We start from the raw sequence: 57,120 nt of genomic DNA, 5'->3' as shown, positions 1-57,120 counted from the left end.
ACACCTTTAGGTGGTGGCGGTGAACCGCAAGGACTTCAAGAAACTGTTGAAAACGGTGGCGTTTATCAATCAGGAACTGGAATACGTTTTGCATTAGGGGCTGATGGACAAGACTTTCAAATTACAAAACCTGCGGTTAATGGTGGGACAGCATACCAATATGTAAATAACAATTTGGAACTATCTGGGGAGGGCGTTGAACAATCTACAAGGGTTGTATCTTCTATTCAGAACACGGCCGTAAATAGTTTAGGGGTACAATCTTCATCTGTATTAGGCGTAATTGCGGGTTTAAATCCTGATGGTTCAGCCTATTCAGTTTGGGAATTGATAGGCAGTAAAGATGATTCGGGCGAAACTACATCGATAAGGTATTACCATGACCCATCAGTAGAAAGTGTGGACAACTCTAACGGTATAGAGATTACCGATGGTGTTTATAATAAAGGTTTGGTTGCTAAAACTGAGTTCCCTATAACCGAACCTTTGCAATATGTATATAAGAAATATGTTGATGATGCAATTACAGCCGGAGGCGGTGGCTCTGACACCGCACAAAATGTTTATGGCAGGGGCAGTGAGGTAATACTTGAAAGTAGTGATTCCTCTACCCCAAAACAAATTGATCATTATGTTAAGAATGTATTTTCTTTTAATAAAACGGCAGGTACATCAGTATTTAACAACGGACAACTATTTTCGGCTGAGGGCAATGTTTATTTAACAAATGATTCAGGAGTAATTGCAGCGCACTCTTTAGCAATAGGTGCGAATATAACTCCGGCTGATCCATACACTTTTTTCCGAGCAAGCCTTACGGATATAAACAATAATATATTAGGTATTAATTATAATACTGTTGGTACAACAAGGCTTACAAAAGGCATTGAAATTACAGACGAAATAGACGAAACGGGTATAACTTTTAAAGAAGATTATTCAGATAATCAAGTATTGGACCCTAAAGCAGCTACTTCTACATTGGCAGTTAAGAAGCTTATTGCTGAAGCAGGCTTACAAGGCGTATTATTTTCTAATCCTACAGCCATATCTCAGGATGAGGAAAGCTCTTTTACTATACAACCACTGCTAGGAGGCTCAGAAGAATTTCCTTATGTCGATTTTAAAAGTAGTGGAAATCTTGGAGGCGGTAGAGTTACAACGCAATTAGGGCTTGATTGGAATAGATTTAAAATTAGGAAGTTTAAGGCTGACGGTTCTGAGAAAGTTTTTGACATGGAAGATGAGAATGTGCATTTACATTCTTACGCAAGTGACGGTTCCGGGTCTGTTCTAAATCTTAATGATACAGGTTTTGGTATTGGTTATACACATTCAAATTCAGGCACAACTACTTTAAGTACCCGTAACCCACAAACTGGAATATCAACAGGCATATTCTTACCTGCTGCTGCTACATCAATCAATTATACACTACCTGTAGATGTTAACGGTAAAACTGCGGGCAATGATGGTAAGTTGGTTTTAACACCTGGCGATATTGGTGCAGCTGAAGACACTATTGTAGTAAAGAAAAGCGGTGAATCTAGTCAGTCTATTGCCGGCACTTTAATATTAGGTAGTGGAGGCGTAAGTATTACCAGTGGCGGTAAAATGAATACTAACCAAGATATTGAGGTAGTAGGGTCTACAAAAGGCTTTATACTCGAATCCCCTGACGGCACACGCTATAAATTAACAGTTGCAAATGGCGGCACTGTAACCACAACCGCAATGCCATAACAAAAGAATAATTCAATCAAATAAATACAAATATGGGAAAATTCAGAAATTGGATATTAGCAGCAGTGCTGGTAATATTGGGAACGCTTGATTTAACAACCGACCTGATACCGGTCTTACTAAAGCAGGTTAACGCGCCCGAATGGGTAGGAACTGCGTTAAGGGTGGTGGCACTGTTTTGTACAGTCGTTAAAATGAAGCTCACACCCGCAAGCCTTAAAGAGGCTGAAAGCAAAGCGCAAGCGTAATCCTTTGGAGGCAGGATAAAAAAGCCCTCCGACATTAAAAAACTTTCTCACGGTATTTTTAATAGCACAAAGCCACAGTCGGAGGACAAAAGTCTTCCTGATTGTGGCTTTGTTATGTCTATTAGTACCGTGAGAGCTGCAAAGGTAATCATCAACAATCATCAATCAAAAAAGAATGAACAAATATCACGAAATACTAAGTAAAATTATGCTTAAGGGTAAAGAGCAGCAGCCATGCCTTAGCCTTATACAGTTCCAAATTGAAAACGGTAAACTGATTATAAGCGCATATCAGCGTAGTTCAGATGCAAGTTTAGGTTTGCCTTCGGATATATACCACTTGTACCTTATAAGCAAGCAGGTGAGCTGTAAACTTAAGAGTATTACCTTATTCTTAGGTAATGTGCATATATATAATAACAATATTGAGAGTACTAAAATGCTTTTGAATGGTCACCAGGCTACATTTAATTTAAATGTATAGCATCTCAATTACTATATAAAGATATAGAAAACCAATTTAATAACCTAATAAATATCAAAGAAAAACCGCTTATTACAGCGGTTTTTTTGGTTTTTTTTGTGATCATTTAATATCGATTAAACAGTGTTTAAAAACTGTATATTTACCTAAATGTGTACAATTCATTTTATATTTTTGTACAATTCAATTTTGCGATTATACTTATTCTACAATTTTGCATGATATCTTTATAGCTTTTGCACAAAGCTTTAACTAAAAATATGATAATCTTATATATTTGATTGCTCTCTTATCGTTTATTAAAGCGTACATTTGAAGTAAACTTCTAATGAATAACAAACAGAATGTAAGGGTTTTATTAACCGATGATGATGAAGATGACAGGGAGTTTTTTGCTGATGCAATTACAGATCTTTACCTCCACTACCCCGTTGAATTTTGTAAAAATGGTTTAGAACTTTTAAATCGGCTTTACGATAAAAGTCTTCATGTTCCGGATATTATTTTTTTAGACCTTAACATGCCAATAATGTCGGGTTTTGAAACTTTGCAGCAAATTCGTAATGATGTTCAGTTTAAAGACATTCCTGTTATTGCTATTTACTCTACCTCTGCAACAGAAGAAGCTATAAAAAACACTTTTGGTTTAGGTGCCAATGCCTATATCGTTAAACCTGTTGTTTTTGATGATTTAAAGGAATTATTAAAAAAGGTAATCGAGATGGATTGGAATGAAAAATTAAACAATTCTCAAATAGAATCTTTTATCATTACTATTTAGATTAAAAGAGACTACATATCTATAACACAAACCTTTTGATAGTGACGTATTAATTTATGTCAATTTATACTATTAAATACCAACTGAAGAACTCAATAAGAGAAATCATGGAAACACAAGAGAACATCGTTCCTAAGGCTACAATTCAAGACTTCCCTATTGTTGGAATAGGAGCTTCGGCAGGCGGGCTTGATGCCTTTAAGGAGTTTATTGGTGCGATTCCAAATGATTCTGAAATGGCTTATGTTGTTGTACAGCATTTGCACCCTATGCATGACAGTATGCTTACAGAGCTTCTTTCCCGTGTACCTACACTACCAATTAATGAAATAACAGATGATATTCATTTGGCTCCCAATACCATTTATGTTATTCCGGAAAATAAAATGCTTACCTCGTATGATGGTGTTTTAAAGTTAAGCCCGCGAATAAAAGATACCAAAAACAAGGCTATAGATATTTTCTTTAAGTCATTAGCCGAAGTTCACCTGAAGTTAGCTTATGGTGTATTGCTTTCCGGAAATGGATCTGATGGAACAATTGGTTTAAGAGCAATAAAAAAGCATGGAGGAATTACTTTTGCTCAGGATCTTGATGCTTCTAATAATGAAATGCCACAAAGTGCAATTAATGCCGGAGTGGTAGATTATGTAATGTCACCCATTCAAATTGTGGAAAAACTTGTGGAGCTATCAAAAACAAGAACGATTGTAAATGAAAATGAGGATGCAAATGATGAGGAGATAATAAAAGAAATTATTAAAATTTTATGTAACCATAGTGGTGTAGATTTTACTTATTATAAGCAAAGTACAATTAGACGACGCATTGCAAGAAGAATGGCTTTGAACAAAATTATTAATTTGAAGGATTATCTAAACTTCCTGCAAGGAGATAAATCGGCATCCAGAGATCTCTTTAACGATATGCTTATACCGGTTACAGAATTTTTTAGAGATACTAAAATATTTCAGACAATGCGGGAAAAAGTTTTCCCTTTGTTAAGTAATAGAGTAACTGAAGGAAACGCAATACGGATTTGGATTGCAGGATGCTCTACAGGCGAAGAAGCTTATTCACTGGCTATTTCACTTCATGAATTTTTAGGTGAAAACTTAGAAGGAAAAGAAATTCAGATTTTTGCTTCGGATATTTCGGAAGTCGCTATTGCTAAGGCACGAATTGGGTTTTATAGAAAATCTCAGATGAAAAATGTTTCTGAGACGATCCTTACAAAATACTTCACAGCCAGCACCAATGGCTATAAAATTAAAAGGCAAATTAGAGATCTGTGCATTTTTGCTGTCCATAATTTTTTAGCAGATCCTCCTTTTGCAAAAATGGATTTAATTACATGTAGAAATGTATTTATTTATATGGATTCATTTCTACAAAAAAAATCACTCACCACATTTCATTATGCTTTAAAAGAAAATGGCTTTTTACTATTAGGAAAGTCAGAAACGACTGTCCCGGCAGGCGAGCTCTTTCAATCCTTTGAAAAAGCCGATAAAATATATACCCGCAAACAGGTTTCAGGAAGGTTTCTGCATTCAGATATGGGATCTAATGATAAATCGACAGCATCTAAAACAGATGTTCAGAGAAAAGAGATTGTAAAAGAAGATTTTAGAAAAAGCGCAGAATCATTACTGCTTTCAAAATATACTCCGGCCAGTGTTATTGTAAACGAACAGCTGGATATTGTACATATTAATGGGAATATTGCCGACTTTATTGAGTTCTCGCAAGGTAAACCTACCTTTAATCTTTTAAAGATGGCACGTGACGGACTTGCTTTTGAACTTCGTAATGCATGTCATAAAGCAAAAGAAACTTCATCACTCATTATAAAAGAAGACATTCAGATTAAAAATAAAGGCCTTATAAGTGAAATTAGTATTGAAGTACAACCATTAACAAATACTATAGAGCCTCACTTTTTAGTGGTTTTTTACAAAAGCTTAGTCAAAAAAGAATATCTTATTTCTAAAGAATTTAGTGCTGAAGAAATACATAATAACATCAATTTAAAAAGAATTGCGCAACTTGAAAGAGAACTGGCAAAAATACATGCAGATGTAAATGCAATTAGTGAAGAACAGGAAGCCTCTAAAGAAGAATTGCAAAGTGCCAACGAAGAGTTATTAAGCGGCAGCGAGGAATTACAGAGTTTAAACGAAGAATTAGAAACTTCTAAAGAAGAATTACAATCCAGTAATGAGGAGCTTCTTCAAATTAATCAGGAGCTTTTAAATAAACAGCAGCAGATTAATATTTCTAAAAACTATACCGAAGCTATTGTCGCAACGCTTAGGGAACCAATAGTGGTGCTGGACACCAATTTAAGGATAAAAAATATTAACAGAGCCTTCTCGAAAAAATATAAGATTGACAAAGAAGAAGCTACGGGTAAACTGATCTACGAAATTCAAAACCATCTTTTTGATAACATACCCATGCGGGCGATGCTTGAAAAAGTACTTCCCGAAAAAACACAGCTTGACGATTATCAGATCTCTGTTAACCTTTTACCTTATGGCGAAAGTATTATGCTGCTTAATGCCCGACAGGTTACAAATGAAACAAGTAAAGAGCAATTGATTTTACTGGCTATTGAAGATATTACAGAACGTAGAATTATCGAAAAAAGATTACAGGTATTATCTGATGGTTTTGAGAGCATGGTTCAGGAACGAACTTCAGATCTATTAACCTCAAATACTGAATTGGGAAACACAATTAAAAATTTGTTTGATGCCAATGTTCAACTACAGGAATATGCCTATGTAGCCAGTCATGATTTACAGGAACCACTCCGCAAAATACTAATGTTCATTAGCAGGCTATTAGGAATGGAAGAAAACATTTCTAAAGAAGCACTTGTGCTACTCGAAAAAATTAGTAAATCATCAACAAGAATGAATACTCTTATTAAAGATCTACTGGCTTATTCGTATCTTAACAATCCTGACACACAATTTGTAAGCACCGATTTAAATGTGATTTTAGCCAATATTTTTATTGATTTTGAATTATTAATTGAAGAACGGAATTTGAATATAAAACTTGGAAAATTACCCGTTATAAATGCTATTCCATTACAGATGAATCAGCTTTTTTACAATCTGGTAAGTAATGCTCTTAAGTTTTGCAAAAATGACGGTTCAGTATCAAAAATAGAGATCACGTCATCTAAACTTACTAAGGCAGAAGTTAAAAAGCATTTATCTCTAGATCCAGCCTTATCTTATTATGAAATAGTTATTAAAGATAACGGCATTGGCTTTAATGAAAAATACAAAAACAAGATTTTTACAATTTTTCAGCGGCTTCATAATAATGAAGCTTATACCGGTACTGGTATTGGGCTTTCAATTGGTAAAAAAATTGTAGAAAATCATAAGGGCATTATTTTTTCGAAAGCAGAAGAAAATGTTGGTGCAGAATTTCATATTATATTACCGGTATAGTAATGATTTAGACCTCATACTTTGAGCGTTTTACAGATTTTAATGGCGTAGTCTAAATAATAAAAGCCCTGCTAATGCAAGGCTTTTATTATTTGATATACTGTTAAATTAGTCCTTTTACTATTTGTATACTTTTTTCTAAATCTTCTTTTGAAGAAGATGCAAAACCAAGCCTGATGGCATTTTCATCATAACCAGGATATTTATGCGCTTTACCATCGGATAAATATAACCCTTTGGCATAGGCCTGCCCTGCTAATGTTTCCAAATTAATTGATCTATCAAATTTTGTCCAGACTGTCATGCCTCCTTCGGGGATACTAAAATTTACCGCTTCATTGAGTTCGCTTTGCAATACATTACAAAAGAAATCCCTCCTGTCTTTATAGACTGCCAGTGCTTTTCTGATATAACGCGATATTGTTCCGTCATTAAGAAGTTCGGCCATTGAATTATCTAAAATATGATCTCCCTGCCTGTCCAGTAAAATACGAACATTTGCAAGGTGTTCGATCACGTTTTCTGATGCTGCCAAATAACCCATCCGAAATGCTGGAGAAAAACTTTTACTGAATGAACCGCAATAGATAACCATCCCGTTTTGATCGGCACTTGCCAGAGGTAATAATGGACTGTGATTGTAATGGAAATCAAAATCATAATCATCTTCAAATAGTATAAAGCCAAACTCATTAGCAAGCCGCAGTAATTCCAGTCTTCGATCAATCCTAAGCGATACTGTGGTAGGATAATGATGATGAGGCGTTACATATACCATTCTGACTTTTCTTGCAGCACAGATCTTTTTAAGCTCATCGACAACTAAACCATGCTCATCAACAGGTATCCCAATATGTGTGGCTTTAGCGTGTAAAAAATTGTGCTCTGCCCTTTGCCAACCGGGGATTCCGGAAACAATAACATCACCGGGGTTAATTAAGGCATTACAAACAAGGTTTATCCCCATTAAAGTACCCCGTACCGACAAAATATTTTTAGCTGTAGTTTTTAACCCTCTGGTTTCATTGAGGTAACGGGACAAAGCATCTCGATAATAATCAGGTCCGTCAGGATGGCTGTAACTTCCAAATTTGGAATATAATCCGCTTCTGGTTAACTGGCTCCGATAAGCTCTGTACAGTTCTTTTATGGGTGCTAATTTTGGATCAGGATAGCCATCATCTAAATGAAGTTGAGATGTAGGCACAAAAAAAGGATTATTTATATGACGTTTTGTATCGATATCAAATCCTGCTTTTTGCTGCGATTTTGGTCTGACTGTATTTTCTAATTCAGTAGGCTTTAATTCCGGTATATGTGCCGATACGAATGTACCACGGCCTACATAGCTTTCCAGCCAGCCCTGCATTTGCAGTTCATCATACGCTTTTGATACCGTAATTCTGTTCATTTGCAACATACCTGCAACATCTCTCGTACCAGGCAGCTTTTGTCCGGTACGAAACTCCCCTTGTTTAATGTAGTATAATATTGCATCGACCAATTGAAGATAAAGTGATCTACCAGCCGTAGGATCAAGCTTTATAGTGCTAAATACATGTGCTGAAATTGGACTATTCATTATCTCGATATTGGCCTATAAATATAATCCATTATAGTGCTAATTTTGATCTTGTAAAGAAAATAATTTAGAGATATGTTTGTACCGGACGATTTTGACTTTAAAGACAAGGCAGAAAAAATTGCATTCATGAAGAAATACAGTTTTGCAACCATCATTACTGTCAAAGGCACTATTCCTATAGCGACGCAGCTCCCGTTTATTATAGATGATACTTCCGGAAAGCTATTACTCCGCTCCCATTTTGCCATTGCCAATGAGCAGGTTGAGCATATTGTTAATAATACGTCTTTAGTTATATTTACAGAACCTCATGCCTACATATCGCCTTCATTGTATGAAAAACGCGAAAGCGTACCTACATGGGACTACATAGCTATACATGCTTATGGGAAAGCCAGAATTATTGAAGATGTAGATGGTAAAATCGAGCTATTGGAACAGATGATTTCTTATTATGAAGAAGAATATATGGAGCAATGGAAAAGCCTCTCTGAAAAGTTTAAAAAAGGAATGATAAGAGGTATTACTGCATTTGAGCTGGAAGTAACCGATTTTCAGGGACAAAAGAAATTAAGCCAGAACAAAAGCAAAATAGAAAGACAGCGCATTGTAGAACATTTGGAGCAAAGCGAGAACACTACAGAAAAGGATATTGCCGCATACATCAAGAACGAATTGGAATAACATGAATTTATTGAATCAAAATATGGAATCTATAGAAATTAAAAAAGTAACGCTAAGCGATATTGAGCAATTGCAAAAAATAGGAAGACAAACATTTTTTGAAACCTTTTCTACCAGAGGTGCTGATGACAATATGACAAAATATTTAAATGAGAGCTTTTCATTAGAGAAACTTACTATTGAATTGAATGAAGAATGCTCTGAATTTTATTTTGCCTTGCTTGACAACAATGCAATTGGCTATTTAAAACTGAATGTAGGGCAGGCACAAACAGAATTAAAAAATGATAAAGCTCTTGAAATTGAAAGGATCTATGTGCTGCAGGAATTTCATGGCAAAAAAGTTGGACAGCTGCTTTATGATGAAGCTATACGAATAGCAGAACAAAAGAAGGTTGAATATGTTTGGCTGGGCGTTTGGGAAAATAACCTAAGAGCCATTGGCTTCTATGCAAAGAATGGTTTTGTTGAATTTGATAAACATCTTTTCAAATTAGGGGACAAAGAGGAGACAGACATTATGATGAAAAAAGTCTTGGTATTGAACTAACGATTTGAATAAAAAAAGCCTGCTCACATAAATTGAGCAGGCTTTTTTTATTTTTACTTGACCTTCTTGTATTCTAATGTTCCTAATTGTTCATGGGTAATAATACGCTTGCCTTTATCAAAATAATCGATTTGAAATTTTACGGGAATAAGATCAACTGTTATCGTTAATACATCGTTATCTTTAGAAAGCTTCCATCTTCCTTTAGCAGTTTTATCCCCTACGATACCCTGGAATTTTCCGTCATCAGTAAAAACCTGAAATACCTGATCGGTTTTATAAACATCCTGCAGGCTTTTTTCTTTACCCTTTTTGGTTAGTTTTACAAGCTGCCATTTTCCCACTAATTCTTTTGAAGTTTGTGCATTTACCGTAAATGCAGTTAAGCTAATCAGCAACAAAAAAATAATTTTTCTCATATAATTAGTATTTAGATTTTAAAAAAGAATACAATCTATGCTCCAAGATTTGGATCATACTAAAGATAAAAAAAATTGAGATGCTCTTCGTTACTTGTGAAATAAATTACTGAGAAACACATATGAAGCCATTAAACACAAAAACCTATTTCTTTTAAATCATCATATTCCTTCATTTTGTAAATATTTAATTAAATTTGGCAACACGATTTTACCTTAATAAAACGTCGAATCCCGTAAAAGAATACTATTATCTGCACTATCCAAAACCCAAATTAATGAAGGAAAAAATTAAAATTTACACTGTTCAATTTATTAAAGAGATTATTCCGGTAATTGCAGGTATTCTAATAGCTCTTTTTATTGATAACTGGAATTCAGAACGAAAAGATAAAGTTTATATTGATCAGGTATTTTCAACTATAAATAATGAGTTAAAGGATTCTAAAGAAGATATTAAGTCCACTATTCCTCAACAGCAATCTTTAATTGATTCATTAGAATTTTATGCTGACAACAAAAATGTTACAATTTTAGATATTGTAAAGAAATCTAAAGGAATATTTATTCCACAAGTTAAAATTAATGCGTGGAGATCTGTTGCTAACACTAAAATTGATTTAATTGATTATGAAAAAGTAACTACACTTTCTAATATTGAAGCACTAAAAGAAACACTAAATAATAAAAGTGAATTTTTAACGAGTTTTATATATTCAAACATAAATGAAACTGATAAAAATATAAAACAGACTTCAAAAATGATTCTTTTGGATATTATTCAAACCGAAAAAATGATGGAGCAAAACATTGCTGTATTTGAAAAAAACAATGCATCCAAATAACATATATTGGCAATATCAGTTCAAGACATAATTATTATTGAAACAAGTAATAAGGTATTTTTTTTCATCTATTTAGTTTCGTTAGGATGATCTTTTAATTACTTTCAAAATTTGCCCAACATCGTTTTATACATACTTTAAAGTCAAAATATTGAGATAATCGAACCGGGGGAAACAAAAATTTAGTTTACAGGTTCGTAGCTTGTAACATTCCAATCAGGGGAAAGCAGGTCTACAAAGTGGTAGTGTACTTTATCATTTTTATCGAAAGCACCATTTTTATTGATGTCTTCAATAGTACGGAAATATACTCTTCCTTTAACCTCTACCAGATTCCAATCAAGCAATTCCTGAACGTCATGTGATAATTTTTTGAATCCTTTTCCGCTTATATCACTTATGTATAATGACCTGATATCATTAGAGTCTACTTTACCATCTTTGTTGGTATCAGCATCTACAAGCGTATATATTAATATATGGGCTTTATATTTAGCTGCAATAGTATTTAGGTAAGTAGCGGTTTGAATCTGGATCTTATTTGTTGTAAGCGGTCGCATTGCTGTAGAGTCGATATGCTGGAATTTTAAATTTTCAAAATATCCTGTTATCTCAAAACGATTGTAATTGGATATGGCATAGCTCACAGAACTATTGGTCCTGCTGCTTCCATAACTCTTGTTACTATCATCATATATCCTGATGTCTCCTACGGGATGGATAAGGTATTTTGTACCTTCCATATATACTGGTAGGTCGGCCACTTTAATCTGAGTGGAGTCAACTTTTTTCGTTTGCTCTTTAGAAGATTTAGCTTCTTCATAAATAACCTTTGGCGTTGGCTGTTCATCCTTACAGCTAGTAAATACTAACGAAGAAAGGGTTATGACTACTATTAGGGCTTTTTTCATTTTTGAGAAGATATATACCAAAATTAAGCAAAATGTTTCAATAATTAGATGCTTACATTAAGCTTAAGACTGAAAACACGGCTGGTTAGGTAATTAGGGATGCCATACTGACTTTTAGTATATACATCGCGGACCCATGTATTGGTTATGGAGTTTTGGTTATTAAACATATTGTATATCTCAAGACCTAGTGTAAGTTCTTTAAATACGGCTAGCCAATGCCCTTTAGGATAATCTTTTTTAGCATCGGTAAACACATAAGAGAAACCGGCATCTACACGACGGTAATCGTTAAGGCGGGACTGGTATTTATACGAATCTGCATAAGAAGGCGAACCACCCGGAAGACCTGTATTGTAAACCATATTAAGATAGGCTTTCAGGCTAGGGATATTAGGTACATAATCCTGAAAAAGGATACCAAATTTAAGTCGCTGGTCTGTAGGTCGGGCAATGTAGCCCCTATCGTTAATGTTTTCTTCTGTTTTAAGGTAACCAAAGGTTAACCATGATTCTGTCCCCGGAACAAATTCCCCATTTAAACGGAAATCTAACCCATAAGCATAGGCCACAGCATCATTATTAGCACGGTAACGCACACGAACGTTCTCTAGCGTGTAGGTATTAACATTATCCAGTTTTTTATAATATGCCTCCGAAACCAGTTTAAATGGCCTGTTCCAAAGCTTAAAGCTATAATCGTTACCTAAAACTATATGTATGGACTGCTGGGCTTTAACATTAGGCCTAACTCCACCTATAGAATCTCTCAACTCTCGGTAAAATGGCGGCTGGTGGTAAAAACCTCCCGAAAGGCGGAAAAGCATATCCTTATTCCAGCTTGGTTTTATTGTAAACTGTGCTCTTGGGCTAACTGTCATTTGACTGTCGCCATGCACATCTCCGGTTACCTGCCATTGGTGTGCCCTTACCCCTGCGTTAATCCAAACATCTGCCGTACCAAGTTTTGCTCTATGGTTCCATTGCACATACCCTGAAAATCGATTGATCTGTACAAAGTTTGTGGCTCTTATGCTTTGATAAGGAACCAATTCTCCTTTATAAGGATTGTATGGCTGATCGTTTCTAGGCAGATCGATAACCGGCGGGCGTAATGAAAACCCAGCAGAATCGATTACTTCCCATTCTAATAGACGGTCACGAATATCTTCACGGGTGTACTTTATACCCCACTCTAATCTGTCTTTTTTAATATTGTGATACCCTTTTACCTCTATATTCGCGATAAGCGCATCCAGATCGTTACGGGCATGGTTAAGCTGAGAACCTACAGCACGGGCAAACTTGATATCTCCAAAGGTTTCAGACCCAATGTTCGTGTCTACTTCTCCTAAGGCATATTGCGCCAGGATATCGAAATGTTCCTGCTCTTGTGTGTGATATAATGACCCAATTACTTTAAAAACAAAATTCTCTGATACTTTATAAGTCGACTTTAAGGCTCCGAAATAAGTTGTATACTCATCTTTTTCCCTTCCGTCATAAAATATTTGTAATGCGATAGGATCATCTATAGTACCAAAATTTGTTTGCCTGGTAAGTGGCTGATAATGGTATTTGTTTTGAGAAATATTTCCTAAAAAGCTTAGTTCCCAGTTAGATGTAGGCATAAAATTGATCATCGACTGGATATCAGTATACGTAGGTTTGAAGTTAGACTTCGTTTCCTGGCTGTTAACCAATAAGCTGTTATCTCTGTATCTCGCACCAATAATACCGCTCCACTTTTGGTTTTTAGAAGCGTTTTCTACGGTTACACTACCGCCAAGAAAACTTGCCTCGGCCTGTACTCCAAATTTTAAAGGCCTACGGTAGGTAATATCCAATACTGAAGATAATTTATCACCATATTTTGCCTGGAATCCACCGGAAGAAAACTCTACGTTCTCTACCATTGAGGTATTGGTAAAACTCAATCCCTCCTGCTGTCCTGAACGGATAAGAAATGGACGGTAGATCTCAATATCTTCAACATATACAAGGTTTTCGTCATAACTACCGCCTCGTACAGAATATTGGGTACTTAACTCATTATTGCTGTTGACCCCTCCAAGGAGCTTTAATATATTCTCAACACCAGCATTAGCTCCCGGTATCTTTCGAATTACTTCCGGAGAAATTTTTGTAATTCCCTGAACCCTTGTTCTTTTAGTATCTCCTTCAATAACCAATTCATTCATCACTTTAGCACTAGGCTGCAATACTACATTTATCTCGCCCTTGCCATTGTTACCAAGAGTTTGCGCTACAAATACCGTAGTAAAACTAATGTGTGAAAAGTATATGGTTACCTCCTTACCTGTTGGTACTTCGAGTTTATAGAATCCGGTTTTATCGGATGTTGTTTGGGATCTAACCCCGTCATTATCATAAAAAACGAGTACTCCTTCTGCCGGATGGCGGTTTTCGTCTATCAATACTCCAAATACAACGGGGGCACTTTGTGCAAATGCCGTAGCGCTGAGTAATATAAGAATGAGCGCAAAGAATTTATTTATTGTTTTCAACAGAGGCTGGGTTTTGTGTTCTGAAAAAATGCGTTTCAAAGGTAGTAGAATTTCCCACACTATCCGTAACCGTGACTTTTAAATCATTACGGCCTTCGGCAACGATACCGTCGCTAAAATTGTGGAATATATTTTTGGTTTTATAATCGTAATGCATAAGTATCCATTTTCCGTTTAACCAGGCATCTATCGTAGCAATTCCCGAAAGGTTATCGCTTATTTTCATACTAAACATCTGGTTTTTGGTAAGCCATTTGCCTTCTGCAAAACTTGGGCTATAAATTTTTGGTGCTATGGTATCCTGTGCGAGTTTAAAATTACCCAATGTTTTTACTTTGGCAGTTAGCCTGCCATCTTCTATAACACTGGAATTATAAGATATTTTTTTATCGGTAAACCCGGCAATAAACGTTTTTTTAAGTACTTCTTTAGAAAGATGGTTTACATTAAATGAAACCGAAACTGTAGTATGTACCGGTACTGTAGCATTGTGCAGGTAAAGAATCGAGTCTTTCACATCAAAATCCATATAGAAATCTTCGTAAAAAGCATTCGCAGGAATAAATACCGATACATTATTCTTTGTATAATTATGATCGTTACCCGCTTTAACGAAGTAAGGTGTTATTCTTTTTGGGTTGGCAACTGCTGCCGGCTTATCTGAATATTCAATACTGCCGTTGATTATACTCTTGTTACCATGAAAATCGGTCACTTCTATCCTGTAGTTCTTAACCTCTCCAGGTGTTATATCCAACTGTCCATTTGACGTATTGTTTTTTACCAATGACAAACTATAAGGCGTTTTTACGAATAACTTCTGGAAACGCTGCCCCGTATTGTAAAAACGGGTATAGTCAATAAAATTATTAATGAAACGTGACTCGTTAAACGCAAAGGTGCTAAATATAAAATTAAAGCCCGGACTGCCGTTATAAAAAGTTTCGATCTTATAGATACCGTTACTGCCTACACTTCCTGTAGATTTATCTGACGTGCTGATTGAAAAGCCTATTTTACCTCTTGCTGCTATTTTATCGGCAAGATAAGTACCATCACCCTGAAGCTTCAAACCTACAAGCATTGGCTTAGCCGATTCATTCGTTACAGCATCATCGCTAACAGGATAAACCATTAATCCGGAGATAGTAGGTGCTTTTGTATCCTGCATTTTTTTATCAAGACCAAAAAGCAGCGGATTAATCACCCATTCTGTTTTAGTATCGCGGTATTCAAAATGTAAGTGAGGCCCTCCCGAACCACCGGAATTACCCGAAGATCCTATAAGTTCACCCTTAGTTATCTTTATTTCACCGGCTGGTGGAAAAATTTCGATGTCAAATGTTTTCTTTTCGTATTGCTTCGCTCTTACATACGCATCAATTCTTGGCGAATATTTTTGCAAATGTGCATATAATGTGGTGTATCCGTTAGGGTGGTCTATATACAAAGCCGTACCATAACCATAGCTGGAAACCCTAATACGCGAAACATAGCCGTCGGCAGCGGCAAATACCGGCAGTCCCTCCTTCTGTTCTGTACGGAAATCAAGCCCTGAATGAAAATGATTAGTACGTAATTCACCAAAAGTACCCGACGGATGTATGGGAATATCCATTGGGGAGCGGAAGTAATCCTGCGGATAAGGCTGCTGCGCAAACAGTGCCGTTGTAAACAAAAAGAATAAAACAAACAATCTCATAAGGCTAAAATATAAAAAACCACGAAAAAAACAGCAGGGTTTCGCCTAAACTTATAACTGTTTACATCCCAATTTATTACAGTAAAAACTAAAAAACTGTAATATTTTTTAGTTAAACTATTGTTTCTAATTAAAGTAATACTAACTTTGTAAAATCATGTAATGAAAGTTGACTGTTATGAGCGGATTATCCGAAATAGTTGATTCTCTTGAGATTAAACTCGAAAAGCTTGCCCAGAAAGTGGAAAAGCTTCAAAAGCAAAATCAAGAGCTGGAAAACGAGGTTTCCCGGTCAGGTTCAGCCTTCAACAGGCAATCTGAAGAAATTGTTCTGCTTAAACAGCAAAATGAGTCTTTAAGAATGGCCAATTCATTACTAGGCAGCGACGAAAACAAAAGAGAGACGAAACTCAAAATAAATTCATTGATACGCGAAATTGATTATTGCATAGCACAACTTTCTGATTAGAAGGAAATGGATGAAAAGCTGAAAATAAAGATATCAATTGCAGATCGGGTATACCCTTTAACGGTAGATCCATCTCAGGAAGAAGGACTTAGAAGTGCTTCTAAAAAAATTGATGCCATGATGCGGCAGTTCGAAGAAAACTATGCAGTACGCGATAAACAGGATGTTCTGGCCATGTGTGCATTACAATTTGCATCGCAGGTAGAACAGAAACAGATAGATAAATCTACCGACCTGGAAGACGCCTTTGAAAGGCTTCGTAAAATGGATGAAAAAGCGAGCGAAATTCTCTCAAAATAATAAAATACGTTCTTTACATACGTCAATAATACTGCCTACATTAGTACATATTTGATAAACTCAACACTAACATTTTAAAATGGGTAAATCGCCGCTTCTATAGCATGCTGCCTCGAGCAGATCCTTGAACAGCGGGTTAGCCCAAAACTTGTCTAAACGAGTTTATACAATTCTTTCTGATGTAGGCTTTTTTTATATATTTCATACACCAAACTAACTTATGGACATTACATTAATAATAATTATCGGAATCGTAGGAATAGCAGCCGGATTTGGTATCGCAAAATTCCTCGAGAAGAAAAACGTATCTGCCCTTATTAGAAACGCTAAGAAAGAAGCAGCATCAATTTTAAAAACCGCTCAAATAGAGGGAGAATCAATAAAAAAAGACAAATTACTACAGGCTAAAGAAAAATTTTTAGAGCTTAAAACAGAACACGAACAGGTAATATTAGGTAAGGATAAAAAAATTGCTGAAGCAGAGAAAAGAACCCGTGATAAAGAATCGCAGGTATCTAATGAATTGGCTAAAGTAAAGAAAGTAAATGACGAGGCTGAAGCTAAAATTTTAGACTATAGCAACCGTGTTGACTACCTTGACAAAAAACAACAGGAAATAGACAAGCTTCACAAAAGCCAGGTAGACCAGCTTGAGCTTATCTCAGGCCTTTCTGCAGATGAAGCTAAGAACCAACTTATAGAGAGCCTTAAAGCAGAGGCTAAAACAAGTGCTATGTCTCACATTCAGGAAACGATTGAAGAGGCAAAACTTACAGCACAACAGGAAGCTAAAAAAATCATCATCAGCACAATTCAGCGTGTCGGTACAGAAGAAGCGGTAGAAAACTGCGTATCTGTATTCAATATTGAATCGGACGATGTAAAAGGACGTATCATTGGACGTGAGGGTAGAAATATCCGTGCACTTGAAGCTGCAACGGGTGTTGAGATCATTGTAGATGATACCCCGGAAGCGATTATCCTTTCTTGTTTTGACCCTGTAAGAAGAGAAATTGCTCGTCTTGCTCTACACAAACTTGTTACTGACGGTAGGATCCACCCTGCGCGTATTGAAGAAGTTGTTGCTAAAACGGCAAAACAAATTGAAGACGAAATTATTGAAGTTGGTAAGCGTACTGTGATCGACCTTGGTGTTCACGGACTTCACCCTGAACTTATCAAAATCGTGGGAAGAATGAAATACCGTTCTTCTTACGGACAGAATTTGCTACAACACTCGCGTGAAGTATCTAAACTTTGCGGTATTATGGCTGCTGAGCTTGGACTTAACGTTAAGCTTGCTAAAAGAGCTGGTTTACTTCACGATATCGGTAAAGTGCCGGATGCAGAAAGTGATCTTCCACACGCTTTACTTGGTATGCAGTGGGCTGAAAAATATGGTGAAAAAGAAGAGGTTTGCAACGCAATTGGTGCTCACCACGACGAGATCGAAATGAAATCACTGCTATCGCCTATCGTTCAGGTATGTGATGCTATATCTGGTGCAAGACCGGGTGCAAGAAGACAGGTTCTTGATTCTTATATCCAACGTCTTAAAGACCTTGAAGATATTGCTTACGGATTCCCGGGTGTTAAAAGTGCTTATGCGATCCAGGCAGGTAGAGAGCTTCGTGTAATCGTTGAAAGTGAAAAAGTAACTGACGATGCAGCGGCTAACCTATCTTTTGAGATATCACACAAAATTCAAACCGAAATGACTTATCCTGGTCAGGTAAAAATTACCGTTATCAGAGAAACAAGAGCGGTTAATATTGCGAAATAAAGTCGCTGAGGGGCTTAGGCTCTAAGGTACTAAGAATACAAAAAACTCCGAAAGAAAATCTTTCGGAGTTTTTTTATGGCGTAAATTGATTCGTTTATTAATCACCACACCCTGCTGGCACCCCTCCAAAGGGTAACTATATATTAGTTTACACCAAGTTATGGTAGTATATTTAATTACATAAGATTTTCAAAATTAAATTTTCCTAACTGAATTGCAATCTTATTTTCTCTGTATTCTTTAATTTTTAAGTTATCTACGATTTCTATTAATTTTTTTAAATTACCATATGTGTCAACTTCTTTTGCGGAAATTTCTATTATATGTAATTTGATTTTTTCATCTGTCCATGATTCATATGTAGGATTATACTCTGAGCAGATATTTTTTCTATCTTCGTAAGGAATGATTTTTATTTCCATAAATTATGAATGAAGTTAATAGTTATAAAAAGTTAAGAGGACGGGTTATCACTGTAACGTGTGTAATATTAACAAAGACTGGTGATAGATATACAGAATATATTCAAGGTGTTTTACATTCTGTGGATGATATGGGGATTGAGATAAATCAATATCTATCCTTATTCGATTATTTAGATGGTGCAAATCCTCCAAGTAAGATAAGAAGATTTGGATTTAGAGATATTACTTTTTTAGGTAACTTACCAGCTTAGTCAATAATAAAAAAGCCCTACAATATGTAGAGCCTTGAGGTTATGTGTTTAATAAAACCTGTAAATAATTCAAAAATTGAAAGGTTTTATTTTTTGCTTTCTATTGTGGCTAAAAAGCCAGTAACAGCATAAGAAAACTGAGAAATGTCTTTTAAGTCGCTTACATTCCCTTTTTCGTTAAATAGCTCTAAGAGTTCATTATTGTACTTGACTTTATAATAAGCTTCACTCATTATCTGCGTTGCTTTTTGTTTATCACTTGCTAAATAGTAATCATCACAAAGATTGTCTATTTGATTTTTGAAATAGTAAAACTCATCATAAACCGATTGCCACTCTTCTTTTGTCATTGTTTATTTTTTGGATTGAAGTTTAATCCTTTTATAATGTTTTTGTCAAATTCTGACAACTGTTTGTTATCTTCTTTTGCGGCGATTATAGCCTCAAATGTGGCGCACTTGGTAGTCTTTCCTTTAATCGGCAGTTCTATTGACTGTATACCTCTTAAATCAAGTTCTATCTCTTCTATTGCATAGTAAGTAGAACCGTCAAACTCTACTTGGGTAATGTTTTTAAAGTCTTCTTCTTTAATCCTCGCCATTCTTTATTAAGTCTTTATATTTTAGTCTTGCATCAGAGTTTAAAATTAGCAAATTAAATCTTTCATGTGTAGTTAATTTTCTATAGTTGTAGTGCATAGTCATATAATCAACATACTTTTGAAGGTGCTTTGCCGATACAGAATGATGTATACCATCTATATTCCTTTTTAATAAACTCCAGAAACCCTCTAATGTATTGGTATGAAATATACCATTTACATACTGGTCTTTATTGTGATACACTATTTGATGATCATTAAAGTTTTTGTCTATTCCTTTATATGCTCCGTGGCCATCTGTAATAACCGTTGCTGTTTCTTTTATTTGCTCAAATAATATTGGTCTTATTGTTTTAGCGTGAGATTTATCTATTACTATTCCTTTTACATTCCCACCACGCTCTAACATACCTAATACAGGTTTTTTATCATTGTAGCCAGTTGTAAAACCATCCTTATGTAACTTTTTACGCGCCGAAACACTTCTGTTTTTATTCTCTCCGCCGACATACGTCTCATCTATTTCTACATAGTTATCCATTTGACTGTCGTCTAAGCCAAAACAGTTTCTAATCCTCTGTAACATAAACCAAGCAGATTTTTGAGTAATGTTTAGATCTCTGCCTAACTGTAAACTACTCATTCCTTTTTTATGAGAAGTACATAGCCATATAGCTATCATCCACTTTTGGAGCTCTATCTTACTATTATCAAAAATAGTCTTGGTGCGAACATTAAAATATTTACCTGTGTTCTTGCATTTAAAACGATTGTTTTTGCACTCATATACTTTTGAAGTAGGATCAAATGGAGATATTACAGTATTGCCCCAGCGAGCTTCTTCAAGATATTCTATGCAAGCCTGTTCATCAGGAAAAGCATTGATTACATCTAAAACAGAGGTGAAAGATCTATTAAACATAATACGGAGATTTTGTCTCATAAATATACGATTAAATTACACCATTTAAAAATTTTAGTGTAATAATCTTCTATATTTTTTACCTCTTCTTACAAATGTAGTTTGTCTTTTCTAATTAGACAAATCCATAAATTCACCTGTTAGAACTCTATTAAATCTCTAACTTTTACACCTAATGCCTGAGCGATTTTAATTAGAGTTCTCATTGTAGTGTTTATCTCTGCTCTTTCTATTCTGCCGATTTGAGATTTAGGAATATTACAATCATTGGCTAAATCCTCCTGAGAAAAGTTCTTACTTTCCCTGAATTCCTTAACCTTTTGACCTAAGCTAATTAAAAATTTATCCTCTGCAATATCCATATTCCAAAGGTCAAAACAATTCTTTTTTAGCTTGGACGCATATATGCGTTCGAATTACTATATTTGAACAAACCAAAAACCTTATTAGCATGAAAAATTTCTTACTTTTATGTGGCTTATTGCTGTATAGTGTGAGTTTTGCTCAAACATTGACAGAAAAATGGAATAGCTATAACAAACAATATGAATACTTTAATTCCAACAATCAAATGATCGGATATAAGAAGTATGACAGTTATACAAAATCATGGTTGTATTATGATGTAAAGCCACAAGTTTATGAACCAAAGAGTAATATAAACCTTGAATTAACTCAACAGGTTTTAGCATCTAAACAGCAACGATACAACTATAACAAAAGCTTAGTACAAAATGCAGTGAATGAAATGTACAAGGTAATTGATGAAACAGAGTCAAGCCAGGAGTCTGCTAAAGCGATTAAATCAATACTGAATAGAGACTATATTTCAAAACTAAACTCAATGCAAATAGATTTCTCAAATGATGTTACCACTGACAATATTGTATCATGGCTTTGGGACGGATTTAAAAAAGTATTAGAAATAGAATAACCATCACATTATGAGTATAATATTCAGCATTATTGGATTTACTATCTTAGGCGCATTTATAAGAGCAATATTTAAAGATAAATCAATTAGAGATAAACCAAAAGATACATCAGAATGGGTAGTACAACTGATATTTTGTCTTATTGTAGGAGCAATAGTTTGGGCATTTATTCCTAAAAATTGTGGCGGACATAAAAATGAAGATTATGATCCTTTTGAACATCGAAAACTTAGTAGAGATTAAACCTTAAAACCAATTATAATTATGAGTAAGCCATTATTTTTTGAACACGAAAACGTTTTTTACAATTTCAATCATATTGTGAAATTTGAAACACATGGAGTAGAACATATCATTACTTTATCAAATGGCGATACAGTTTCGATAAATACAGGACACCTAAAATTTGAAGAATTTATCCACGTAGCTAATCCATCTTACGGTGGTAATTACAAAGCTCCAAGTAAGTAGAGCATCTATTCAGGATTGATTTAGCATCTATTATGCTCATACCCTCTAATTGAGAGAGTATACTATTGATTATATTTTCTCTTTCCATATTCTAGTAAGTTAATAAAACCCTTTCATTATTTTCGAGAGGGTTTTTTGTTATTGTTTTTTAATCTGTTTTTTCAGTGTAAACTAATATATAGTTACCCTCCAAAGGAGGAAGAATATACGCAATCAATATTGATTCTCTAGGGGAAAAGAGTTGGATTGCTAGTTCTTTTGCTAACAAAATGGATTCTCGCAACATATAATCATATATCATTATGTAGTTATCGCGTAGCGATTTAATTTTGGTCGTAATAACATCCAAAATCTCTCTATTTCCCGTAGGGAATTAATCTATTTTCTTTTGTTTCAAGACAAAAGAAATAAAAATTCAAAGCTGAACTTTTTAGGCTATAAAGTTTAAAGCCTTGAGCTTCCTCAAACTTGATGCACCCATTAATTTGAACCACCCCACCCTACGGGTACCGTCTACATGCTTATCTTTTCAATTTATATTATCATATAATAACAAACCCCTCTCCTGATAAACAGATGAGGGGTTTCCACTTAAAACAATAACACCATTTATCTCCAGCCTCCGCCAAGTGACCTGTATAACTGGGCCACAGCGTTAAGCTGGTCTCTTTTTAATGCTGCCAGATCCAGTTCGCTTTGCAGCACATTACTTTGTGCTGTAATCACTTCCAGATAGTTGGCCATGCCGCTTTTAAACAGCATGTCAGCATTGGTTGTTGCTTTTTGCAGGTTGGCCACTCTTTCCGCCGCTAACTCCTGCTCTTGTTTAAGCTTATCTACTTTTACTAATGCATCGGATACTTCTCCTACCGCTATCAGTACCGACTGCCTAAAGGCAATTACTGCTTTTTCACGCTCTACTTTTGCTATTTCATATTGCGTTCTTAATTGTCTTCTTTGTAATAATGGCTGCGTAAGGCTTCCTGCTACCGTTCCAAATAATGATGCCGGCATATTAAACCAATTGTTCAATTTAAAAGAGTTCAGTCCGCCTGCTGCTGTAATATTAAGTGCTGGATACATAAATGCTTTTGCCACACCTACTTTTGCATTGGCAGCTGCCAGATCATATTCGAATGACTTAACATCGGGTCTGTGGCTTAATATCGCTGCAGGCACTCCCGCTGAAAGATTTGTATGTAATGTAGTCAGGTCTAAAGTTGTATTACGTACAATCTCTGATGGAAGTGCTCCTGTAAGAATGCTAAGTGCATTCTCCTGAAGTATAACTTCTTTTTCGAGCATTGGTACAATCTGTGCTGCTCTAAGGCGTTGTGCCTCGGTTTGCTGAACGGCAAGCGAAGTTACCTGTCCTGCATCAAACTGCATCTTAACGATCCTTGATGTGTTTTCGTTTAAAGCAAGGTTCTTTTTGGCAATAGCCAATTGCGCATCCAGCATTAATAAGCTGTAATACCCTTGCGCTACACCTGCCACAAGATTGGTCTGGATGGCTTTTCTTGCTTCTTCAGTCTTTAAGTACTGCGCCAAGGCCTCTTTCTTCCTGTTGCTTATTTTTCCCCAGATATCTGCTTCCCATGAAAGTGAAAGATTGGCATTGTAATCTTCAACATGACTGGTCTTTAAAAAGTTTTTGGCACTTATTCCATTCAAGCTGTTCTCTGCAGGAATGGTTGTATTTGCACTAACATTCAAGCCAACCTGCGGTACATTGCCCCATTTTGTCTGACGTAACTGCAAACCGGCAGCCTCAATGTTTTTAAGTGCCGTCTGCATATCATAATTATTGGTAATTGCTTTACCTATTAGCTCCTGTAAATTAGCATCCGGGAAAAACTGTTTCCACTCCAAATCGGCAATTGTAGCCGTATCTGCCGATGTTACATTCCTGAATGCTTCGGGAAGCTCGGGCTTAGGTGTTTCTATATCCCTGGACACTTTACAGCCTGTAAGTATCAGGAATGCTGCAAAGAGGAGATAAATATTATATTTTTTCATTGTTATATGGTGGTATCTTTTAAGTTTTCCCCTCCGTAGAGGGGAAGTCTTTATTTATTTTACTAAGTCTAACTCTTCTTTAAGATGTTCTACAGCATCGGCAGCTTCAGCTTTAAGTGGCTTCCCAGAAACTTTTTCCTGAAGGTACTGAAACACGATAAACAATACCGGAATTATGAATAATCCAAGTATAACTCCTGTTACCATCCCTCCTGCTGCACCAATACTAATAGAGTGGTTACCTTGAGCTGATGGCCCAACAGCACCCATCATTGGGATCAATCCTACTATAAAGGCGAGCGATGTCATGATGATAGGTCGAAGCCTTAGTTTAGCTGCTTCCAGCGCTGCAGACAGTAATGATTTACCTGCACGGCGTCGCTGGACGGCAAACTCTACAATAAGAATAGCATTTTTAGCGAGCAGTCCTATAAGCATTACCAGTGCTACCTGTACATAAATGTTGTTTGATATTCCTGTAAGACCGATGGCGGCAAAAACCCCAAAGACCCCTGTAGGTATTGATAATATTACCGCTAATGGAAGGATATAACTTTCATACTGCGCTGCAAGCAGGAAGTATATGAACAATAAACTAAGCATAAACACTACAGTAGACTGTCCTCCTGAAATGATCTCTTCTCTTGTCATACCGGAGAACTCATAAGAATACCCTTGCGGAAGGTGTTTTGCTGCTACTTCTTCAACCGCTTTAATTGCTGCACCTGTACTATAACCCGGTTTAGGAATAGCATTTACTCCCATTGAGTTGAACAGGTTGTATCGGGAAGCATTTTCCGGTCCGTAAACCCTTTGCAGCTTAACCAATGTACTAACAGGAACCATTCCACCTGTTTTATTCCTAACGAATACTCCGCCTAATGATTCGGCTGTAGAACGGTCGTTTTTATCTGCCTGAACTATTACTCGATAGTATTTACCAAATCGGTTAAAGTCGGACACCTGTGCACTACCATAATACGACTGTACTGTTGACATCAGCTCACGTACACTAACGCCTAGCTGTTCTGCTTTAACATCATCTACTTCCATTTCATATTGTGGGTAATCTGCCCTAAACGGTGTAAATGCAACGGCAATTTCAGGACGTTTCATCAGCTCCATAATAAAGTTATTACCGATACCACTGAATTTATCCAACTCGCCTCCTGTACGATCCTGTAACACAAAATCAAGTCCGTCAATATTACTGAAACCCGGTACGGTTGGGAAGGTAAACACGAAGAAGTTAGCTCCTTTTACAGCCGAAAGCTTTTGTCGCACATCGTTCATAATTTCATCGATGTTCCTTACTTTTCCTCGTTCCTTGTCTTCTTTAAGCAGTACGAAAGCTACTCCAAACGAAGGGCTCGACGATTGCGTAAGCATATTGAAACCTGCCAGTATATTTAGAGTACGCGTATATTCGGCCGGCCCTAAGATCTTTTCAACTTCGGCTAATGCCTGAGTTGTGCGTTCCAGCGATGTACCTGCTGGTAATGAAGTCGAAATTGCAATAAAGCCTTGATCTTCCGACGGAATAAATCCGGTTGGCGTTGTTTTTACCATCCATACGGTTGCTAAAATAACAACTGCCAGTCCACCAAAACTCACCCATTTGTAACGTATCAGGAAACGAAGGCTGCCAATATAACGGTTGGTTATATTATTAAAGCCAACATTGAATCCTGCAAAAAATTTGTCTTTAAAGTTTTTCTTAGGAGCTTCTGTACCATCTGCATGAGTATGAGCATCATGTCCTTTAAGGAACAATGCTGCTAATGCAGGGCTCAGCGTTAAAGCATTTACCGCCGAAATAACAATTGCTATTGCTAACGTTAAGGCAAACTGCCTGTAGAATACCCCGGTTGAACCATCCATAAAGCCTACCGGTAAAAATACCGCCGACATTACCAATGTAATCGAGATAATTGCTCCTGTAATTTCGTTCATTGCCGATGTAGTTGCCTGTTTAGGCTGATACCCCCGTTCCAACTTGGAATGGACGGCCTCGACGACGACAATAGCATCATCGACCACAATACCAATTGCGAGTACTAAAGCAAACAGGGTTAGCATATTGATCGAGAAACCAAAAAGCGACATGAAAAAGAAAGTACCTAATATCGCTACCGGAACTGCAATAGCAGGAATAAGTGTTGACCTAAAATCCTGAAGGAAAATATACACTACTACAAATACAAGTAAAAAGGCCTCTATAAGTGTGTGCTGTACCTGCTCGATAGAAGCATCAAGCATTCTTTTAGTGTTGTAAAGCGTTAGGTATTTTACATCTTTAGGAAAATCTTTAGACGCTTTTTCCATTAACGCTGCAATAGTTACCTGTATGTCATTAGCATTAGAGCCAGGAAGCTGCATAACCGCTATGTTAACACCCGCCTTACCGTCTACCCTGGTAAAGTTACCATAGGTATAGGCACCAAATTCTACTCGTGCAACATCTTTTAGACGAAGTATAGAACCGTCAGGATTGGTACGTATAATGATATTTTCATAATCCGTTGGCTTATTAAGCTTTCCTTTATATTTAATAACATATTCGAAAGACTCTTTACTGCTTTCACCAAATTTACCCGGTGCAGCCTCTAAGTTTTTATCCTGAATAGCAGCAGTTACTTCTTTTGGCGTAATATTATAGGTTGCCATTTGCGAAGGTTTTAACCATACCCTCATCGAGTAATCTTTACTACCTCCAAATATCATGGACTGACCAACACCTGGAATCCTTTTAATATCCGGAATAATGTTTATCTGGGCATAATTAGCCAGGAAAGTCTGATCGTAAGCCGATTCATTTTCAGTATACATGGATAATACCATGATAAGGCTATTTTGCTGTTTGGCTGTGGTTACACCTGCCTGTATAACTTCTGAAGGCAGCTGGCTCGTAGCCTGAGATACCCTGTTCTGAACATTTACAGCCGCCTGATCGGGATCTGTACCCAACTTAAAGTAAACTGTAATTACAAGTGAACCATCATTACTGGCAGTAGAGCTCATATAACTCATATTCTCTACACCATTTATGGATTCTTCTAATGATGGTGCTACCGATCTAAGTACGGTCTCGGCATTTGCTCCAGGGTAGAGTGCTGTAACCTGTACTGCCGGAGGGGCAATGTCTGGAAACTGCTGCAATGGTAAATTTGTAAGTCCAAGAACCCCTAAAATTACCAATAGGATGGATATGACCGTAGCCAAAACCGGCCGGTCTATAAATTTTTTAAACATGGTTTGTTTTTACTTAAGTGATTAGTATGTAATTATTTAGAAGCAATTTCACCCGCCATTTTTTCCGGAACGATAACCGTACCATCCTGAAGGGTTTCGAAGCCTTTAAACACAATTCTGTCGCCAGCTTTAAGTCCGTCTTTTACCAAATAATTGGTACCGCTTTTACCTAGAATGGTGACAGGTATTTTATTCACCTTATTGTCTTTACTAACGGCATATACAAATATTTTATCCTGTACCTCTGCTGTAGCAGATTGCGGTATAAGTATAGCATTGTTATAGGTTATCCCAAGGCGAATCCTTCCTGTATTACCGGAACGCAATAAGCCTTTTGCATTAGGGAAACTTGCTCTAAGTGTTATTGCTCCGGTAGTTTTATCAAATTGACCGTCTACCATATCAATTTTTCCTTTTTGCTCGTACTCCGAATTATCTGCCAGGACTAATGCCACCGGAGGAAGATTCTTAAGTTTATCATTTAGCGAATTACCTGCATACTTTTCTTTAAATGCAATGAAATCAGACTCCCCAATTGAAAAATACGCATGTACCTCGGCTATATCAGACAATAATGTAAGTGGGATTGGATCGGCAGCAGAAACAAGGCTTCCCTGTTTTTTAGGCAGTCTTGTAATGTAACCGTCTACAGGAGCAGTAATAAGTGTGTAGCCTACATTTATTCTTGCCGATGCAACAGCAGCTTCGGCTTGTTTTCTATTTGCTTCAGCAATTTTTAAAGAAGCTTTAGCGCTTTTTAATTGGTAATCAGATATTACCTTGCCTTCTACAAGAGGTGTCATTTTCTCTACCTCTAATTTCGCATTGATAACAGCAGCTTCGGCAGCATTTGCAGCTCCTTGTGCATTGTTTAGCAGTTCGCGGTAACGGTTTTCGTTAATTTTAAATAAAGGCTGTCCGGCCTTTACAAACGATCCTTCGTCTACATATACCTTATCCAGGTAACCATCTACCTGTGGGCGGATCTCTACGTTTACCCTGCCTTCTACCGCTACAGGATATTCCTGATATGTAACGGCTTCCCCAGATCCTATTGCAAATACAGGAAGTGCAATAGCCTGAGCCGCTGGTGCAGGAGCATTATTTCCTGAACATGCAGAAAGAAGAAGGCTTGCAGCTATGAGTATAAAAACTATTCGTTTCATAATGGTATTAAATTATTTAATGGTGTTAAGTGTAAGTTCAAAAAAATTATCGATTTTACGATGTTGTTTGGTTATGCCTAATAAATCATTTAACAGTGTTAAGCGATTGTGCAAAAAAATAGTTTAGTTAATTGTTCTCATGATTTCTAAGGGCATTAAATTATTTAATGATGTTAAATATTGGATGTGAAAATTGTTATTCTTTGTTAGTTTTTAATTTATTCTTTTAGATAACGGATAATTCCGCTGATAGCATCTTTAAGAATTTGTTTATTGATCTGATCTGATAAGCCGTTACCCACTATATTGATTGATATTAAACCATGTATTACTGAGAAAAACGTAAAATATTTTTGTTTAATGACCTCTGGGATTGGATTTTTATCTTTCATTATCTCTCCAATCACATTCGTTATAAGGACATAAGGGGCATCAGTATCTGTATTTCGTTGTGCACAGCATGTCATTTCTACCCCATACATTAACTGGTACATTTCTTTATTTTCAAGGGCAAAATTCCAGTAGGCCAGCCACATGTTCTCTAATTGCTCTGCCGGATCATTTGATATTTGCTTTGCCGTTTCCAGGTCTTTTGTCAGTATCCTAAAGCCTTTACAGGTTAGTTCCTGCAAAATCGCCTCTTTATTTGCAAAATATTCATAAATAATCGGGGCAGTATATTCAATTTTATCAGCAATCTTTCTCATGCTCAGGCCTTGCCATCCTTCATCCTTAACTATCTCTCTTGCAGCCTTTAATATATTAGAACGGGTTTCTTCCTTCTGTCTTGATATTCTCTCTTTACTTCCCATTTTTTACAGCTTTTAAATTACTTAACAGCGTTAAGCAAAGGTAATACGTTATAGTTTACAATTAATATTTTTTACTATCATTTTTATTTATAGTGGTCATAAGCAAAACTTATAGTCCTATAAAACAAAGATCTTTTGCAGATCTTCTTTGCAAATTGGCTTTAAAAAATAGCCTTTTACAGCACCTTCAAACTCCTTCGCTTTGTTAATATCTACATCATTATTAGATGAACTGATCATATAAATAACCGGCATCTTTGCAAAATCATTCGCAGTCGCTGTGAATTCCTCGAGAAACTGCCATCCATCCATAATGGGCATATTTACATCTAATAAAATAAGATCCGGTAATACATCTTCAGTATTATTTCCCTTCATATGTTCTATTGCATCATAGCCATTGCAGAAAAATGTAGATACAGCATCAATTCCATTTTGTTTGAATAGATTTTTTAATAAAAAATGATAAATTTTATCATCATCTATAACATACAAACTACTAATCTTCTTCATTAAAATATATTTTAAATGTAGTTCCTTTATTTAATTCGCTTACAACTTCTATCTTCCCTCCCATTGCTTCTACCTGGTTCTTGGTTATAAATAAGCCAATCCCTCTGGCATTTTGGTTTTTATGAAATGTTTTATACATTCCAAAAAGAGAATTGCCATGCTTTTTAAGATCGATACCCAAACCATTATCTGAAACACTAAGCGCTTTTTTACCATCTATAATTTCAAAATCATAAGAAAGCATAGGCTGCCTTTCCGGACTTGAGTATTTTATTGCATTTGTTGTAAAATTAAGCAGGATACTTTCAAGATAGGCAGGATTATAATCTACTGTTACGTCAAGCGGAATATTGATCTCTATAGTAACACCGTGCTTTTTAATTTCGTTGTGTAAAATATTAAGTATGTTCTTTAGGTAATGCCTTAAGTTTAGTTTTTCTTTTACAGTCTTTATCTCGGTCTGAATCTCTACCAGTTCTTTTAAATGGCTGATCGTAATTGTGAGTCCGTCAGATATCGATTCCAGATGCTGAAGCATTTCTTCCCTTTCCTTTTCGTTGGCAGTCTTTATAAGATCGAGCAGCATTTTGAGGTTACTGGCGTGTGATCTTAAATTATGGGAAACAATATGTGCAAAATTATTGAGCCTGTTGTTTTGGCTCACTATTATATTAATAGTGTTCCCTAGCTCTATCTCTTTTTCTTTAAGCTGATTGATATCTTTTAGCGTACCCATTGCCCTTACGGGACGTCCTTTAGCATCAAATTTTACAGTACGCCCACGGCTCAATACCCAGCGGTATTTGCCACTATCTGTAAGAATCCTATAGATACTTTCGTAGGTTGTGGTTTTCTTTTTTAAATGATCACCTTTTACTTTTTGGTAGTTATCCATATCATCCGGATGAATACGGCTTATCCAAAATGTGTTGGGATAATAAGCTTCCTTTTCTTTTTTTCCCAGTATTTTCATGAGCTGGGCAGAAAAGTAAACAATGTTTGTAGACATATCCCAATCCCATATTCCTTCAGAAGCTGCTTTTAGAGCAAACTGGAACCGTTCATCAGATAGCCTAAGCTGTTCTTCCTGCTCTACCTGATCTGTAATATCGCTTATCCTTGCATAGAAACTGACCGAGCCATCTTCTTTTCGTTCCGGATTTGCCATAACACGCAGCCAGCGCAACCCTTTTTTAGGCAGCTGCACCCTGAACCTATGATCCCACTTTGTAAGATTATTTTTTGATTCCTCCAGTTTATCAATGAAAGCTCCCTGATCTTCAGTAAAAATGCGCTCCCTGAAAAAAACATCTGTCTGAAATTTAAACTGGTCTACAGTAATTTCATAAATCTCATTAACGGTTTCGCTGGCAAATACGATAGAATACAGGTCGTCTTCTTTCCATATCATCTTAAAGATAAGATCGGGAACCTGGTCAAGAAGCTTTTTATAGAAAGCATTTAAGCTATCGCCGTCGCGAATTTCAGGATTATCGAAAAACTTCATGCTTTGTTTTTTGCAAAATTAGTCTACGTTTTAAAATTATAAACTTTTATTATAAAAAAGTTCTTTTTTAAGTATAAAATTATCGACGTGGATGATATGTGTTTAAAACTTTATTAAGGAATTTCCTGTCGAGATGCATGTAAATTTCTGTGGTAGTAATGGATTCATGCCCAAGCATTAATTGAATGGATCGAAGATCGGCTCCGTTTTCGAGTAAATGTGTTGCAAATGAGTGTCTGAAAGTATGCGGACTTATTGTTTTATTAAGCCCTATTTTCGCAGCCAGCTCTTTTATAATAGTAAATACCATAGCGCGTGTAAGGCTTTTACCGCGTCTGTTTAAAAAGAGTGTGTCTTCATGACCTTTTTGAATAATAAGCTTATTACGGTCAGTCTCCCTATAAAGGTTAATGTATTTCTGCGTAAAGCTGCCTATAGGAACGAAGCGCTGTTTATTTCCCTTTCCTGTTATCTTTATAAATCCTTCTTCAAAAAACAGATCGGATAACTTTAGGGTTACTAACTCTGATACCCGCAACCCGCAGCTGTATAATGTTTCCAGCATAGCACGATTGCGTTCTCCCTGCGATTTGCCTTCTTTATCTATTTTATTGAGTTCAATAGCCTTAATAAGCGCATCGATTTCGGCAGTAGAAAGTGTATCCGGAAGCTTTCTGCCAATTTTTGGCACCTCAATAAGCTCCATCGGACTGTCTTTTCGGCAGTCTTCGAACATTAAATAGTTAAAAAAACTCTTAAGACCCGAAATAATCCGTGCCCTTGACCTTGGATTGAGTTCTGTAGAAATATGGTAAATAAACTGCTGGATTATCTCTTCATTAATTTTTAGCGGAGATATATCCATACCTCTGTTTTCGAGATAGTTTACAAGCCTTTGCACATCAAAACTGTAATTTTCAATGGAATTTACAGATAGCCCACGCTCTATTTTAAGGTAGTATTTATAGTCGCTAATAAATTTAATCCAACTTTTCATACAGGTTAAAATTATGTGAATTAAGAATCCTTTGAGAATTAAGCCAATTTTAATGCTATAATTTTGAAGTACAAAACTAAAACTTATAAAATGAAGAAGCTATTTAAATTATTATCAGTGAGTGCATTATTAATAGGTACAGTAACAGTATCTAACGCACAGGACAAATCGAGTAATAAACAATCGATGACTCCGAGCTTTGGTATTAAAGGTGGGGTAAACTTAGCAACAGTAACGGGAAGCGATTTTGACAGTCCGGATTCCAGAACGAGCTTTCACGTAGGTTTAGTGGGTGAGCTGCCTATTGCAGATATTCTTTCGATACAGGCAGAGGTACTTTATTCTGGCCAGGGATTTGATTTCAGACCTTTACCCGGTGCAGACAAAGCAGAATTTCAGTTGGACTACATTAATGTACCTGTGCTTGCAAAAGTGTATGTATTTAAAGGATTAAGCCTTGAAGTAGGTCCGCAATTTGGTTTCCTTGTAAACGAAAAAGTTGATTTTAAATCTGGTGAAGATGTAGAACTGGATAATGCCAAAAAATTTGACGTTGGTGTTGCCGGTGGTTTGACATTCCAGACAGACATGGGTCTATTTGCTACTGGTAGATATGTTTATGGTGTTACTGATATTTATGATGATGTAAATATTAAAAACTCTGTATTCCAGATAGGTTTAGGATATAAATTTTAAGACATCCAGAATCTTAAAATGAAAAAGCCTCCCAATTGGGAGGCTTTTTATATAAATACAAAATTGTATTAGAATTTGTAAACGATACCAAATCTGATATCACTAAAGTTTGCACCGATATTAAAAGTATCTGTAGATTCAGCACCATCAACATCAGGTTTGTTAGTTTTGTAACCTAAAAGACCAAAAGTAGCCTCAAGAGCGATGTTCTTAGATACGAAATAGCTAATACCAGGAGCAACTCCTAAATTAAATCCGTTAGATTTGCTTTCGCCAGGTAAACCTTCGATCTCAGATTTTGAACTGTTGAAACCTGCAGAAAGTTCTCCGAAGAAAGAAAACTGACTAGCTGGCGTGAAGTAGTATCTACCAAAAGCGCCTGCTTCAAAAGTGTTTGTTTTAGTTTCAACAGATACAGGTCCTGCCTGTTCAGTCTGTTTTCCAGATGTGAAGCCTAATTTTACACCAACAGCGATATTGTTAGTTACAAAGTAACCTGCTTTTGGAGAAAAATTGAATTCATTGTTTTTGTTATCACCTGTTTTTTCAGATCCAAAACCAACAGAACCAGAAACAAATACATCACCTTTAGTAAATCCTGTTGTTTCCTGAGCATTAGCAAAGCCAAAAGCCATAATTGCTACTGCAGATAGTAAAATTTTTTTCATTTTTTGTGTATTGATAAATTGTTTTATACTGCGAAAGTAGTATTAATTTAATAAGTAAAAACTTAGTGAAAAAAATTTAACTTATCCTTATACTATTTTTTACACAAAGAACGAATACAGCTAATTTATCCAAAATCTTTTCACATTTTTTAGCGAAATAATGAAAATTTGATAATGAGGATTATCCAAAAAGATAATTTATTATGGATTTACTATTTTTAAGACTTCAGAAATGAGAAAAAAAAAGCTGCCTAAATTTAGACAGCCTTTTTTATTATTAGAAATCAGTTATTAGAAACGGTATCCTGCTCCAATCTGGAAACCTGAGTTTTTCACATCAACTCCATCAATATCACTGATATTAGACAAACCTACGTTATATCTTACGTCAAAGAATACACCCATCGGTAGTTCATAACCTGCGCCGGCTCCAAGACCAAAGTCGATTGATTTTGTTGTTTCGTCAACACCATCATCTGCGCCAACTTTAAAAGCGATTTCCGGACCTGCCTGAAGGCTTAATCCTTCCATTACATAATATTTTGCCATTACCGGCACTCTGATATAATCAATTTTAGCATCTTTAGCTCCTTCACTGGAGTAATGCAGTTCCGGCTGAACATGAAAATTTCCTGAAACAGCAAAATCTACAAGGCCTCCAACATAAAAACCTGTTTTTCCATCACCGTCAGCATCACCGGTGAAATTGGTAAAGTTCGCTCCGGCTTTAACACCGAATTTCATTTCTTCGCTCTGCGCCTGAGCTGCAAAGCTGAATGCCATAACTACAGCGGCCGATAATAAGATTTTTTTCATTGTGTATAGATTTAGGGTTATTTCGCACATTTATGCCAAACAAAAATATAAAAAAATTTAACATTTAAATATCCACCACCCCATACTATGTTGTAATTTTTTGTTAAAAAATGAGTTTTATCGTAATTTAACCGCAAAATAGCGTTGTTATTACATTATATAAAATTTAAATTACAGACAGTACAGATGTGATTATCTTTTATTTTTCAAATCATTATCAACGTTCTTTGATTGCAAATGCTTCATGATTAAAAAACATTTAACCTTTATTAAACCAAAAATAGGGTTAAAAATATTTTATTAGTACTACTTTTCCTTACTTTTGTTTACGGAAAACCGTATGAAATCCATGAGAAAAAATTTGCTGTTATTACTGATCATTTTTACAACCGGAATTACTCAGGCTCAGTCTTTTGGAATAAAAGCAGGTTTAAATTTTTCTAACTTTTCCGGGAGTGATACAGATGGATTAAAAGGACTTACTAGTTTTCATATTGGAGTACTAAAGGAGTTTATCATTACAAAAAAGGTTTCATTTCAACCTGAAATTTTATTTTCTACTCAAGGAGTTAAAGTTGAAAAAATGGATGACGATTATAAACTGAATTATTTTACGCTGCCATTAATGGTAAAGTTTTATATAAATGATGTGTTTAGTGTACATGCAGGGCCTCAATTAAGCTTACTGGCAGGCGAAACAAAAGATGTACTGCCCATTGAAGGTAAATCCTTTGAGTATGGAATAGCAGGCGGGCTGGAATATACCATATCGGGCGGGCTGTTTGTACAGGGAAGGTACTGTATGGGACTTTCAGAGATTAGTAACAATGCCGATGTAAAGAACTCGGTTATTCAATTATCTCTAGGATATTTTTTTTAAATAACTCAAACAATTATAACCATGAAGAAGATCATTTTTTTAGTAGCTGCACTTGCAGGTAGTTTCGCAATGCAGGCACAAGGCATAGACTTTGGTATCAAAGCAGGAGCTAACTTTTCTAAATTTTCAGGAGACTTAGACAGCGACGGAATTACAAACTTTCATGCCGGTGCCGTAGTAGAAGTTAATTTAATGCCTACATTTTCAGTTCAGGCAGAAGGTCTTTTCTCTTCTCAGGGAGGTAAAGCAAAATATGATGATGGTGGTGTTGTAGGCGTAGCTAAAGACATTAACCTTGACTATATATCTGTACCTGTTATGGCTAAGTTTTATTTATTACCGGATCGTTTAAGTGTTATGGCAGGGCCTCAGTTCTCTTTCCTTGTTAGCGATGCTGAAGAAGCTTTTGACACTAAGAGTTTTGATATGGCGGCTGCGGCTGGTGTAGAACTTAAAATTTTTGCAGGCCTTTTTGCACAGGCACGTTATACCGTTGGTCTAAGCAACGTATCTGATGTAAGTGAGGTAGACGTTAAGAATAATGTATTCCAGCTTTCTGTAGGATACTTTTTCTAGAAAACAAAATAACATACACAAGCCGGTTTATCTTTAAGATATACCGGTTTTTTTATTGGCCGGAATGTTAAAATTAGTATTAAACTACATACACACTGAGGCCCTAATACTTACATTTACAAAAAACACACATGAAAATTATTATCATAAACGGCCCTAACCTTAACCTTCTGGGAACTCGTGAGCCTGAAGTTTACGGAGCCCGTACATTTGAAGACTACCATGCCGAACTACAACAAAAATTTCCCGGTGTGGCATTAGAATACTACCAAAGTAATATTGAGGGTGAGCTTATTTCTAAAATACAGGAAACCGGTTTTAGCTATAAAGGCATTATATTAAATGCAGGTGCTTATACACATACCTCTATAGGTATTGCAGATGCTGTTAAAGCTGTTACATCGCCTGTTGTAGAAGTTCATATATCGAATACTTATTCCAGAGAAACATTTAGACATCAATCCTACCTTTCCCCTGTTGCTGCAGGCATTATTATAGGATTTGGGTTAAAAGGATATGAGCTTGCACTGCAATCGCTTATTATATAAAAAACTATGAAAAAAAACATTATACTATTCCTGCTGTTTTTAAGTATGCCTGCCATAGCACAGGTAAACGGATGGGTAACCTCAAAAAAAAGCGAGCCTGTAGCTTTTGCCAGCATTACAGTAGCTAATACGTATAATGGAACATCGTCTAACGAAAATGGAAGTTATTCGCTAAACATTAAAGAAAAAGGACGCTACACAATTATTTTCAGGTCGATGGGCTATAAAACCCGTGAAGTGACGATAGATGTAACCGCATTACCTCACACTTTGAATGTTACACTGGAAGACGAAAGCTATACGCTGAAAGAACTGGTAATTTCCAACACTGATAATCCGGCAGATGCGGTGATTAAAAATGCCATTAAAAACAGAAAAAACAATGCTGATAAAACTGCACGCTTTGAAGCTGATTTTTACTCCCGCGGTGTTTTTAAACTAAATGACATACCTGAAAAAATACTGGGACAGGAAATAGGCGACCTTGGTTCCTCTTTAAATAACTCCAGAAGCGGTATCCTTTACCTTTCTGAAACAGTTTCCAGAGTAAAGCACCTTAATTCTACCACTATAAAAGAACATGTTATAGCCTCAAAGGTAAGCGGTGAAGATAATGGCTTTAGCTTTAATAATGCCGCTGCTGCTGAGTTTGACTTTTATAACAATTATATTCCGTTTGAGGTAAACGTGGTATCTCCTATTGCCGATAATGCTTTTAATTATTACAAGTACAGCTTAGAAAGTACTTTTAATGAAGCAGGCGGCTATATCATAAATAAAATAAAAGTTACCCCAAAAATAGAGAATGAACCTGCCATGACAGGTTATGTTTATATCATTGAAGATTCCTGGGAACTTTATGCTGTAGACCTAAGCATTAAAGGAAGCCAGATTGAACAGGAACTTATAAACACGCTTACCATTCGGCAAAATTATGGCTATAATGCCAAAGCAAAACTATGGACAAAGAATGTACAAACTTTAAGCTTTGATGCCGGTCTTTTTGGCGTTGGTTTCTCCGGAAGGTTTACCCATGTGTACAGTAATTTTACAATAGATCCAAAATTCGACAAATACACCTTTAATGCAGAAATCCTTTCTTTTGAGGAAGGTGCGAATAAAAAACCGGATTCGTTTTGGAATACCATACGCCCTATTCCTCTTACCAAAGAAGAAAAGGCCGATTACATTAAAAAAGACAGCCTGCAGGATACAAGGAATACAAAAGCTTACATGGACGAGTCGGATAAGGCACGTAACCATTTTACATTATTCTCTCCTGCTTTGGGTTATGTATACCACAATAGCTATAAAAATTGGGATGCCAGCTATACCGGTATAGCCCGCCGTTTGGGTTTTAACACCGTACAGGCTTACAATCTTGAACCCGGTTTTTACTTTACAAAATATCATGACGATAAGCAGAATACATATACTACTATAGGTACCGACCTTAGTTACGGTTTTGCCGAGAAGCGTTTTCGTGCTACAGGGACGATTTCTAAAAAGTTTAATAATTTTTCTAAACGAATTATTACGCTTCGCGGGGGAAGCAGCATTGAACAGTATAACTCCGAAAAGCCCATAAACCGAATTGTAAACAGTATCAGCACCTTATTTTTTAGGGATAATTACATGAAATTATTTGATAATAATTTTATCCGTCTTAGCTATGAAGAGGAAGTTGTTAATGGTATTCACCTTTATGGCAGTGTTGAATATACACGAAAAAGGGCTTTACTAAACAATACTAACTTTTCTACGTTAAAGGATCTTTATCATCCCTATACCTCAAACAATCCATTGCTGTTATATGATCCGGCTACGATGTATGATAATACAACCCTGGCTTTTCAAAAACACCATATGTATAAAACATCTGTTGCGGCGCGTATAAGCTTTGGACAGAAATATAAAACCAGGCCTGATACTAAAGAAAATATAGCTAATGAGAAATATCCAAAGTTGTTTCTTAAATATGATAAAGGTTTTGCATCAAGTATAAGCGATTATAACTTTGATCACGTTTCTGCAAAGGTAACCTACGACCTGACCATTGGTAACAAAGGCGAACTGAGTACGAGCTTTAGAGCCGGTAAATTCTTTAATTCTGATAAGATCGCTTTTACTGATTATATGCATTTTAATGGGAATCAAACCCATGTAGGGAGATCTGAACGTTACATGAGAGTATTTAATTTTCTTCCATACTATTCACACAGCACTAATGATGCTTATTTTGAAGGGCACATGGAGCATAATTTCCAAGGGCTGCTTACCAATTCGCTTCCGCTTATCCATAAGCTCAACTATTATTTAGTTGCGGGTTATCATATACTGGCAACACCAAACCGAAGTCCGTATATGGAATTTACTGTAGGACTGGATAATGTAGGCTGGGGTAAAGCACGTTTTTTAAGAATCGATTATATTCGATCTTATGAAAGCGGATTTATTAGCGATGGGGTTATTTTTGGATTAACGTTTCTGGATATATTGGAGTAATATTCAGTTATATTGAGATTTCTCCACTTCGGTCGAAATGACAAACTTCAATTATTTTTTACCTCTATTTTTCAGAACACTTGTCCTAAAATTTTCTACAGGGTCTTTTTCAAGAAAACGCTGCAGGTCATCCCAGGTTGTACATTTTATAGGGTACTTTACTCCGTCAAAATCTAAAGGAAATGTTACTGATTCTATTCCTTCGAGATCTTCTTTGAGGTAATCTTCCAGGTCTTCTACTGAGTAGAACCACTCTTTATCAAATTGTATTTTGTTTACGGTAGTATCAATACGCAATATTGCTTCTGTAAGCTTCTTTATCTGCATTTTAAATTATTATTTGTTCTTTACAAACACGTGTTTCCTGTTGCTTTTGCCTGTATCTCTTTCGTCCACGATAAAATTATCGATGCTCTTGATCAAGGCCAGCATTTTTGGGAATCCGTAGTTACGGGAGTCGAAATCAGGTTGTTTTTTTAGTATAAAATTACCCAGGTCGCCCAGGAATGCCCAGCCGTTCTCATCGGCAAGATCATTAATACTGTCACTTAACATTTTTATAAGTCGTCTGTCTACTTTACTAAGGCTTTCTTTATGCTCTTCAACACGAGGTTTTAGTTCTTTATCATCTTTATCGTCCTCATGGTCGTGATCCTGATCGGTTTTATCGCGTCCCAAGATCTCTATATAAATAAACTTATCGCAGGCTGATATAAACGGTATGAGTGTTTTTTTCTCACCTATACCTATAACCTTCATTCCGGCTTCTCTTAATCGGGTTGCCAAACGGGTAAAATCACTATCGGAGGATACAATACAAAATCCATCTACCTTACCGGTATATAATATATCCATAGCATCGATGATCATGGCGCTATCGGTAGCGTTCTTCCCGGTAGAATAACTGTATTGCTGTATGGGCGTAATAGCATTTTCAAGCAGTACCTTTTTCCATCCGGATACGGTAGGCTTTGTCCAGTCGGCATAGATACGTTTAAAAGTTGGAGTTCCATATTTTGCAATCTCCTCAAACATTCCTTTTACATTAGCATAAGGCACATTATCTGCATCGATTAAAACGGCCAGCCTAAGGTCCTGTATTGTATTCATAGTAGGTTTATTTACTCAAATATACGCTAAAACGAAATAAAGAAACAGCGTATTAATATATGTTTATAATAAGGTTGTGGTAAGTAAAATTACTATTCCAAAAAATAATCTGGATACAATTCTATTCATATAGTGGTCTTCTAAAATAGAGGTAATTGTTCGTTTCTTATAAAGAAAAGGCCACCGTATAAGTGCACCAATAGTGTGAAGTAGGGTATATAAAATTAATTCGATAAAAAACTCAATTATAAACTCCATCTTTTTTATTACATAAGAAATCTCTTTCTAAACGCCAGAAAGAGGATAAATAGTATAATGCTTATTATAAATCCCCAAACGGCAATTGGCCTAAATCCTGCTGAAAGAAGCAATGCTAATCCAGACAGAAAAGTATAAGCCACCTGCCTCCATTTGCGCTGAAACAAATAGATCAATGCCGCTATCGAAAATACCAGGACGTTTATACAGAATGGTAAAAGGTATTTCCATCCGTCAAAATAGGCCTGCCTAAAAACAATGGCTACAGCATCTTTACCATAAAACACTGCCATCCCTGTAACATTAAGCAGCATTACATAAAATGCTATATTATTCCATTTAAATATGGTTTTCTTAGGTGCTAAAGGTTCGTTATTTATCTCCACTGATCATTTTTGATATAATACCTCTCTCTTTACCAGCATCGGCAAGAAGGACTCCTACGGTATGAATTAAAATAAAGGCTATTGAATAATACAATGACTGTACATGAATGTCTTCCATTAGATGTTCCATACTGTCGGGTCCGTTTACTTTCATGAATCCTGTAAATAATGAAACACCTAACAACATATAGAATACTATATACACCCACGATTTGAATTTATCTGAAGAAGAAACGCCTGCTTTTAACGGATTAGCAAATCCTAAGCCCTGTATCCACATTACAATAAGCCTAATCACAAAGAGCCCTATAAGCACATACCCTGCAATAACATGGGTTTCCCACATGGGTTTACGAACTTTTTTACCTAAAACCGCAGCTTCATCACTACTGATGGTTATTTTACTCTCGGCAAGGTTATCCTGTATAATTGCACCCATACTGTTTTTATTCATCCACCCCATGCGTAAAAACACCGTTAGCAGGATATATAAAAAAGTAAAGGCAATAGCCCAATGTAAAAGCCTGCTGGCAAGGTTAAATCTTTTCTTTCTCATACAGCAAATTTAATGAGTTATTTGGGGAATGCAACTTCTATCTTTATGCATGTTGTACTATATTTACTGAAATATTTGTAAGAAAATCATAGCCAATTACGTTATATGAAAAAACAACCAATAATTTTTCGCCTATGATGCAACCTTTTTAAAACAGAAAACGTCTTACCTATAACTAACAACCTTACCTAAACCAATAACCATGCACAAATTACTATCTGCCATTTTCCTTTTACTTGGTGTAGCTTCCTATGCCCAGATCAAAGGAAAGATTACATCATCAACCGGAGAAGGCATTCCCTTTGTGAGTATTACTATCGAAAATACCTACACCGGAACAACTGCCAACGAAGAAGGACAGTATGAACTTACCGCTAAAAGCGCGGGAAAATATATCGTTATCTTTCAATCGATAGGATACAAAACAAAAAAAGTAGCTGTAGATGCCCAAACATTTCCGCACACACTTAATGTGGAACTGGCTGATGACAACTACCAATTAAAAGAACTTACTATTTCTAATGCTGAAGACCCTGCGTATGAAATAATACGCCAGGCTATTGCTCATAAAAAAGAGAATTCTGCAAGAACAGGGCGTTTTGAAGCCGACTTTTATTCTAAAGGTATCTTCAGGGTAAAAGACCTTCCGAAAAAAATAATGGGAATGAAGGTAGAAGCTCCCGATGGTACACTCGATTCTACCGGAAGCGGGATCATGTACCTTTCTGAAACGGTATCACACATTACTTTTGAACAGCCTGATAAGCTTAAAGAGCGTATTATCGCTTCTAAAATAAGTGGTAACGATAATGGCTTTAGCTACAATACTGCCATGAGTACCTACTATAATTTTTATGACAACTATGTAGAATTCGATATCGAAATGGTTTCGCCATTAGCGACCAGTGCTTTTAGTTACTATAAGTTTAAAATGGAAGGGGTAACGTTTGATGACAACGGTAACCAGATCAATAAGATCAAAGTAATACCACGCCGTGATAAAGAACCTGTATTTGAAGGTTACATTTACATTGTAGATAACAGCTGGGCTATATATGCCATAGATCTTGATATTAAAGGATACAGAATGCAGCAGCCATTCCTGGAAACGATGAACCTGCAGCAAAACTTTAGCTATAATGCGATCAATAAAGTGTGGTCAAAAAACTCGCAGACGTTTGATTTTAAAGCCGGAGCTTTTGGAATAAAATTCACAGGGAAGTTTACCCATGTTTATACCAACTATGTTTTTCATGATAAATTCGAAAAGAAAACCTTTTCCAAAGAGGTTGTTTTTATAGAAGAGGAAGCTAATAAGAAAGACTCTGTATACTGGAATGCCCAACGACCTATACCACTTACTGATGAAGAAGTAACCGACTATACTAAAAAAGACAGTATTCAAACGCTTCACAAGTCTAAGCCTTACCTGGATTCTATAGACCGCAAACACAACCGATTTAAGATTGGTGACGTAATAGGTGGTTATAACTACAGGAACTCTGAGAAAAAATTCAGTTTTGATTATTCGGGACTGATACAGCTTCCTGGTTACAATACCGTACAGGGCTGGAACTTTGACTCAAAACTATCCTTCAATAAACGTAACGAAGAAAAGAAAAGTTACTTTGCAGGAGCTGCTACTTTTAACTATGGCATTGCCGAAGACCGCCTTCGCGTGAGCGGATGGTTAACCCACAGCCTTGGTAAAAAAGGTGGATCACTTTACCTTACAGGAGGTAATACTATCGATCAGTTTAATCCTGATAACCCGATCACACCAGTTATTAATAGTGTTAGTACGTTGTTCTTTAAAGACAACTACATGAAACTGTATGACAAAACTTTTGCAAAACTGCAATACAGTAAAGAGATCACTACAGGAGTGAATATGTATACCAGTGTTGAATACATGCGCCGAAGAGCCTTATTGAATAATGCAGACTGGGTACTTATTAAAAATGATCACGATTATACATCAAACAATCCATTAGAACCGGATAATTACACCTCTAAGCCGTTTGATACGCATACGCTTTACAAAGCAAGCATTGGCGGAACCATTCGTTTTGGACTGAAGTACATTACACGTCCTGATGGCAAAATAACCGTAGGCGATAACAAATACCCTACTCTGTCTTTTAAATATGATAAAGCTTTTGCAGGCAGCGAAAAACAATACGAGTATGACTTTGTAGCTGCACGTGCTACCTATAATACTACATTTGGAAATAAAGGTGATTTTGGTATTAATCTTAAAGCCGGTAAGTTCTTTAATGCCGATGGTATTGCATTTACAGATTTTAAACATTTTAATGGTAACCAGACACACATAGGTACCGGTTCAACCTATCTTAATGTGTTTAACTTACTGCCTTATTACAGCCACAGTACTAACGATTCGTACTTTGAAGCACACGTAGAGCACAACTTTAAGGGCTATATAATGAATAAAGTTCCATTACTTAACCTATTGCAATGGAATCTTATTTTAGGATACCACCAAATCGCTACACCCGCTTATAAGCCTTACCAGGAATTTACAGCCGGTTTTGATAATATAGGTTTTGGCAAATTCAGAATGCTGCGTATTGATTATGTACGCGCATATCAGGGAGGTTTCCAAACCGATGGAATTATGTTCGGCCTTAAATTTTTAGATATACTAGATTAAGCAATTCATTTATTTTAACATGTTTTTGTTAGAAAAAGTAAAAGTATCGTTATGATAATGAATTTTAAAAATGTGTTCTAACTTTTATTTTATATCCCACCCGCCTAAAGCGGATTTAAAACAGGCGGAATTGTATTAGGCCTGCATTTTTTCCTTGATTAAAAAAAAATCCCCATCAATACTGATGGGGATTTTTTTTTAAAAGTTTATTCTCTTTCAACATCAATAACTTCCCAATCGCCTTCAGGTTGTTTTTCAAGATGTACCGTTATTTCAATATCTTTTTTTGTTCCGTTAACATTGATTGATAATTCCGAAATACCATATCCGTTATGTATATTAACATTTCCGGATGGGAACATTCCAAAATCTTTAATGCCTCCTGTTTCTGCCTGAATTTGCGGATTTGCCATCAGGTAATTTTCGGCAGCAGCATAGGCATCAGAGCTTTTCATGAGAGTCATTGCCAATAATACCCCGCCAATAATAACAACACCTGCACCGATCAATACTAAAGCAATCTTCTTCCTTAGTTTTAGCTTTTGCTCTTTTCTTACCTTTAGATATTCGACATCGAGGTCACGTTGGTGTTGATCATTCATATATTTAGTTTATTTAGTTTTTGTAATATCTTTTTAAGCTTCTCCGGCTTTTGAGTACCTATCATAAGCTGGCTTCCATCATTAAATGTAAGCAATAAACCCTGATCACCTGAAGCATTATACGCACCATCGCGAATACCCCAGCCTCCATAGTCTTTTATTGGATCGTATGTTTTAAGTTCGCATTTTTTGATAGCATCCCACGGGTAAGACCGCCACTCGCTCTCAAAAGGAGCAAATTTCACATAGACAGCATTGTTGTCTATTTTTGTATTAAGTGACATAAAAAAAGTAGACACCAAAGCACCTACAATGACAAAAAAAACCAGATAAAGTATGCCTTTTGCAATTCTGTTACCGGTAGGCTGTTCCGGGTTTGGCTTAAAAGACCATATGCAATACCCAACAACAGCACAAAGGCCTAACAAGATCAGATAAAGTATAATTCCAAAATGTTGATTTTCTGTAAACACAAGATAGTTTTCCATACTACTGCGGTAAAATAATTATGCCTTTTTAAGTTTTCCTGCTTTTGCAAGCGCTATCTTAAGTTCTTCCGGCTTTTGAGTGCCAACCATAATGTTCCGCCTTTTTTTAAATTTTAGTAGCATACCCTGATTTCCTGATGCATTGTAAACATCATCAAGCATCCCCCATCCTCCATAATCTGTCATAGGATTGTATGCATCTACATCGCAGTTTATAATATCCTGCCAAGGATAAAATTTATCTTCTTTACGAAAGCTCCTGAATTTTATATAAATGCCATCCTCATCTATTGTTGTAATTAATACCTGCGAAAAAAAGAAAATTGTAAAAGCCAGGAATACGATAAAGCCCAGTATAAAAAAATCATCATCTACAGGAATATCACTAATGATTTCTCCCCTATAAACCTGAAAGAATAATCCATACAAAAGGAAACCATTCATGCCTATCAAAAGCAATATACTCCACCATTGGGTGAAACGTTGTTTTTCGGCAAAGAGAATAGGGCTTTTCATACGATTGATTTTGTTTGTGAAAAGTTGATTTATGGTTATGCTATTAAAGAGGTTATGTGGTTTTTAGTTTGCCCACTTTGGTTAATACTTTCTTAAGTTCAACGGGTTTTTGAGTACCGATCATAAGACTTGACCTGCTTTTAAATTTTAGCAGCATTCCTACTTTGCCCGATACATTATAAGCTCCGGCTCTTAGTCCCCAGCCTCCATATTCCAGCATTGGACTGTATACTTTTACATCGCAGTCTACAATTTCCTCCCATGGATAAAATTTCCATTTTCTATGGTAAGGCTTAAATTTTATATGGATCCCATTAGTATCAATTCTGGTAATCATTATCTGCATAAAAAACAGTACCGTAAAAATCAACTGGAATACGGCAACAGCGATAAGACCTTCATTGCTCATAGGTTTATCACCAAAGGTAATACCCATAAAAACCTGTGTTACTAAACCATAAATTATAAAACAGGCAGGACTAAGAAGCAACGCTAATATCCACCACTGCATGAACCTCTGTTTCTCTAAAAATAAAAGCGTAGTGTGCTCCATAGCAGATTCTGAATTTTAACAAATATATCAAAATGAAAATATTTTCGCCCGATTTTCTTTACAAAGGTCTGAACTAATTTTAAAATTTTACTGCAGGCATTTTTGCAGTAAAAGAACCTGTATTATCAATTGAAATCTCCAATCTGGTATTAAATGTACAAAAAGTGAGCAATTAATTTTTAACTATTTGATTTTAAAATATTTGAGTGTTTTTAATATTCCACTCAAAAAGGTCTTATTCAAAACAAAAAGTGGACAATTAACTTCATAAAAAAAGGACTACAAATTGCAGCCCTTTTTTCTATTCATGATAAAAATTTTCTTAGTCTAATCTTTCGATTTTAGCACCTAAAGCACGTAGTCTCTCGTCGATTCTTTCGTAACCACGGTCGATCTGGTCACTATTCTGGATCGTACTCACTCCTTTTGCTGAAAGTGCAGCAATAAGAAGCGATATACCGGCCCTGATATCCGGCGATGACATAAGGATACCCTTTAGTGTAGATTTGAAATCTAAACCAATAACAGTAGCCCTGTGCGGATCGCAAAGAATGATCTTAGCACCCATATCGATAAGACGGTCTACAAAGAACAAACGGCTTTCAAACATTTTTTGGTGGATCAGTACACTTCCTCTTGCCTGTGTTGCTACGACTAAAACGATACTTAAAAGGTCTGGCGTAAAGCCCGGCCAAGGCGCATCAGCAATGGTAAGTATTGAACCATCAATATAATTCTGGATCTCATAACCATCTGTATGAGCAGGGATATAAATATCGTCTCCTCTACGTTCCAGCGTAATTCCAAGCTTTCTGAACGTTCCCGGAATTACTCCCAGATTATCCCAGCTAACATTTTTTATTGTAATTTCACTACGCGTCATAGCAGCAAGACCGATCCAGCTTCCAATCTCGATCATATCCGGAAGTATGCGGTGCTCGCATCCTCCAAGAGAATCCACACCTTCAATTTCAACCAGGTTAGATCCTACTCCAGTAATTTTTGCACCCATGCTGTTAAGCATTTTGCAAAGCTGCTGCAGGTATGGTTCGCAAGCTGCATTGTATATTATCGTTTTGCCTTCGGCAAGTACAGCAGCCATTATTATGTTTGCAGTACCGGTTACCGATGCCTCATCAAGAAGCATATAAGCTCCTTTAAGCCTGTCTGCCTCTACGCCGTAAAAATGGTCTTCTTTATTATAACGGAATTTAGCACCTAAATTGATAAATCCTTCAAAGTGAGTATCTAATCTTCTACGGCCTATTTTGTCTCCGCCCGGTTTAGGTATATATCCTTTACCAAAGCGCGCTAATAGCGGCCCTACAATCATTATAGATCCCCTTAATGATTTACCTTCTTCTTTAAATGCCTCCGATTCAAGGTAAGTCATATTTACCTCATCAGCCTGAAAAGTATAAGCACCATGGCTTAGCTTTTCGACCTTAACGCCCAAATTGCGTAATAAATTAATAAGTTTATTAACGTCAATAATATCAGGAATATTGGTAATAGTTACTTTTTCAGGCGTTAAAAGCACAGTACACAAAACCTGTAATGCCTCATTTTTTGCGCCTTGTGGCGTAATATCACCTTTTAATTGTACTCCTCCTTCAATTTTAAATGTTCCCATGCAGCGTAAAGAAAATTAGGGTTTACGGTTTTTATTGTTATTCAAGTTTCTCCCGTTAGTAGCGGGTTTATGTATTTTTTGTTTCGGATTGCTAAACTGCGTTTTATTGCTGAGTTTTTTATTAATCCTCATCAGGTCGGTAGAGTTAGAAAGCTCCTCTGCAGTTGCCTGCAGGTTTATTTTCCCGTCTGACAGCTCATAAAGATGTTCAAATATCACATCATCCTTTACGGTATCTTTATTCCAGCTTAAATAAGATTTTTTCATGTGATTTGCAATCACCATGATAAGTGCATTCTTCATTTCCCCATCTTCCCATTTATTGGCAACATCGATCATATACTTGATGTTGTTGCCATAAAAGCGGTACTTCGGGAAGTTTTGCGGATAGGCTAATCTGTCCGGCTTTTGCTCTAACAATTCCCTTGATGGTATTGGGTAAGGCGAATCTACATCCAATTTAAAATCAGACATAATAAATATCTGATCCCAAAGCTTGTGCTGAAAATCAGGCACATCGCGAAGATGTGGATTTAAGCTTCCCATTACGGATATTATATATTTAGCGGCCTTGTTGCGTTCTTCCCTGTTGTCCAGCGCTACAGCCTGCTCAATTAACTTTTGCAGGTGCCTGCCATACTCAGGTATGATAAGATGCGGCCTTTCGGCATTGTATTCAAGGAAATTAACTGCTTCTTCGTTACTGTATTGCATCTTTAGTTTATAAGATTTTTATAATGATATGATGCCCTCTATAGTAGAGAGCAGTACATACTTATCTATAACCGCCTGTGCATTTTCCATCTTTACATTGATGGATACACTGGTATATTTACCGGTTTTAGACTGTGTAGTTTCTATGACCGCCCCCATGTTATCAAAGGATTTTTCTACCTCTTCAACATTAGCAGGTAATGACGGTACAATAAATTTAAATAAATATTCTGACGGCCACAAAGTAGAATCTGTAAGTTCCTGTTTTAGCCTGGCGTAAAATTCTTCGCTATTCTTATCCATTTCGTAATAAAAAATAAAAGCAAATATACGTATAACGCCCCAAGTATTTAAAAAAAAATGGCGATGTACTGCTTTATTTAGGTATTCTTATTTTTTTTAGCTTTTACCTGCAACTCATTATTAATATTGCAATTTATACCCTTTTCAACCCCGATAGTGAACGTTGTGTTTAATAGATTTCTATATCAGAATTAAAAAATAATTATTTTTTTCATTTCACACGCAACCTTTTCATTTCTTCTGCATCTCTAAAGTATAGGTTTAGGTTATGAATTGGTTATTTCGAAAAACCGCTGTCTCCATACAGCGGTTTTTCTATTTTATATTACTAACAATCATTACCGTTACTATTGCTGCAATTGCCATAAGTATGTACGAATAAAATATAATTTTATTCAATATTGTCCGGTTTTTAAATATCCGTATTACAATAAATAATGCCGATCCCATAACAAGATTAAGAAATATCCATTTCATGAACAATTGTGACAATACTATGTTTTCCTGGCCATACACATTTTTAATTGCCACATACATTAAGACTCCAAAGACCACTATCCATATAAAATAAAGCCCCACCAAAACATGGAAGGCCATGTGCTTACTATCAAATTTCTTCATTACCTGTTTTTGTCTATTACCAAAGTCTTTTTTACTACCTGTGCTTATAACGCAATTTTAGCTAAATTTATTGAAGTAAATTAGCCTCATAATCATTTTAAGTTGGCAAGATTCGGGTTGTTGACAGACTAAAGCACCTCTACATTTGTATTAAATCTTAAAGGCTTACTAATTATGAAAGAGCAAAATAATATAAATTTCGCCAGAATTGCACACGCTATAGGTTATCTTAAGGATAATTTTAAAGAACAACCCAATTTAGATGAAGTTGCCGAAAAAATACACATGAGTCCGTTTCATTTTCAAAAAATGTTTACCGACTGGGCTGGTGTAAGTCCTAAAAAGTTTGTACAGTACCTAAGTATAGAGCATGCTAAAAAACTACTTACAAGTACCTCTTCTACCCTTTTTGATGCAGCTTATGAAACAGGACTTTCGGGTACCGGAAGACTGCACGATCTTTTTGTAAACATTGAAGGAATGACACCCGGCGAATATAAAAATGGTGGAGAGAGTCTTCATATTAATTACAATTTTTCAGAAACACCCTTTGGCACTATCCTCGCAGCATCTACAGCAAAAGGAATTTGTCACCTGGCTTTTGCCGATAACGAAACACAAGCTTTAGATGTACTAAGACAGAAATTCCCCAATGCTGTCTATAAACAGATAACCGATCTGATACAGCAGCAGGCATTACACGCTTTTTCACACGGCCCATCTGAAACAGATAAAATAAAATTGCATTTAAAAGGAACCCCCTTTCAATTAAAAGTTTGGGAAGCATTACTAAGCGTACCTCTTGGTAAACTAGCTACTTATGGCAGTATTGCCAGCCGTATAGACTCTCCCAAAGCTTCACGTGCTGTAGGTACAGCTGTAGGCGATAATCCGGTTGCTTTTATAATTCCCTGCCATAGGATAATTCAATCCAGTGGTGTATTGGGCAATTACCACTGGGGAAGCACCCGTAAAGCAGCAATGATAGGCTGGGAAGCAGCAAAAACAAACTTATAACTGTTGCTTAAAATGAATACCATCGAAAAAAAAATAGCAACATTCTCATGGGATCAGATAGCCGAAGACCTCAACACAAAAGGATATACTGTAATTCCCAGATTTCTTTCAGGTCAGGAATGCGAAGTCATTACCAGCCTGTATGATACTCCTTCTCTCTACAGAAAAACCGTAATTATGGAAAGACATAGGTTTGGATTAGGCGAATATAAATACTTTAACTACCCCTTACCGGATACTATTGCTAGTATTAGAAAATCCATTTACCCTTACCTCTCAGCGGTGGCCAATTTATGGATGAAAGCTTTAAACATCAATACTGTTTTTCCTTCTCAATTAGAAACACTACATGAACAATGCCGTAATAATAACCAAACAAAACCTACTGTTTTGGTTCTAAAATATGGCAAAGGCGGATTTAACACCCTGCATCAGGATATATATGGTGATGTATTTTTTCCTATGCAGGCCGTTATTATGCTAAATGAACCGGGAGAAGACTATACAGGTGGCGAATTTGTATTAACAGAACAAATTCCAAGAGCCCAATCTAAAGCTATTGTATTAAAGCCCGTTAAAGGCGATATGCTTATCTTTACAACGAATTTCAGACCTGTAAAAGGAACAAAAGGCTACTATCGTGTAAATATGAAACATGGTGTAAGTGAAGTACATAACGGAAAGAGAATGGCATTAGGCATTATTTTTCATGATGCCACTACATAAGTCATGATAGCACATGCCAAACTATCTGATACTGAAATCAGAAGCCTTATAAGATCGGGAGTTATTACTTTAGGGGGTAACTCCCTATTAAAAATTTATGGGCAATTAAGATGCAAATCAGGAAAAAGAATGCATACAAAAAACCGTATGTTCTTTACATCCGTACATGATGCCAAAAATATGGGTTACAGACCCTGCGGCCATTGCATGAAAAAAGAATATACAATCTGGAAAAAAAGTGATGGATCTCTTTAACACAACTAACGAATACAATATCCTGCCCTACGACGGTGAGGTAATTTATTACGGTCATATAGTACCAAATGACATAGCAAAAAAATATTACGACATCTTACTGCAAGAGATACCCTGGCAGCACGATGAAGCCGTTATATATGGTAAACGGATTGTAACCAAAAGAAAAGTAGCCTGGTATGGCGATGAAAGTTATAATTACACCTATTCTAAAACAACAAAGAGCGCACTACCCTGGACAAAAGCCCTTTTGGAACTCAAACAAATTGTTGAAGATAATTGTGGTACAAAATTTAATTCCTGCCTGCTTAACCTTTATCATGATGGCGATGAAGGCATGGCATGGCACAGTGATGATGAAAAAGCGTTGGGCTTAAATACAATAATTGGCTCACTTAGCTTTGGAGCAGTAAGAAAATTCAGCTTCAAACACAAGAAGACAAGCGAAAAAAGAGAGCTGATCCTTGATAATGGAAGCCTCCTTGTAATGAAAGGGGCTACCCAAACCAACTGGCTTCATAGACTGCCAAAGTCAGTTAAAATAAAGCATCCGCGCATTAATTTAACCTTTAGAACTATTGTTTTACAGGAAGCTAAATAATTGATTTAAAATATTATTTTCTAAAAATTATTAACACTTATAATAATTCTTTATATTTATCCCGTTAATTCTTTGTTAAAAAAAAGAGAATTATGGCTCCCCGCCAAAAAAATACGTACTAATTTAATTATTGACAACAATGAAGCTAAAAGATCTCCAATTGTGGCTCAGCAAGCTGTCTGACGAAGAACTTGAAAAAGAACTTCTTTATAATTCCATGGATTATGGAATTTGCGGTCCTGTAAACGAAATAAACAAGAACGAAGACAATTTGTATTATGTAGGTGATGATCCCGTGCTATTGCATACAAGTGAAGAACTGAAACAAAGAGGGTATAATGAAAAACAAATTTCTGCTCTTGATGTTCAGGTTCCGAAAGGATGTTATTATTTTGAACTAAGCAGTGAATACAGTATTTTGGAACGATTTTCTGCTAAGATTTAAACCTTAACTATTAACACATTCTTATGGCAGGTACTGGATTATAATTGGTAAATTTGCTTTTAGCAAAGCGATCTTTACCTGCCATGATAAAAAAAATCCTTACAATAACGCTCAACCCTACTGTAGATAAAAGCAGCACAGTAGATTCTATAAAACCCGAAAAAAAATTACGCTGTTCACAACCGGTATACGAACCCGGTGGAGGCGGTATAAATGTTTCGAGAGGGCTTGAGCGCTTAGGCATACCGTCAGTTTCTTTTTTCACATCTGGAGGCCGTACCGGAGAATTACTGGAAAAACTCCTTCAAAAAGAAAATATAAATACAATTGCTCATAAAGTTTCAGGAGAAACCCGCGAAAACTTTACAGTAATAGACACTTCTAATAACGAACAATATCGTTTTGGAATGCCTGGTGAAGATATCTCTTCAAGAGAATGCAATACTATCCACGATGCTATACTAAGCACATCTCCTTTCCCTGAAATTGTGGTAATTAGCGGCAGCCTTCCTGAGGGTATGGATACCAAATACCTTAGCCAATTGATTAAGGAACTGAAGAAAAAACAGGCAAAAATAATCATTGATACATCTGGCGACGCACTTACCGAAGCCCTTAAAGAAGGTGTTTATATGGTAAAACCAAACCTTGGTGAACTGAGCCGTCTTTCAGGCAAAGAAGAACTGGATAATGAATCGGCCGATGAAGCTGCCCGTCAACTTATAAACGACGGCAAAGCCGAGATCGTTGCCGTTTCTATGGGACCCCAGGGTGCCTATTTAATTACCAAAGAAGAAGCTATCCACATAAATGCCCCATCGGTTAAAAAACTAAGTACTGTGGGCGCAGGAGACAGTATGGTTGCAGGAATGGTATCCATTATTGCAAAAGGCGGAAACCTTACTGATATGGCCCGTATGGGTGTTGCCTGTGGCAGCGCAGCAACCATGAGTAAAGGCACAGGATTATTTACAAAAGAAAATGCCGAAAAGCTATACAAATGGCTTTCAAAATAAAATATCAAATTTAATATTCACCATTAAAACCTTAAGATCATGAAGTATCAAGACGCACAGGATGTTTTTGAAGAACTAAAAAACTTTGAGGGCAACGTTACGTTTAAGGGAGAGGAAACCGTTATAGATTATTTTGTGCTATTGCCTAAAAGTGAAATTGAAGATTTTAACCTTACCAATTTTATAGAACGTTACCAGGCCAGCACAAGTTTTGAAATAGAGGGCAGCCATGAAGGGGAACCTTACACTATTTTAGGAATAAGCATACAGCACGAAAAGTATTCTAATGATGTAGATTATTTTATGAAGCTGCTCGTGTGGTAGCACTAATTAAACCAATTATTTCCATCGATAATAGGTAATGATTTCACCTTTATTCCAGCGTATGACCAACCTGTCTTTTTCGACAGACTGAATTACCCCTTTTCGATTGTAATAATAATCGTCTCTATAAACAGTAAGGGTATCATAATTAATAGTATACCTCATATACCTGTTACCCTTATATCCAAAAGCATAGTATATTTCTTTATCCAATTTAAAACCTTCCGGCGTTTTATCTCCATTTACCAGCCATACACCAAAGAGTTTATCTGCAGCATATTTTGGATTTGTAATAGCTCCAAAAGATGGCTTAGGCACTTCATGATGATCAAACATCAAATCTCCCTCGTTTTTGCTTTTTAAGATGAACTTGGTCGAATCTTTTTTTATCACATCAGCATATTCGAATCTTTCGCCTGCATGTGTCCAGACCATTGGTATGGTATCTGTCCGGAATCCTTCTTTAGAGAGAATAATATCGGGTAAGACACCCTCATTTCGTTTGAATTTAAAATACCCGTTTTTATCAGTCAGCTTTTTAAATGCATAGGTATCAACCAGATCTTCTTTAACCAGAACATTAGCAACAGGCCTGTCCAGTTCATCGACTATTATTCCCGAATAATAATCATTTGTAGTTTCAAAACACGAGGAAAGAAGAAGTGGTAGCAGGAATAAGAATAAATAATTCGATCTGGCCATTACAGTACATTTTTTTTATTTAAAATCCGACCAGTTACCTGAGTTTAGTTTCTCCAGTAATAACTTTTCGTACTTCGAATTACATATAAATAAAAGGGTTTCATTTATAGTACTCTTATGCACATCTTTAATAAATTCTTTATCTTTTTCATTTAATAAAGAATGCTCATTATCAAAATCATATTCACCTTCGGATACTATTTTCACAACCCTGTCCTTTAATCTCCATGTAAGCCTTTTAGTTTTCACAAAGCCTCTGATTTCATTATTTATTTCCGGCCTCCCATATTCTTTAACAAGACCCTTTATAAATTCCCCATAGTGATCATTATCAATAGTACATACGGCGTTTACCAGCATTAAACTGTTGTTTTCATCTGTCATAGCTGCCATGCGGGAAAAGAAAATACCCTTAAAAACAGCAACACTATCTTCTGGCGAATAACCTTTTACATTGTATTGAAAACCCACTATTTTTTCCCTGCTGCCACTCCAGTCAAGATCATATTCGGTAATCGTATCTTTTTCAACATACTGCTTCCCGCTTGTAAACTTAATATTTTTCCGATCCTGTGATTTAGAATAGAATTTATCAACGTTCAAGTTGAAGGTCAATTTATTAAGATCAAAAACACCGTGGTCATACTCCTGGCTCTGACAGGAATTCAAGAACAACAGACCAATAATTATTGTTACTATTTTCATAAACAGGCTTTATCAAATATAACTCAAAATTTTAAAAGCCTCCTATTGCAACAGCTTTAGTGCTTTTATGTATGTTTCCTCACTATTTTCAGTAAGGTATTTTGGAACAAAATCTTCTCTGGGCGTGCCATTTACATGATACATTTTTTCTCCCGGAATTTGAAAGTTGATACCCGTATTCTTCATACCAAAACCGTAAATGGCTCCCAGTAGCCCTGCCATTTTTGTCCCTACTATCTTAGCCCTTTTCATAGCATCAAAACCAATGACGATACCTTCCCCCATACTGCCTGTCCAATGACCTGCCATTACAACAAGATTACCTTTATAGGTTTGTTTTCTTGGCACGACATACTCTATCCATGAGCGTACAGTACCATATTTTTTTTCATCGATAACGTGTTTTTGATAAGCAAGTTCTTTATTTGTAAACCTTCCCATAATAGCGCGGGCAATTGTTGTGTTTCCACCGCCGGGAGTCTCTGTTACATCTAAAATCAAACCTTTGGTATTAGCCAAATCATCCAAAGCTTTATCAAACAAAGGTATCAGGTCATAGTTCCCTAACGAATTATTGATCTTAATGTACCCAATATTGCCGTCGAGTATTTTATAGTCTAATAAACCGGCTGAAGTATTCACTATAACATCATCCGGACTATAATTTTTCAGTACACCCTCTTTTTTTATCGTAAATTCTCTTTTCTTATCATAAGTGCCTGCAAGCAGCATATTAAGAGCATATTCATACATCGCAAAAGTGTAATTTGTAGTAGATTTAGGCAAGAATTTTTGCAGTTGTATTTCGACAGGTTCATTATTAAATAATACTATTTCCATATCTGGTTTTAACCCAATAGATTGAGCTTTAGACCCCAATCGTATATCGGTAATAAAATAACTGCCATCCTTCTTTTGAGCAAAAACGTCAGAACCGCTTGGAAGTATTCTGTTAGAGGTTGTATAATTTTGATTCAGAGATATATGCCCATTATGAAATTCATTAATTACCTGCTCCAAAAAACAGGTGAATTCATATTTATTTTTAATCGTATCGGTAGCCGGAAGGTAAATTTCCTTAATCTTACCCCAATTAATACCCTGTTCTTTAAAGTAGGCATAATGAGTATTACAATCTTCCCAAAATTCTAAAAAATCCTGTTTGTAAATATTCTGGGCAGATAAACTTTCAGGACATAGCGCCAACAATGATGTTAAAGCTGCTACTATAAAGTATAGGCGTTTCATTTACTTTTCTTACAAATATAAAAAACAGATATTTAACCTGCTATAATTACTGACCTACTGCTGTCTACAACAATTAATGATTCATTAATATTCACATAACTACCTATTAATGTTATTGTTATTAATTTGAATAAAACTTGGGATATGAAATATTTCAGCTTCAAATTTCTGACTTCTTTCAAAGAATGGCTTTTTTTAAGAGCCATGCAGTCTACTTTTCTTCATTAATCGTTTTAAACAGATACTTAGGAAGAGCATACCTGCTGAATGAATAAAACAGATAACTCAGAATTAAACAAAGCTCAATTTGGAGACAATTTCAAATGGGGTGTTTCTACTGCTGCCTTCCAAATAGAAGGTGCTCATGATGCCGACGGAAAAGGCCTCTCAATATGGGATGTTTTTACCTCTCAAAAAGGAAAGGTTAAAGGCGGCCATCATGCCATGACAGCCTGCGATTTTTATAGTTCGTATAAAAATGACATTCTTTTACTTGGCGAATTAAACATTCCTAACTTCAGGTTTTCCCTTAGCTGGTCAAGAATACTCCCTAACGGAACATCTCCTGTTAATCAGGCTGGTATTGACTATTACAATCAGGT

General features: G+C 36.1%; 63 protein-coding genes and 1 other RNA gene (2 of these 64 running past the window's edge). 30 read left to right on the top strand and 34 right to left on the bottom strand.

Annotated elements, in window-relative coordinates:
* The 5 genes from EPI11_RS07730 to EPI11_RS07710 form a co-directional block, all read left to right on the top strand.
* Window positions 1–1,743, top strand: the 3' portion of a protein-coding gene (locus tag EPI11_RS07730) for a hypothetical protein (RefSeq protein ID WP_128389384.1). It extends 249 nt beyond the left edge of the window; 1,743 of the gene's 1,992 nt are visible here — the last part of the coding sequence; its start codon lies beyond the left edge, outside the window; the stop codon is at window positions 1,741–1,743.
* Between the two features lie 32 nt (window positions 1,744–1,775).
* Entirely contained in the window at window positions 1,776–1,991 is a 216-nt protein-coding gene (locus EPI11_RS07725; RefSeq protein ID WP_128389383.1) for a hypothetical protein, read from the top strand.
* A gap of 175 nt (window positions 1,992–2,166) precedes the next feature.
* Window positions 2,167–2,475 (top strand): thymidylate synthase, encoded by a 309-nt coding sequence (locus tag EPI11_RS07720; protein ID WP_128389382.1) that lies wholly within the window; start codon window positions 2,167–2,169, stop codon window positions 2,473–2,475.
* 328 nt (window positions 2,476–2,803) lie between these two features.
* A complete protein-coding gene (locus tag EPI11_RS07715; protein ID WP_128389381.1) occupies window positions 2,804–3,256 on the top strand; it encodes a response regulator in 453 nt (150 codons plus the stop codon).
* A gap of 107 nt (window positions 3,257–3,363) precedes the next feature.
* On the top strand, window positions 3,364–6,729 hold the full coding sequence (locus tag EPI11_RS07710) for a CheR family methyltransferase (RefSeq protein WP_164879126.1): 3,366 nt from the start codon (window positions 3,364–3,366) through the stop codon (window positions 6,727–6,729).
* Window positions 6,730–6,832: 103 nt separating this feature from the next.
* Here EPI11_RS07710 and EPI11_RS07705 read toward each other — a convergent pair whose 3' ends face one another.
* Entirely contained in the window at window positions 6,833–8,311 is a 1,479-nt protein-coding gene (locus EPI11_RS07705; RefSeq protein WP_128389379.1) for an aminotransferase-like domain-containing protein, read from the bottom strand.
* A gap of 75 nt (window positions 8,312–8,386) precedes the next feature.
* On the opposite strand from EPI11_RS07705, the gene EPI11_RS07700 reads away from it, so the two are divergent.
* Both EPI11_RS07700 and EPI11_RS07695 read left to right on the top strand, forming a co-directional pair.
* The gene (locus EPI11_RS07700) at window positions 8,387–8,998 is read left to right on the top strand and encodes an FMN-binding negative transcriptional regulator (RefSeq protein ID WP_128389378.1); all 612 of its coding nucleotides are present in this window, start codon (window positions 8,387–8,389) and stop codon (window positions 8,996–8,998) included.
* A 22-nt stretch (window positions 8,999–9,020) separates the two neighbouring features.
* On the top strand, window positions 9,021–9,548 hold the full coding sequence (locus tag EPI11_RS07695; protein ID WP_128389377.1) for a GNAT family N-acetyltransferase: 528 nt from the start codon (window positions 9,021–9,023) through the stop codon (window positions 9,546–9,548).
* Between the two features lie 53 nt (window positions 9,549–9,601).
* On the opposite strand, the gene EPI11_RS07690 is transcribed toward EPI11_RS07695, so the two are convergent.
* Window positions 9,602–9,967 carry a lipocalin-like domain-containing protein gene (locus EPI11_RS07690; protein WP_128389376.1) on the bottom strand — a complete coding sequence of 122 codons (366 nt, stop codon included), beginning with the start codon at window positions 9,965–9,967 and terminating at the stop codon, window positions 9,602–9,604.
* A gap of 278 nt (window positions 9,968–10,245) precedes the next feature.
* On the opposite strand from EPI11_RS07690, the gene EPI11_RS07685 reads away from it, so the two are divergent.
* Complete coding sequence (locus EPI11_RS07685; RefSeq protein ID WP_128389375.1) at window positions 10,246–10,812, top strand: hypothetical protein; 567 nt, start codon at window positions 10,246–10,248, stop codon at window positions 10,810–10,812.
* Window positions 10,813–10,994: 182 nt separating this feature from the next.
* Here EPI11_RS07685 and EPI11_RS07680 read toward each other — a convergent pair whose 3' ends face one another.
* From EPI11_RS07680 to EPI11_RS07670, 3 genes are read right to left on the bottom strand one after another with little or no spacing between them, the layout of a single operon-like run.
* Window positions 10,995–11,723 carry a hypothetical protein gene (locus EPI11_RS07680; RefSeq protein WP_128389374.1) on the bottom strand — a complete coding sequence of 243 codons (729 nt, stop codon included), beginning with the start codon at window positions 11,721–11,723 and terminating at the stop codon, window positions 10,995–10,997.
* 44 nt (window positions 11,724–11,767) lie between these two features.
* Entirely contained in the window at window positions 11,768–14,251 is a 2,484-nt protein-coding gene (locus tag EPI11_RS07675; RefSeq protein WP_241657595.1) for a TonB-dependent receptor, read from the bottom strand.
* A complete protein-coding gene (locus tag EPI11_RS07670) occupies window positions 14,235–15,953 on the bottom strand; it encodes a M23 family metallopeptidase (RefSeq protein WP_128389373.1) in 1,719 nt (572 codons plus the stop codon). The genes EPI11_RS07675 and EPI11_RS07670 overlap by 17 nt, the downstream gene beginning before the upstream one ends.
* Before the next feature lie 178 nt (window positions 15,954–16,131).
* Here EPI11_RS07670 and EPI11_RS07665 point away from each other — a divergent pair, with 178 nt between their 5' ends.
* The 4 genes from EPI11_RS07665 (at window position 16,132) to rny (ending at window position 18,505) form a co-directional block, all read left to right on the top strand.
* The gene (locus EPI11_RS07665; protein WP_128389372.1) at window positions 16,132–16,422 is read left to right on the top strand and encodes a hypothetical protein; all 291 of its coding nucleotides are present in this window, start codon (window positions 16,132–16,134) and stop codon (window positions 16,420–16,422) included.
* Window positions 16,423–16,428: 6 nt separating this feature from the next.
* Complete coding sequence (locus EPI11_RS07660; RefSeq protein ID WP_128389371.1) at window positions 16,429–16,722, top strand: cell division protein ZapA; 294 nt, start codon at window positions 16,429–16,431, stop codon at window positions 16,720–16,722.
* Window positions 16,723–16,780: 58 nt separating this feature from the next.
* A non-coding RNA gene (ssrS, locus tag EPI11_RS07655) (6S RNA) lies at window positions 16,781–16,886 on the top strand.
* A gap of 56 nt (window positions 16,887–16,942) precedes the next feature.
* Window positions 16,943–18,505 carry a ribonuclease Y gene (rny, locus tag EPI11_RS07650; protein ID WP_128389370.1) on the top strand — a complete coding sequence of 521 codons (1,563 nt, stop codon included), beginning with the start codon at window positions 16,943–16,945 and terminating at the stop codon, window positions 18,503–18,505.
* A gap of 176 nt (window positions 18,506–18,681) precedes the next feature.
* Here rny and EPI11_RS07645 read toward each other — a convergent pair whose 3' ends face one another.
* Window positions 18,682–18,927 (bottom strand): hypothetical protein, encoded by a 246-nt coding sequence (locus EPI11_RS07645; protein WP_128389369.1) that lies wholly within the window; start codon window positions 18,925–18,927, stop codon window positions 18,682–18,684.
* A gap of 5 nt (window positions 18,928–18,932) precedes the next feature.
* Between EPI11_RS07645 and EPI11_RS07640 the strand changes: the two genes are divergently transcribed.
* A complete protein-coding gene (locus tag EPI11_RS07640) occupies window positions 18,933–19,181 on the top strand; it encodes a hypothetical protein (protein WP_128389368.1) in 249 nt (82 codons plus the stop codon).
* Window positions 19,182–19,267: 86 nt separating this feature from the next.
* Here EPI11_RS07640 and EPI11_RS07635 read toward each other — a convergent pair whose 3' ends face one another.
* The 4 genes from EPI11_RS07635 to EPI11_RS07620 form a co-directional block, all read right to left on the bottom strand.
* Window positions 19,268–19,531: a hypothetical protein gene (locus tag EPI11_RS07635; RefSeq protein WP_128389367.1), complete on the bottom strand. Its 264-nt coding sequence runs from the start codon at window positions 19,529–19,531 to the stop codon at window positions 19,268–19,270.
* Window positions 19,528–19,782 (bottom strand): hypothetical protein, encoded by a 255-nt coding sequence (locus EPI11_RS07630; RefSeq protein WP_128389366.1) that lies wholly within the window; start codon window positions 19,780–19,782, stop codon window positions 19,528–19,530. Before EPI11_RS07630 ends, EPI11_RS07635 begins: the two co-directional genes overlap by 4 nt.
* A complete protein-coding gene (locus tag EPI11_RS07625) occupies window positions 19,769–20,704 on the bottom strand; it encodes an IS1595 family transposase (protein ID WP_128389365.1) in 936 nt (311 codons plus the stop codon). The genes EPI11_RS07630 and EPI11_RS07625 overlap by 14 nt, the downstream gene beginning before the upstream one ends.
* Window positions 20,705–20,844: 140 nt before the next feature.
* Window positions 20,845–21,066, bottom strand: coding sequence for a helix-turn-helix domain-containing protein (locus EPI11_RS07620; protein ID WP_128389364.1), 222 nt, complete (start codon window positions 21,064–21,066; stop codon window positions 20,845–20,847).
* Window positions 21,067–21,155: 89 nt separating this feature from the next.
* Between EPI11_RS07620 and EPI11_RS07615 the strand changes: the two genes are divergently transcribed.
* The 3 genes from EPI11_RS07615 to EPI11_RS07605 are packed head-to-tail and all read left to right on the top strand — an operon-like array spanning window position 21,156 to window position 22,110.
* Complete coding sequence (locus EPI11_RS07615) at window positions 21,156–21,638, top strand: hypothetical protein (protein ID WP_128389363.1); 483 nt, start codon at window positions 21,156–21,158, stop codon at window positions 21,636–21,638.
* A gap of 10 nt (window positions 21,639–21,648) precedes the next feature.
* Window positions 21,649–21,882: a hypothetical protein gene (locus EPI11_RS07610; RefSeq protein WP_128389362.1), complete on the top strand. Its 234-nt coding sequence runs from the start codon at window positions 21,649–21,651 to the stop codon at window positions 21,880–21,882.
* A gap of 21 nt (window positions 21,883–21,903) precedes the next feature.
* The gene (locus EPI11_RS07605; RefSeq protein WP_128389361.1) at window positions 21,904–22,110 is read left to right on the top strand and encodes a hypothetical protein; all 207 of its coding nucleotides are present in this window, start codon (window positions 21,904–21,906) and stop codon (window positions 22,108–22,110) included.
* Window positions 22,111–22,719: 609 nt separating this feature from the next.
* Here the strand turns inward: EPI11_RS07605 and EPI11_RS07600 are convergent.
* The 7 genes from EPI11_RS07600 to xerA form a co-directional block, all read right to left on the bottom strand.
* Window positions 22,720–24,129: a TolC family protein gene (locus EPI11_RS07600; RefSeq protein WP_128389360.1), complete on the bottom strand. Its 1,410-nt coding sequence runs from the start codon at window positions 24,127–24,129 to the stop codon at window positions 22,720–22,722.
* 54 nt (window positions 24,130–24,183) lie between these two features.
* The gene (locus EPI11_RS07595) at window positions 24,184–27,381 is read right to left on the bottom strand and encodes an efflux RND transporter permease subunit (RefSeq protein ID WP_128389359.1); all 3,198 of its coding nucleotides are present in this window, start codon (window positions 27,379–27,381) and stop codon (window positions 24,184–24,186) included.
* 32 nt (window positions 27,382–27,413) lie between these two features.
* Complete coding sequence (locus tag EPI11_RS07590) at window positions 27,414–28,547, bottom strand: efflux RND transporter periplasmic adaptor subunit (protein WP_128389358.1); 1,134 nt, start codon at window positions 28,545–28,547, stop codon at window positions 27,414–27,416.
* Window positions 28,548–28,765: 218 nt separating this feature from the next.
* The gene (locus EPI11_RS07585) at window positions 28,766–29,359 is read right to left on the bottom strand and encodes a TetR/AcrR family transcriptional regulator (protein ID WP_128389357.1); all 594 of its coding nucleotides are present in this window, start codon (window positions 29,357–29,359) and stop codon (window positions 28,766–28,768) included.
* A 117-nt stretch (window positions 29,360–29,476) separates the two neighbouring features.
* Complete coding sequence (locus EPI11_RS07580) at window positions 29,477–29,872, bottom strand: response regulator (protein WP_128389356.1); 396 nt, start codon at window positions 29,870–29,872, stop codon at window positions 29,477–29,479.
* Window positions 29,859–31,379: a sensor histidine kinase gene (locus tag EPI11_RS07575; RefSeq protein ID WP_128389355.1), complete on the bottom strand. Its 1,521-nt coding sequence runs from the start codon at window positions 31,377–31,379 to the stop codon at window positions 29,859–29,861. The genes EPI11_RS07580 and EPI11_RS07575 overlap by 14 nt, the downstream gene beginning before the upstream one ends.
* A 79-nt stretch (window positions 31,380–31,458) precedes the next feature.
* Window positions 31,459–32,376, bottom strand: coding sequence for a site-specific tyrosine recombinase/integron integrase (gene xerA / locus EPI11_RS07570; RefSeq protein ID WP_128389354.1), 918 nt, complete (start codon window positions 32,374–32,376; stop codon window positions 31,459–31,461).
* 90 nt (window positions 32,377–32,466) lie between these two features.
* Here xerA and EPI11_RS07565 point away from each other — a divergent pair, with 90 nt between their 5' ends.
* Entirely contained in the window at window positions 32,467–33,072 is a 606-nt protein-coding gene (locus EPI11_RS07565; protein WP_128389353.1) for a porin family protein, read from the top strand.
* Between the two features lie 68 nt (window positions 33,073–33,140).
* On the opposite strand, the gene EPI11_RS07560 is transcribed toward EPI11_RS07565, so the two are convergent.
* Together EPI11_RS07560 and EPI11_RS07555 are read right to left on the bottom strand one after the other, a co-directional pair.
* A complete protein-coding gene (locus tag EPI11_RS07560; RefSeq protein ID WP_128389352.1) occupies window positions 33,141–33,740 on the bottom strand; it encodes an outer membrane beta-barrel protein in 600 nt (199 codons plus the stop codon).
* A 291-nt stretch (window positions 33,741–34,031) separates the two neighbouring features.
* Window positions 34,032–34,556 carry a porin family protein gene (locus EPI11_RS07555; protein WP_128389351.1) on the bottom strand — a complete coding sequence of 175 codons (525 nt, stop codon included), beginning with the start codon at window positions 34,554–34,556 and terminating at the stop codon, window positions 34,032–34,034.
* A gap of 349 nt (window positions 34,557–34,905) precedes the next feature.
* Between EPI11_RS07555 and EPI11_RS07550 the strand changes: the two genes are divergently transcribed.
* The 4 genes from EPI11_RS07550 (at window position 34,906) to EPI11_RS07535 (ending at window position 39,065) form a co-directional block, all read left to right on the top strand.
* Window positions 34,906–35,436: a porin family protein gene (locus tag EPI11_RS07550; RefSeq protein WP_164879125.1), complete on the top strand. Its 531-nt coding sequence runs from the start codon at window positions 34,906–34,908 to the stop codon at window positions 35,434–35,436.
* 21 nt (window positions 35,437–35,457) lie between these two features.
* On the top strand, window positions 35,458–36,012 hold the full coding sequence (locus EPI11_RS07545; RefSeq protein WP_128389349.1) for a porin family protein: 555 nt from the start codon (window positions 35,458–35,460) through the stop codon (window positions 36,010–36,012).
* A 131-nt stretch (window positions 36,013–36,143) separates the two neighbouring features.
* Entirely contained in the window at window positions 36,144–36,560 is a 417-nt protein-coding gene (aroQ, locus tag EPI11_RS07540) for a type II 3-dehydroquinate dehydratase (protein WP_128389348.1), read from the top strand.
* Between the two features lie 6 nt (window positions 36,561–36,566).
* A complete protein-coding gene (locus tag EPI11_RS07535) occupies window positions 36,567–39,065 on the top strand; it encodes a DUF5686 and carboxypeptidase regulatory-like domain-containing protein (protein WP_128389347.1) in 2,499 nt (832 codons plus the stop codon).
* A 51-nt stretch (window positions 39,066–39,116) separates the two neighbouring features.
* Here the strand turns inward: EPI11_RS07535 and EPI11_RS07530 are convergent, their stop codons facing one another.
* From EPI11_RS07530 to EPI11_RS07515, 4 genes are all read right to left on the bottom strand, one after another.
* Window positions 39,117–39,392 (bottom strand): hypothetical protein, encoded by a 276-nt coding sequence (locus EPI11_RS07530; protein WP_128389346.1) that lies wholly within the window; start codon window positions 39,390–39,392, stop codon window positions 39,117–39,119.
* 9 nt (window positions 39,393–39,401) lie between these two features.
* Entirely contained in the window at window positions 39,402–40,175 is a 774-nt protein-coding gene (locus tag EPI11_RS07525) for an NYN domain-containing protein (RefSeq protein ID WP_128389345.1), read from the bottom strand.
* 266 nt (window positions 40,176–40,441) lie between these two features.
* Window positions 40,442–40,819 (bottom strand): hypothetical protein, encoded by a 378-nt coding sequence (locus EPI11_RS07520; protein WP_128389344.1) that lies wholly within the window; start codon window positions 40,817–40,819, stop codon window positions 40,442–40,444.
* The gene (locus tag EPI11_RS07515) at window positions 40,806–41,375 is read right to left on the bottom strand and encodes a cytochrome b/b6 domain-containing protein (protein ID WP_128389343.1); all 570 of its coding nucleotides are present in this window, start codon (window positions 41,373–41,375) and stop codon (window positions 40,806–40,808) included. Before EPI11_RS07515 ends, EPI11_RS07520 begins: the two co-directional genes overlap by 14 nt.
* A 202-nt stretch (window positions 41,376–41,577) precedes the next feature.
* On the opposite strand from EPI11_RS07515, the gene EPI11_RS07510 reads away from it, so the two are divergent.
* Window positions 41,578–44,049 (top strand): DUF5686 and carboxypeptidase regulatory-like domain-containing protein, encoded by a 2,472-nt coding sequence (locus EPI11_RS07510; RefSeq protein WP_128389342.1) that lies wholly within the window; start codon window positions 41,578–41,580, stop codon window positions 44,047–44,049.
* 206 nt (window positions 44,050–44,255) lie between these two features.
* Here the strand turns inward: EPI11_RS07510 and EPI11_RS07505 are convergent, their stop codons facing one another.
* From EPI11_RS07505 to EPI11_RS07470, 8 genes are all read right to left on the bottom strand, one after another.
* Window positions 44,256–44,651: a Coa1/Tim21 domain-containing protein gene (locus EPI11_RS07505; protein WP_128389341.1), complete on the bottom strand. Its 396-nt coding sequence runs from the start codon at window positions 44,649–44,651 to the stop codon at window positions 44,256–44,258.
* The gene (locus tag EPI11_RS07500) at window positions 44,648–45,139 is read right to left on the bottom strand and encodes a hypothetical protein (RefSeq protein ID WP_128389340.1); all 492 of its coding nucleotides are present in this window, start codon (window positions 45,137–45,139) and stop codon (window positions 44,648–44,650) included. Before EPI11_RS07500 ends, EPI11_RS07505 begins: the two co-directional genes overlap by 4 nt.
* 18 nt (window positions 45,140–45,157) lie before the next feature.
* Window positions 45,158–45,655 carry a DUF6141 family protein gene (locus tag EPI11_RS07495; RefSeq protein ID WP_128389339.1) on the bottom strand — a complete coding sequence of 166 codons (498 nt, stop codon included), beginning with the start codon at window positions 45,653–45,655 and terminating at the stop codon, window positions 45,158–45,160.
* A gap of 52 nt (window positions 45,656–45,707) precedes the next feature.
* Window positions 45,708–46,208, bottom strand: a complete 501-nt coding sequence (locus EPI11_RS07490; RefSeq protein ID WP_128389338.1) for a DUF6141 family protein — start codon at window positions 46,206–46,208, stop codon at window positions 45,708–45,710.
* A 322-nt stretch (window positions 46,209–46,530) separates the two neighbouring features.
* Window positions 46,531–47,841, bottom strand: coding sequence for a UDP-N-acetylglucosamine 1-carboxyvinyltransferase (gene murA / locus EPI11_RS07485; protein ID WP_128389337.1), 1,311 nt, complete (start codon window positions 47,839–47,841; stop codon window positions 46,531–46,533).
* 15 nt (window positions 47,842–47,856) lie between these two features.
* Entirely contained in the window at window positions 47,857–48,555 is a 699-nt protein-coding gene (locus tag EPI11_RS07480) for a DUF4290 domain-containing protein (protein ID WP_128389336.1), read from the bottom strand.
* An 18-nt stretch (window positions 48,556–48,573) separates the two neighbouring features.
* The gene (locus EPI11_RS07475; RefSeq protein WP_128389335.1) at window positions 48,574–48,858 is read right to left on the bottom strand and encodes a DUF493 family protein; all 285 of its coding nucleotides are present in this window, start codon (window positions 48,856–48,858) and stop codon (window positions 48,574–48,576) included.
* Between the two features lie 315 nt (window positions 48,859–49,173).
* Window positions 49,174–49,479: a hypothetical protein gene (locus EPI11_RS07470; protein ID WP_128389334.1), complete on the bottom strand. Its 306-nt coding sequence runs from the start codon at window positions 49,477–49,479 to the stop codon at window positions 49,174–49,176.
* A 174-nt stretch (window positions 49,480–49,653) separates the two neighbouring features.
* Here EPI11_RS07470 and EPI11_RS07465 point away from each other — a divergent pair, with 174 nt between their 5' ends.
* The 7 genes from EPI11_RS07465 to EPI11_RS07435 all read left to right on the top strand — a co-directional run bounded on the left by EPI11_RS07465 (window position 49,654) and on the right by EPI11_RS07435 (window position 53,863).
* Complete coding sequence (locus EPI11_RS07465; protein ID WP_128389333.1) at window positions 49,654–50,496, top strand: methylated-DNA--[protein]-cysteine S-methyltransferase; 843 nt, start codon at window positions 49,654–49,656, stop codon at window positions 50,494–50,496.
* 12 nt (window positions 50,497–50,508) lie between these two features.
* Window positions 50,509–51,222, top strand: coding sequence for a 2OG-Fe(II) oxygenase (locus EPI11_RS07460; RefSeq protein ID WP_128389332.1), 714 nt, complete (start codon window positions 50,509–50,511; stop codon window positions 51,220–51,222).
* Window positions 51,223–51,225: 3 nt separating this feature from the next.
* Window positions 51,226–51,477: an Ada metal-binding domain-containing protein gene (locus tag EPI11_RS07455; protein ID WP_128389331.1), complete on the top strand. Its 252-nt coding sequence runs from the start codon at window positions 51,226–51,228 to the stop codon at window positions 51,475–51,477.
* Entirely contained in the window at window positions 51,464–52,078 is a 615-nt protein-coding gene (locus EPI11_RS07450) for an alpha-ketoglutarate-dependent dioxygenase AlkB family protein (RefSeq protein ID WP_128389330.1), read from the top strand. The genes EPI11_RS07455 and EPI11_RS07450 overlap by 14 nt, the downstream gene beginning before the upstream one ends.
* 139 nt (window positions 52,079–52,217) lie before the next feature.
* Complete coding sequence (locus EPI11_RS07445) at window positions 52,218–52,523, top strand: hypothetical protein (RefSeq protein WP_128389329.1); 306 nt, start codon at window positions 52,218–52,220, stop codon at window positions 52,521–52,523.
* Window positions 52,524–52,606: 83 nt separating this feature from the next.
* Complete coding sequence (locus EPI11_RS07440) at window positions 52,607–53,539, top strand: 1-phosphofructokinase family hexose kinase (protein WP_128389328.1); 933 nt, start codon at window positions 52,607–52,609, stop codon at window positions 53,537–53,539.
* A gap of 39 nt (window positions 53,540–53,578) precedes the next feature.
* Window positions 53,579–53,863, top strand: coding sequence for a hypothetical protein (locus tag EPI11_RS07435; RefSeq protein WP_128389327.1), 285 nt, complete (start codon window positions 53,579–53,581; stop codon window positions 53,861–53,863).
* 15 nt (window positions 53,864–53,878) lie between these two features.
* Here the strand turns inward: EPI11_RS07435 and EPI11_RS07430 are convergent, their stop codons facing one another.
* Genes EPI11_RS07430 through EPI11_RS07420 form a run of 3 tightly spaced genes read right to left on the bottom strand, consistent with a single transcriptional unit; the run spans window position 53,879 to window position 56,518 of the window.
* A complete protein-coding gene (locus tag EPI11_RS07430; RefSeq protein WP_128389326.1) occupies window positions 53,879–54,565 on the bottom strand; it encodes a carboxypeptidase-like regulatory domain-containing protein in 687 nt (228 codons plus the stop codon).
* Between the two features lie 15 nt (window positions 54,566–54,580).
* Window positions 54,581–55,270 carry a hypothetical protein gene (locus EPI11_RS07425; protein ID WP_128389325.1) on the bottom strand — a complete coding sequence of 230 codons (690 nt, stop codon included), beginning with the start codon at window positions 55,268–55,270 and terminating at the stop codon, window positions 54,581–54,583.
* Between the two features lie 42 nt (window positions 55,271–55,312).
* Entirely contained in the window at window positions 55,313–56,518 is a 1,206-nt protein-coding gene (locus EPI11_RS07420; RefSeq protein WP_128389324.1) for a S41 family peptidase, read from the bottom strand.
* A 267-nt stretch (window positions 56,519–56,785) separates the two neighbouring features.
* Between EPI11_RS07420 and EPI11_RS07415 the strand changes: the two genes are divergently transcribed.
* Window positions 56,786–57,120, top strand: partial view of a GH1 family beta-glucosidase gene (locus EPI11_RS07415; RefSeq protein WP_128389323.1) — the 5' portion only. It continues 1,027 nt past the right edge of the window; 335 of the gene's 1,362 nt are visible here — the first part of the coding sequence; its start codon is at window positions 56,786–56,788; its stop codon lies beyond the right edge, outside the window.

Source organism: Flavobacterium cerinum, from assembly GCF_004028155.1.
Lineage (GTDB): Bacteria > Bacteroidota > Bacteroidia > Flavobacteriales > Flavobacteriaceae > Flavobacterium > Flavobacterium cerinum.
The sequence above is the reverse complement of the archived record's forward strand: the minus strand, read 5'-3'. Positions and strand labels throughout refer to the sequence as shown.

Coding starts and splice junctions, on each gene's coding strand:
- EPI11_RS07475 (WP_128389335.1), bottom strand. CDS start 48,858: ATGGATAAGAATAGCGAAGAATTTTACGCCAGGCTAAAACAGGAACTT.
- EPI11_RS07605 (WP_128389361.1), top strand. CDS start 21,904: ATGAGTAAGCCATTATTTTTTGAACACGAAAACGTTTTTTACAATTTC.
- EPI11_RS07545 (WP_128389349.1), top strand. CDS start 35,458: ATGAAGAAGATCATTTTTTTAGTAGCTGCACTTGCAGGTAGTTTCGCA.
- EPI11_RS07620 (WP_128389364.1), bottom strand. CDS start 21,066: ATGGATATTGCAGAGGATAAATTTTTAATTAGCTTAGGTCAAAAGGTT.
- EPI11_RS07510 (WP_128389342.1), top strand. CDS start 41,578: ATGCACAAATTACTATCTGCCATTTTCCTTTTACTTGGTGTAGCTTCC.
- EPI11_RS07615 (WP_128389363.1), top strand. CDS start 21,156: ATGAAAAATTTCTTACTTTTATGTGGCTTATTGCTGTATAGTGTGAGT.
- EPI11_RS07420 (WP_128389324.1), bottom strand. CDS start 56,518: ATGAAACGCCTATACTTTATAGTAGCAGCTTTAACATCATTGTTGGCG.
- EPI11_RS07500 (WP_128389340.1), bottom strand. CDS start 45,139: ATGGAAAACTATCTTGTGTTTACAGAAAATCAACATTTTGGAATTATA.
- EPI11_RS07565 (WP_128389353.1), top strand. CDS start 32,467: ATGAAGAAGCTATTTAAATTATTATCAGTGAGTGCATTATTAATAGGT.
- EPI11_RS07590 (WP_128389358.1), bottom strand. CDS start 28,547: ATGAAACGAATAGTTTTTATACTCATAGCTGCAAGCCTTCTTCTTTCT.
- EPI11_RS07435 (WP_128389327.1), top strand. CDS start 53,579: ATGAAGTATCAAGACGCACAGGATGTTTTTGAAGAACTAAAAAACTTT.
- EPI11_RS07535 (WP_128389347.1), top strand. CDS start 36,567: ATGAAAAAAAACATTATACTATTCCTGCTGTTTTTAAGTATGCCTGCC.
- EPI11_RS07470 (WP_128389334.1), bottom strand. CDS start 49,479: ATGAAGAAATTTGATAGTAAGCACATGGCCTTCCATGTTTTGGTGGGG.
- EPI11_RS07550 (WP_164879125.1), top strand. CDS start 34,906: ATGAGAAAAAATTTGCTGTTATTACTGATCATTTTTACAACCGGAATT.
- EPI11_RS07595 (WP_128389359.1), bottom strand. CDS start 27,381: ATGTTTAAAAAATTTATAGACCGGCCGGTTTTGGCTACGGTCATATCC.
- EPI11_RS07670 (WP_128389373.1), bottom strand. CDS start 15,953: ATGAGATTGTTTGTTTTATTCTTTTTGTTTACAACGGCACTGTTTGCG.
- EPI11_RS07685 (WP_128389375.1), top strand. CDS start 10,246: ATGAAGGAAAAAATTAAAATTTACACTGTTCAATTTATTAAAGAGATT.
- EPI11_RS07465 (WP_128389333.1), top strand. CDS start 49,654: ATGAAAGAGCAAAATAATATAAATTTCGCCAGAATTGCACACGCTATA.
- EPI11_RS07445 (WP_128389329.1), top strand. CDS start 52,218: ATGAAGCTAAAAGATCTCCAATTGTGGCTCAGCAAGCTGTCTGACGAA.
- EPI11_RS07630 (WP_128389366.1), bottom strand. CDS start 19,782: ATGGCGAGGATTAAAGAAGAAGACTTTAAAAACATTACCCAAGTAGAG.
- EPI11_RS07555 (WP_128389351.1), bottom strand. CDS start 34,556: ATGAAAAAAATCTTATTATCGGCCGCTGTAGTTATGGCATTCAGCTTT.
- EPI11_RS07665 (WP_128389372.1), top strand. CDS start 16,132: ATGAGCGGATTATCCGAAATAGTTGATTCTCTTGAGATTAAACTCGAA.
- rny (WP_128389370.1), top strand. CDS start 16,943: ATGGACATTACATTAATAATAATTATCGGAATCGTAGGAATAGCAGCC.
- EPI11_RS07490 (WP_128389338.1), bottom strand. CDS start 46,208: ATGGAGCACACTACGCTTTTATTTTTAGAGAAACAGAGGTTCATGCAG.
- EPI11_RS07715 (WP_128389381.1), top strand. CDS start 2,804: ATGAATAACAAACAGAATGTAAGGGTTTTATTAACCGATGATGATGAA.
- EPI11_RS07610 (WP_128389362.1), top strand. CDS start 21,649: ATGAGTATAATATTCAGCATTATTGGATTTACTATCTTAGGCGCATTT.
- EPI11_RS07720 (WP_128389382.1), top strand. CDS start 2,167: ATGAACAAATATCACGAAATACTAAGTAAAATTATGCTTAAGGGTAAA.
- EPI11_RS07455 (WP_128389331.1), top strand. CDS start 51,226: ATGATAGCACATGCCAAACTATCTGATACTGAAATCAGAAGCCTTATA.
- EPI11_RS07705 (WP_128389379.1), bottom strand. CDS start 8,311: ATGAATAGTCCAATTTCAGCACATGTATTTAGCACTATAAAGCTTGAT.
- EPI11_RS07575 (WP_128389355.1), bottom strand. CDS start 31,379: ATGAAGTTTTTCGATAATCCTGAAATTCGCGACGGCGATAGCTTAAAT.
- EPI11_RS07530 (WP_128389346.1), bottom strand. CDS start 39,392: ATGCAGATAAAGAAGCTTACAGAAGCAATATTGCGTATTGATACTACC.
- EPI11_RS07660 (WP_128389371.1), top strand. CDS start 16,429: ATGGATGAAAAGCTGAAAATAAAGATATCAATTGCAGATCGGGTATAC.
- EPI11_RS07480 (WP_128389336.1), bottom strand. CDS start 48,555: ATGCAATACAGTAACGAAGAAGCAGTTAATTTCCTTGAATACAATGCC.
- EPI11_RS07625 (WP_128389365.1), bottom strand. CDS start 20,704: ATGTTTAATAGATCTTTCACCTCTGTTTTAGATGTAATCAATGCTTTT.
- EPI11_RS07695 (WP_128389377.1), top strand. CDS start 9,021: ATGGAATCTATAGAAATTAAAAAAGTAACGCTAAGCGATATTGAGCAA.
- EPI11_RS07460 (WP_128389332.1), top strand. CDS start 50,509: ATGAATACCATCGAAAAAAAAATAGCAACATTCTCATGGGATCAGATA.
- EPI11_RS07450 (WP_128389330.1), top strand. CDS start 51,464: ATGGATCTCTTTAACACAACTAACGAATACAATATCCTGCCCTACGAC.
- EPI11_RS07690 (WP_128389376.1), bottom strand. CDS start 9,967: ATGAGAAAAATTATTTTTTTGTTGCTGATTAGCTTAACTGCATTTACG.
- EPI11_RS07700 (WP_128389378.1), top strand. CDS start 8,387: ATGTTTGTACCGGACGATTTTGACTTTAAAGACAAGGCAGAAAAAATT.
- EPI11_RS07580 (WP_128389356.1), bottom strand. CDS start 29,872: ATGAAGAAGATTAGTAGTTTGTATGTTATAGATGATGATAAAATTTAT.
- EPI11_RS07525 (WP_128389345.1), bottom strand. CDS start 40,175: ATGAATACAATACAGGACCTTAGGCTGGCCGTTTTAATCGATGCAGAT.
- EPI11_RS07645 (WP_128389369.1), bottom strand. CDS start 18,927: ATGGAAATAAAAATCATTCCTTACGAAGATAGAAAAAATATCTGCTCA.
- EPI11_RS07725 (WP_128389383.1), top strand. CDS start 1,776: ATGGGAAAATTCAGAAATTGGATATTAGCAGCAGTGCTGGTAATATTG.
- EPI11_RS07635 (WP_128389367.1), bottom strand. CDS start 19,531: ATGACAAAAGAAGAGTGGCAATCGGTTTATGATGAGTTTTACTATTTC.
- aroQ (WP_128389348.1), top strand. CDS start 36,144: ATGAAAATTATTATCATAAACGGCCCTAACCTTAACCTTCTGGGAACT.
- EPI11_RS07495 (WP_128389339.1), bottom strand. CDS start 45,655: ATGAAAAGCCCTATTCTCTTTGCCGAAAAACAACGTTTCACCCAATGG.
- EPI11_RS07425 (WP_128389325.1), bottom strand. CDS start 55,270: ATGAAAATAGTAACAATAATTATTGGTCTGTTGTTCTTGAATTCCTGT.
- EPI11_RS07505 (WP_128389341.1), bottom strand. CDS start 44,651: ATGAATGATCAACACCAACGTGACCTCGATGTCGAATATCTAAAGGTA.
- murA (WP_128389337.1), bottom strand. CDS start 47,841: ATGGGAACATTTAAAATTGAAGGAGGAGTACAATTAAAAGGTGATATT.
- EPI11_RS07560 (WP_128389352.1), bottom strand. CDS start 33,740: ATGAAAAAAATTTTACTATCTGCAGTAGCAATTATGGCTTTTGGCTTT.
- EPI11_RS07600 (WP_128389360.1), bottom strand. CDS start 24,129: ATGAAAAAATATAATATTTATCTCCTCTTTGCAGCATTCCTGATACTT.
- EPI11_RS07710 (WP_164879126.1), top strand. CDS start 3,364: ATGGAAACACAAGAGAACATCGTTCCTAAGGCTACAATTCAAGACTTC.
- xerA (WP_128389354.1), bottom strand. CDS start 32,376: ATGAAAAGTTGGATTAAATTTATTAGCGACTATAAATACTACCTTAAA.
- EPI11_RS07515 (WP_128389343.1), bottom strand. CDS start 41,375: ATGAGAAAGAAAAGATTTAACCTTGCCAGCAGGCTTTTACATTGGGCT.
- EPI11_RS07430 (WP_128389326.1), bottom strand. CDS start 54,565: ATGGCCAGATCGAATTATTTATTCTTATTCCTGCTACCACTTCTTCTT.
- EPI11_RS07440 (WP_128389328.1), top strand. CDS start 52,607: ATGATAAAAAAAATCCTTACAATAACGCTCAACCCTACTGTAGATAAA.
- EPI11_RS07585 (WP_128389357.1), bottom strand. CDS start 29,359: ATGGGAAGTAAAGAGAGAATATCAAGACAGAAGGAAGAAACCCGTTCT.
- EPI11_RS07640 (WP_128389368.1), top strand. CDS start 18,933: ATGAATGAAGTTAATAGTTATAAAAAGTTAAGAGGACGGGTTATCACT.
- EPI11_RS07680 (WP_128389374.1), bottom strand. CDS start 11,723: ATGAAAAAAGCCCTAATAGTAGTCATAACCCTTTCTTCGTTAGTATTT.